The following is a 57,259-nucleotide window of genomic DNA, read 5'->3' on the forward strand; positions in this document are numbered from 1 at the left end:
ACGAGCGCGGGTCGCTCAACAACCAGGTGACGGCGGTCTTCGTCGACCTGCCCGTGGGCGAGCCCGACCCCGTGGCCCGGCTGGCGTCCATCCGGCGCCAGATGGACGAGTACAAGAAGACGATGCAGGCCGTCGACGCCCGCTCGATCATCGCGATGGGCGACTACATGGCCCCGACGCTGCTCGCGCTCGGCGTGCGGGCGGCGGCCTCGGCCGGCCAGCTGTGGTGCCAGGCGGTGACCACCAACGTGCCCGGCCCCCGCGTGCCGCTGTACGTGCTCGGCAGGCGGATGGTCTCCGCGCACCCGTACGTCCCCATCGGCGGCGGCACCCGGATCTCGATCGGCATCTTCAGCTACCTGACCTCGATGACGTTCGGGATCAACGCCGACTTCGACGCCTTCCCCGACCTCGACGTCCTCTCCGACGGCATCCGGCGGGGCCTCGACGAGCTGGTGGGCCTCGCCTCCGCCCAGCCCGCGGCGGCGAGCCGGTGACCCGGTTCACCTCCGGAGGGGTCGGGTAGCGGAACCGTCGTGACCGCTCCGCAGACCGACCTCACCGTCGCCGTCACCGGCCCCACCGGGACCTTCGGCGAGGGCCTCGTGCCCCTGCTCCAGACCGACGACCGGGTGCGCCGGGTCGTGGGCATCGCCCGCCGACCGTTCGACCCGGCCGCCCGCGGCTGGACGAAGATGGAGTACCGGCGGGGCGACGTCCGCGACGCCGGCGCGCTGCGGGAGGCCTTCGCCGGCGCCGACGTCGTCGTGCACCTGGCGTTCCTCATCACCGGCAACGCCTCCCGGCAGACCACCCGCGCGATCAACGTCGACGGCACGCTCAACGCCTTCAGGGCCGCCGCGGCCGCCGGCGCGGAGCGGTTCGTCTACGCCTCCTCGGTGGCCGCCTACGGCTTCCACGCCGACAACCCGGTCGGCATGACCGAGGAGTGGCCGGTCCGGCCGGCGTCGCGGCTGTTCTACGCGCAGGAGAAGGCCGAGCTCGAGCACCTGCTCCAGGAGGAGGCGGCGAGGCACCCGGAGATCGGGCTCTACCTGCTGCGCCCGCCGGTGGTGCTCGGCCCGCACACGCTCGGCGCCAAGGACGTGCTGCCGGGCCCGCTGGCGCCGCTCGGGCGGCGCCTCGCCGAGCAGTCCACCCGCCGGCTGCCGGTCCCGGTGCCGGTGGCGGTGCCCGCCCTGCCGCTGCAGTTCATCCACGAGGACGACGTCGGTTCCGCGCTGCTGCAGTGCGTCGTCGCCGCCGGCCCGCCCGGGGCCTACAACATCGCCGGCGACGGCGTGCTGACCGCCGCGGACGTCGCCCGCGAGTACGGCGCGCTGCCCCTGCCGCTGCCCGCGGCGCCGGCCCAGCTCGCCGCGCGGGCCGTGGCGCGGCTGCCGTTCCTGCCGCCGGTGGCCGAGTGGGTGGAGGCGGCGAGCCACCCGGCGATCATGGACACCACCAAGGCCCGCGAGCAGCTGGGCTGGCGCCCGAACTACTCCGGGCTGGAGGCGCTGCGGGCCACGCTCCGATCGGGGTGAGGGGCCTTCTCCCCGCGGCGCCTGACCGGCAGGCTCGGCGTCCCCCGGGCGGAACCGCGGCTGCCCTCGGCCGTTCGACCCGAGCAGCAACGGAGGACCCCGGGTGAGCCCCGGAGAGAGGTGCGCATGACCCCGCCGCTGGACACCGACGTCCCGCTGATCGTGCTGACCGACGTGGGCAGCGAGGTGGAGCGCCGGCTGGTGGCCGACGCCCTGCCCGCCGACCCCGGGCGCGCCACCGTGCTGCCGCTGCGCGGCGAGGCGCTGGCCGGCCCGCTCGCCGACGCCTCCCCCGACACCGTGGTGACGGCGGTGCGCGTCGCCTGGTCCGGCCGGCGCCCCGCCGCGCCCGGCCGCCGCGCGGGCACCCGCCGCCGGCTGCACGACGCCCGGCCCTCGCTGCTGCGCCGCCCGCCCGCGGCGCTGCAGGCCGCCGCGCTGCGCCGCGACCCCGACCGGGCGCGGGTCGTCGTCGCCGAGCCCGCCACCGTGACCGAGCTGCGCGAGCGCTGGGACGGCACCGGCGACGTCGCCGCCTTCATCGCCCACCAGGCCGCGCTCGCGCTCGACCGCGCCGAGCGGCTGGTGGTCGGCGACCGCGCCAAGGTGCCGCGGCACGTCGCCGAGGCGATCCAGTACAGCCCGGAGTTCCGCGCCGAGGTGGCCGCGCTGGCCGACCGGCTGGAGCGCCCCGAGGAGGAGGTCACCGCCGAGGCGGTCGAGGACCTGCGCGGGCTGGTCGCGGCGATGGACCCCGTCGCCGTCGAGCTGTTCACCGGGCTGCTGCGGCCGGTGCACGCCCGCGCGTGGGACGTGCAGGCCGACACCGCCCGCCTCGACGACCTGCGCGAGCTCAACCGCCGGCACCCGCTGGTGTTCCTCCCCAGCCACCGCTCCTACGTCGACCCGCTCGTGCTCGCCGACGTCCTCGCCGCCCACGACTTCCCGCGCAACCACGTCCTCGGCGGGGACAACCTGCGCTTCTGGCCGGTCGGCCCGATCGCCAAGCGCGCCGGTCTGGTCTTCATCCGCCGCAGCTTCGGCGACGACCAGGTCTACAAGCTCGCCGTCCGCGAGTACTTCGCCTTCCTGCTGGCCAAGCGGTTCAACCTCGAGTGGTACATGGAGGGCGGCCGGTCGCGCACCGGCAAGCTGCGCCCGCCCCGCCACGGGCTGCTGCGCTTCGTCGCCGACGCCGTCGAGCGGGGCCGGGTGGAGGACGCCTACGTCGTCCCCGTCTCGATCACCTACGACCAGCTGCGCGAGGTCACCGGCATGGCCGCCGAGCAGGGCGGCGCGGCCAAGCGCGGCGAGGGCCTGTCGTGGATGGCGTCCTACATCCGCGAGCAGGTGCGCACCCCGCTGGGCACGGTGCACGTCGGGTTCGCCGAGCCGATCTCCCTGGCCGCGGCGCTGCGCGGCGGCGCCGACCCGGCCGACCCCGACGCCCGCCGGCTCACCCTGCAGAAGGTGGCCTTCCAGGTCGCCGTCGGCATCAACTCCGTCACCCCGGCGACGGCGACCGCGCTGGTCACCCTGGCGCTGCTCGGCGTCCGCGACCGGGCGCTCACCCTCGCGCAGGTGCAGCGGGTGCTCGAGCCGCTGCTGGCCTACCTCACCGCGACCGGCCGGCCGCACTCCGGCGTCGCGCTGCACACCCCGCGCGGCGTGCGCCACGTGCTCGGCGCGCTGGCGCAGCAGGGCGTCGTCACCGTCTACGAGGGCGGCGAGGAGCCGGTCTACGCCATCGAGCGCGGCCAGCACCTGGTGGCCGCCTTCTACCGCAACAGCGCCATCCACCACGTCGTCGACCGGGCGATCGCCGAGCTGGTCATGCTGCGCGACCCGGTCGACCGCTGGGAGGAGGCGGGCCGGCTGCGCAAGCTGCTGGAGTTCGAGTTCTTCTTCCCCGAGCGGGAGGCATACCGGGAGCGGCTGACCGCCGAGCTCGAGCGGCTCGACCCGCACTGGGAGACCGCCGACGGCCGCGAGGTGCTCTGCGGCGCCCCGCTGCTGCTCGCCCACCGGGTGCTGCGCTCGTTCGTCGACGCGCAGCTCGTCGTCGCCGAGCGGCTGGCCGCCCGCGACCCGCGCACCCCCGTGGTGCAGGCCGACTTCCTCGCCGAGTGCAGCGGCGTGGGTCAGCAGATGCTGCTGCAGGGCCGGCTCCACGGGCCGGAGTCGCTCTCCCGCGAGCTGTTCGCCAGCGCGCTCCAGCTGGCCGCCAACCTCGACCTCGTCGACCCCGGCCGCGAGGAGCTGGCCCGCCGCCGCCAGGAGTGGGCCGCTCAAGTCCGGGACGTCGTGAGCCGAGTAGGAGTGATCGACGAGTTGGACGCCGCGGCGCGGCGGGAGAACGTGGGGGTGGAGCCGTGACCGACGGCGGGACGACGCCGGCCGGCGGGCTGGGCGCGCAGGCCGCGGCCATGGCCCGGACGAACGTGTGGACCGAGGAACAGCTGGTCGCAGACGTGGAGGCCGCCCCTCCGGGCCCGCGGATCGGCGCGTTCTTCGACTTCGACGGCACGGTCATCGACGGCTACTCGCTCGCGGCCTTCGCCCGCCACCACCTGCGCTCGCTGGAGGTGACGCCGAACTCGCTGGGCGAGCTGCTGCTCAACGGCCTGCGCGGGGTCACCACCGAGGAGGACTTCGAGCGGTTCACCGTGGCCGGTATGCGGGCCTGGGCCGGGCGCAGCGAGGACGAGCTGCTGGAGCTCGGCGAGCGGCTGTTCGTGCAGGGCATCGCCGGCTCGCTGTACCCGGAGGCGTGGCGGCTGGTCACCGCGCACCTCAACGCCGGGCACACCGTCGTCCTGGCCTCCTCGGCCACCCGCTTCCAGGTGGAGCCGGCCGCCCGCGCGCTCGGCGTCGAGCACGTGCTCGTCTCCCCCGTCGAGATCGTCGACGGCGTGTGCACCGGCCGGCCCGGCGGGCCGCTGCTGTGGCGCAAGGGCAAGGCCGCGGCCGTGCGCGCCTTCGCCGAGGAGCACGGCATCGACCTGCTGCAGAGCTACGCCTACTCCAACGGCGACGAGGACGTGCCCTTCCTGCGCACCGTCGGGCGCGCCCGCGCGCTCAACCCCGGGCGCGGGCTCGTCGCCGCCGCGCGGCACTACTCGTGGCCGGTGGCCCGCTTCCGCCGCCGCGGGAGCACCTCGCCGGTCGACCTCGCCCGCACCGTGGCCGGGATCGGCGGCATGCTGGGCGGGTTCGCCACCGGCGTCGCCGTGGGCGCGCTGGGCGGCTCCCGGCGGGAGGCGGTCGACCTCGGCATCACCCTGGCCGGCGAGCTCGGCAGCGCGATCGCCGGCGTCCGGGTCGACGTGCAGGGCGCCGAGCACCTGGCCACCCGGCCGGCGGTGTTCCTGTTCAACCACCAGAGCCAGCTCGACGTCCTGGTGCTCGCCAAGATGCTGCGCGGCGGGTTCACCGCCGTCGCGAAGAAGGAGCTGGCCAACACCCCCGGCTTCGGCCTGGCCTTCCGCCTCGCCGACGTCGCCTTCGTCGACCGCGCCGACTCCGGGCAGGCCCGCAAGGCGCTCGAGCCCGCGGTGCAGCGCCTGCGCGACGGCATCTCGCTGGTCATCGCGCCCGAGGGGACCCGGTCGGTCACCCCGACGCTCGGCCCGTTCAAGAAGGGCGCCTTCCACGTCGCCATGCAGGCCGGCGTCCCGATCGTGCCGATCGTGCTGCGCAACACCGGCGAGCTGATGTGGCGCGGGGCCACCACGGTCTCCCCCGGCGTCGTCCAGGTGCGGGTCCTGCCGCCGATCCCCACCGAGGGCTGGACGGCCGAGGAGATCGGCGACCGGGTGGCCGAGGTGCACGACCTGTACGTGCGCACGCTCGCCGACTGGGGCGGCCGCGCCGAGCGCCCGGTGGTCAGCGAGGAGCCCACCGCCGGCCAGCCGGCCGCGGTGCCCGCCACCCCGCTGGACTGGGGCAGCGCGCCGGAGATGAACCCGCTGGAGACGGCGATGTGGCGCGCGGAGGTGGCCGACCCGCGGCTGCGCGCCAACGTCGCCCTCCTCGAGCTGCTGGACCCGGCGCCGGACTGGGAGCGGCTGCGCGCCGCGCACGAGTGGGCCTCGCGGATGGTGCCGCGGATGCGCCAGCGCGTCGTCGAGCCGGCGCTGGGCATCGGCACGCCGCGCTGGGTGACCGTCGACGAGCTCGACCTCGACGCGCACGTGCACCGGGTGCGGCTGGAGGGGCCGGGCTCGATGCGGCAGCTGCTCGACGTCGTCGGGGAGTTCGTGTCCGCCCCGCTGGACCGCGACCGGCCGCTGTGGCAGGTGCTGTACGTCGAGGGGCTGGCCGACGGGCGGGCCGGCTACGTCGTCAAGACCCACCACAGCACCACCGACGGCCTCGGCGCCGTGCAGCTCATGGGGAAGCTGCACAGCCGCACCGCCGAGCACGACCCCGTGCGGCCCGAGCCGCCGGTGCCGCTGCCCGGCGACGACGTGTCCCGCACCGGCCTGCTCACCGAGCAGCTGGTCGGCACCGCCCGCTCGGCGCCGCTCGCGGTGCTGCGCCGCGGCGTCGAGGCCCTGACCACCGGTGCCCGGCCGTGGGAGGTCGTCACCTCCGCGCTGGGCTCGGCCCGCTCGGCGTCGCGCACGCTGCAGCCGCCGGGACCGGGCTCGGACCTGCTCGCCCCGCGCGGCGGCGGCTGGCACCTGGAGGTGCTCGAGGTGCCGCTGGCCGACCTCAAGGCCGGCGCGAAGGCGGCCGGCGGGTCGCTCAACGACGGCTTCCTCGCCGCGATGGTCGGCGGGTTCCGCCGCTACCACCAGCGCCACGGCGCGCCGCTGGGCACGCTGACCGTCGGCATCCCGATCAGCCTGCGCTCCCAGGACGCGCCCGAGGGCGGCAACCGGTTCACCGGCGCCCGCTTCCCCGCCCCGCTGGAGGAGGCCGACCCCGCCGCCCGCGTCCGGGCGATCCGGGAGTTCGTCCTCTCGGTGCGCGGCGACAGCGGCTCCGGCGTGCTCAACGACCTGCTCGCGCCCACGCTCAGCTGGCTGCCCGCGCCGGTGATCGGCGCGGTGTCGGGGCGGCTGACCAGCGCCAACGACGTCCAGATCTCCAACGTCCCCGGCGTCGCGCACCCCGTGTACATCGCCGGCTCGCGGATCACCCGGATGTTCCCGTTCGGCCCGCTGCCCGGCTGCGCGGCGATGATCACGCTGCTGTCGCACGAGACCCAGTGCTGCATCGGCATAAACCTCGACGCGGCCGCCGTGACCGACCCGGCGGGCCTGGTCGCCGACCTGCAGGCGGGCCTCGACGAGGTGGTGGCCCTGGGCCGGGGCTGACGCCGCGAGGTGTGGAACGCCGCCGGGGCGGTACTGGACCGGGTGTCACCCACGTCACAGGGCAGGAGCGGCCATGAGCTTCAACCTCGCCACCATCCTCCGTGAGTCGGCCCTCGCCTCGCCGGACAAGCCGATGCTGCTCATCGGCCCGACGACGCTCACCTACCGGCAGGTCGACGTCCTCTCCGGGCAGGTGGCCGCGGGGCTGCGCGCGGCCGGGCTGCGGCGCGGCGACTCGGTCGCGCTGCAGCTGCCCAACGTGCCGCAGTTCGTCCTCGCCTACTTCGGCGCGCTCAAGGCCGGGATGACCCTCGTCCCGCTCAACCCGCTGCTCAAGGCGCCCGAGGTCGCCTACCACCTGTCCGACAGCGGGGCCAAGGCGCTCGTCACCTTCGACGCCTTCGCCGACGAGGCGGTCAAGGGCGCGGCCGAGGCCGGCGGCGTCCCGGTCTGGGTGGTGTCCGCCGGGCAGGCCGCCGCACCCGCCGACACGACGCCGTTCGACGAGCTCGTCGCCGCCGGCGCGGGCGCCGACCCGGCCGAGGTCGAGCAGATGTCCCCCGAGGACACCGCGGTGATCATCTACACCAGCGGCACGACCGGGCGGCCCAAGGGGGCCGAGCTCACCCACTTCCAGGCCTACATGGCCGCGTCGGTGGCGGCGGAGACCTTCGCCTACCGCGAGGACGACGTCAGCATGGCCGTGCTGCCGCTGTTCCACGTCTTCGGCCTGTCCAGCGTGATGAACTGCGCCGTCCGCTCGGCGGCCACGCTGGTGCTGGTGCCGCGCTTCGACGTCGGCGCGGTCCTCGACGCGATGGAGCAGCACCGGGTGACGGTGTTCTGCGGCGTGCCCACGATGTTCGTGGCGCTGATGCACGCCGACCTCACCGGCCGCGACGTCTCCGCGCTGCGGATCTCCGTCTCCGGCGGCGCCTCGATCCCCGGCGAGGTGATCAAGGGCTTCGAGGCCGCCTACCCCGCGACGATCCTCGAGGGCTACGGCCTGTCGGAGACCGCCGCCATCGCAACCTTCAACCGCAGCGCCGAGGAGCGCCGCGTCCTGTCGATCGGCAAGCGGCTGTGGGGCTGCGAGGTGCGCGTCGTCGACGGCCAGGACGTCGAGCTGCCGCGGGGCCCCGAGCACGTCGGGGAGATCGTGCTGCGCGGCCACAACGTCATGAAGGGGTACCTCGGCCGGCCCGACGCCACCGCGGAGGCCATGCGGGGCGGCTGGTTCCACACCGGCGACCTGGGCTACCAGGACGACGACGGCTTCTTCTACATCGTCGACCGCAAGAAGGACCTGGTCATCCGCGGCGGCTTCAACGTCTACCCGCGCGAGATCGAGGAGGTCCTGCACGAGCACCCCGCGATCCGCGAGGCCGCCGTCATCGGCCGGCCCGACGAGCGGCTCGGCGAGGAGGTCGTCGCGTTCGTCAGCCTGCGGCCCGGCGCGACGGCCGAGCCCGCCGACGTCATCGCGTTCTGCAAGGAGCGGCTGGCGGCCTACAAGTACCCGCGTGACGTCACCGTGGTCGACGAGCTGCCCAAGGGCCCGAGCGGGAAGGTGCTCAAGACCGAGCTGCGGAGCCGCTGACGGCGACGTCGCCGAGCCAGGAGAGGACGAGGCCGGCCAGGCGGTCGGGCACCTGCAGCTGCGGCACGTGCCCGACCCCGGCCAGCTCCTCGTAGCGCCAGCCGGGGTTCTCCCGCGCCGCCTGCCGCGCGGCGTCCACCGACACCAGCCGGTCGCGGTCGCCGTGCACGAGCAGCACCGGCGCGGTCACCCGGGCCATCGCGCCCCGGTAGCGGCGCGGGTCGAGCAGGATCCACAGCAGCGAGCGCGCCGCGGCGAGGAACGCCCGGTCCATGCCGGCGGCGTCCTCGCGCTGCTCGAGCAGGGTGACCGCCCGGTCGACCACCGGCGCGGGCAGCTCGTCGGGGTCGACGCCGACCAGGTCGAGCATCGCGCGCACGCGGGTCAGCGGCGTCGACCGGACCCGCCGCAGGCGCAGGAACCGCTCCCCCACCCCGGGGACGGCGTACAGCGCGAAGGTGGCCGCCACGAGCGGGTCCAGCCTCCGGCGGCCGCCGGGCAGCGCCGGGTCGAGCAGCACCAGCGCGCGGACGGCGTCGGTCGAGGCCGCGGCGGTGAACAGCGAGATCATCCCGCCCATCGAGTTGCCGACCAGCACCGCGGGCTCCCCCACCACCTCGCGTAGGAAGCGCTGCAGGACGCCCACGTTGGCCTGCACCGTCGTCCGCCGCTCACCGGGCTCGCTGCGGCCGAAGCCCGGCAGGTCCAGGGCCCACACGCGGGCCGACGGCGTCAGCAGCGGCGCGAACAGGTCCCAGTTGCCGTGCGAGCCGCCGAGGCCGTGCACGAGCACGACGGCGGGGCCGCCCTCGAGTCCGCCGTGGTCGACGACGTGCACCGGCCCGCCGAGGTCGATCGTCCGGCCGGTCCCTGCTGGTTGCTCCACGCGCCGTCCCTCCCGCTCCGCCGGCGCGCCCGCGCCCGCTCCCCCGACGGTTCCACGACCGGGTGGACCGTGCAGCGGGACCTCTGTGGTCCGTGTGGCGTGGGACACACTGCGGTCCACCGGATCGCCCGCGATCGGGCAGTCAGGTGTGACCGGCTGCCGAGAGTGGTACCGGAGCGGACACGTGGCACCGCTGCCACGGGCGAGGAGGACGACGTGTCGGGATCCGGGTACGAGCAGCCGGCACTGCCGCTGTACCTCACGGAGGTGGGCCGCGCGTTCGGCGACTACGGCCTCTACCTGGCCGCACGGCCGCTGCTGTCGCGGCTGCCCGCCGGCGACGGGCACCCCGTGCTCGTGCTGCCCGGCCTGATGGCCGACGACATGTCCACCGTGACGCTGCGCCGCACGCTGCGCCGCCTGGGCTACCGGGTGCACGGCTGGCGCCTCGGCCGCAACATCGGCCCGACCGCCGAGTGCGTCGAGGGCATGGCGCAGCGCATCTCCGACCTGAGCGACCGCTACGGCCGGCCGATCAGCCTCGTCGGGCAGAGCCTGGGCGGCATCTTCGCCCGCGACCTGGCCCGCAAGACGCCCGACTCGGTGCGCCAGGTGATCACCCTGGGCAGCCCCTTCGCCCTGCAGCGCGACGACCAGACCCGCGCGCACAAGGTGTTCGAGCGCTACTCGCACCTGCACGTGGAGCGGCGCGTGCTGCCGCTGGAGACCGAGTCGACGCCGCTGCCGGTGCCCTCGACGTCGATCTACTCGCACCAGGACGGCATCGTGCCGTGGCAGGCGTGCCTCGACCGGCTCTCCCCCACCGCGGAGAACGTCGCCGTGTACGCCAGCCACCTCGGCATGGCCCACCACCCGGCGGTCATCTACGCGGTGGCCGACCGGCTGGCCCAGCGCGAGGGGACGTGGCGCCCGTTCCGCACCCCGCTGGCGCTGCGCCCGTGCTTCCCGCGCGCCGACGTCCCCGAGCCCTCGTGGGCGGCCGCCGCCGCGGCCTGACGCCGGGAGCGGCCCAACCGGACACCGCATCGCGGGTCTTCCTCGTGCACCGCCCGGGCTGTGGCACCGGCAGTGCACGAGGAACACCGGCGATGGGCCGTGTCGACACCGCGGCCCCTCGCCACCGCCGCGTGGCGACCTACGGCTGTCTCGGCAGGCCCGAGACGACCGCAGGTCGACAACGGGCGCGATCCCGTGCGCCGAGTGGTCACGGATCGGGGGCTCCGCCCGGCGGGGACCCCGGCAGGCGACCGCTCGACGGCGGGAGGACGGGTGGGTGGGCGCGGCAGGGATCGAACCTGCGACCGCTCGCTTGTAAGGCGAGAGCTCTCCCGCTGAGCTACGCGCCCCGCCCGCCCAGGGTAGAGGCCCTGAGCGGGGATCCCGCTCAGGCGGCCAGCGCCGCGACGGCGTCCTTCCAGCCGGACTGCTCGCGGGCGTCGCCGGGCGAGTTGACCTCGGCGAAGGCGATCTTCCCCTCGGCGTCGACGAGGAACGTCCCGCGCAGCGCCATGCCGGCCTTGTCGTTGAACACGCCGTAGGCCTGCGCGGTGGCCCCGTGCGGCCAGAAGTCCGACAGCAGCGGGAAGTCGAAGCCCTCCTGGGCCTTGAACGCCTTGAGGCTGAACACCGGGTCGGTGCTGACGGCCACGACCTGCACGCCGGCGTCGGTGTAGGTGGTCAGCTCGTCGCGCAGCTGGCAGAGCTCGCCGGTGCAGATGCCGGAGAAGGCGAACGGGTAGAAGACGACGAGGACCGGCCGGCCGCGCAGGTCCGCGAGGGAGACGACCTGGCGGTCCTGGTCGGGCAGGCTGAACTCGGGCGCGGCGTCGCCGACGGAGAGGGTCATGCCCCCATGGTGACGTGCTGGAACCGGCCGCCTCGCAGGGGCCCGCCGCGAGCGTGCGAGCGAGGGGGTCCTTCGTCCTAGCGGCGGGAGCGGGCGGCCTTCGGGGTGACCAGCCGGATGCCCGACCAGTCCTTGGCCGCGGAGATGCTGCTGGTCTGCGACAGGCCCGCGGTGGGCGCCACCTCGGTGACGTCGCCGGGCTCGACGTGGCCGGGTCGCCCGGACTTGGGCACCAGCAGCCAGACGACACCCTCGTCGGCCAGCGAGGTCAGGGCGTCGGTGAGGGCGTCGAACAGGTCGCCGTCGTCCTCGCGCCACCAGAGGAGGACGACGTCGGCGACCTCGTCGGTGTCCTCGTCGACCATGTCGCTGCCCGAGGCCTCGACGATCGAGTCCCGCAGGTCGTCGTCGGCGTCCTCGTCCCAGCCGAGCTCCTGCACGACCATGCCCGGCTTGATGCCCAGCCGGGCCGCCATGCTGGCGCTGCCCGAGTCGACGCTCATCCCTGCTGTTCCTCCGAAGGTCCGATGGTGTCCGGTCGCCGACCGGCGGGCACGCGACCGCGCAGCGCGCGTGCGTGGGGGGTGTGCGGGCCCACGGCGGACACGACCGGCGGGGATGTCACCCGCAGCCTGGTCATGTCACCCCTCTCGGACCCGGACGCGCGATCCCGACGGTGTCGGTGCGCGTGGGCAGGAGCGTAGGGCATGCCTGGTCAGGCGCAAGCCGTCGCGGAGAGCCGTCCGCGGGCGCCGACGTGGACGCGTCGGGACCTGTACGTGACGCCGGGGTGCCCGGCGGGAGACGATGGACCCATGAGCGCACCGCAGCAGGGTGGGGACCCCACCCGCGACGCCGGCCAGCCACGCGCGGTCATCACCGACGGACTGCCCAGCCAGCTGGTCGACACCGATCCCGACGAGACCCAGGAGTGGGTGGAGTCGCTCGACAGCGTCGTCGAGCACGCAGGCCGCGGGCGCGCCCGCTACCTCATGCTCAAGATGCTGCAGCGCAGCCGTGAGCAGCAGGTCGGCGTCCCGGCCCTCCGCAGCACCGACTACATCAACACGATCCCGCCCGAGCGGGAGCCCTACTTCCCCGGCGACGAGCACGTCGAGCGGCGCATCCGCGCCTACATCCGGTGGAACGCCGCGATCATGGTGCACCGCGCGCAGCGACCCGGCATCGGCGTCGGCGGGCACATCTCCTCCTACGCCTCCTCCGCCAGCCTCTACGAGGTCGGCTTCAACCACTTCTTCCGCGGCAAGGACCACCCCGGCGGCGGCGACCAGATCTGGTTCCAGGGCCACGCCTCCCCCGGCATCTACGCCCGCGCCTACCTCGAGGGCCGGCTGTCCGAGGACCAGCTCGACGGCTTCCGCCAGGAGGTCAGTCACCCGGGCGGCGGGCTGTCGAGCTACCCGCACCCGCGGCTGATGCCGGACTTCTGGGAGTTCCCGACCGTGTCCATGGGCCTCGGCCCGATGAACGCGATCTACCAGGCGCGGTTCAACCGCTACCTGCACTCCCGCGGCGTCAAGGACACCTCCGACCAGCACGTGTGGGCGTTCCTCGGCGACGGCGAGATGGACGAGCCCGAGTCGCTCGGTCTCATCGGCCTGGCCGCCCGCGAGGAGCTGGACAACCTCACCTTCGTCGTCAACTGCAACCTGCAGCGGCTCGACGGCCCGGTGCGCGGCAACGGCAAGGTCATCCAGGAGCTGGAGTCGTTCTTCCGCGGCGCCGGCTGGAACGTGATCAAGGTGGTGTGGGGCCGCGAGTGGGACGCCCTGCTGGCCGCCGACCGCGACGGCGCGCTGGTCAACCTCATGAACCAGACGCCCGACGGCGACTACCAGACCTACAAGGCCGAGGACGGCGCGTTCGTCCGCGAGCACTTCTTCGGCCGTGACCCGCGCACGCGCAAGCTCGTCGAGGGCATGAGCGACAAGGAGGTCTGGGACCTCTCCCGCGGCGGCCACGACTACCGCAAGGTCTACGCGGCGTTCAAGGCGGCCGTGGAGCACAAGGGCCAGCCCACGGTCATCCTCGCCAAGACGATCAAGGGCTGGACGCTCGGCAGCCACTTCGAGGGCCGCAACTCCACCCACCAGATGAAGAAGCTGACCGCCGAGGACCTCGCCGCCTTCCGCGACCGGCTCTACCTGCCCATCCCCGACGAGCAGCTCGACAAGACGCTGCCGCCCTACTACAAGCCGGCGCCGGACTCCGACGAGATGCAGTACATGCTCGAGCGGCGGCGGGCCCTGGGCGGGGCGGTGCCCCGGCGGCGCTCGGAGTTCAAGACGCTCAAGGCGCCCGACGACAAGGCCCTCGACGTCCTGCGCCGCGGCTCCGGCAAGCAGGAGGTGGCGACGACGATGGCGTTCGTCCGCCTGCTCAAGGAGCTGCTCAAGGACAAGGAGCTCGGCCCGCGCTTCGTGCCGATCATCCCGGACGAGGCCCGCACCTTCGGGATGGACAGCCTCTTCCCGTCGCAGAAGATCTACAACCCGGCCGGCCAGCGCTACACCTCGGTCGACCGCGAGCTGATGCTGGCCTACAAGGAGTCCGAGCAGGGCGTGATCCTGCACGAGGGCATCAACGAGGCCGGGTCGACGGCGTCGTTCACCGCGGTCGGCACGTCGTACGCCACGCACGGCGAGCCGATGATCCCGATCTACATCTTCTACTCGATGTTCGGGTTCCAGCGGACCGGCGACTCGTTCTGGGCGGCCGCCGACCAGATGACCCGCGGGTTCGTCCTCGGTGCCACCGCCGGGCGGACGACGCTCAACGGCGAGGGCCTGCAGCACGAGGACGGCCACTCACTGCTGCTGGCGCAGACCAACCCCGCCGTCGTGTCCTACGACCCGGCCTTCTCCTACGAGGTCGGCCACATCGTCAAGGACGCGCTGGCCCGCATGTACGGCGAGGACCCGGGCGCGCCGCTGGGCGGGCACCGCAGCCCCGACGTCATGTACTACCTGACGGTCTACAACGAGCCGTTCCAGCAGCCGGCCGAGCCCGAGGGCCTGGACGTGCAGGGCCTGCTCGCCGGCATGTACCTCTACGCCCCCGGCTCCGGCGAGGGGCACCGGGCGCAGGTGCTGGCGTCGGGCGTCGCGGTGCCGTGGGCGCTGCGGGCGCAGGAGCTGCTGCGCGAGGACTGGGGCGTGTCGGCCGACGTGTGGTCGGTGACGTCGTGGAACGAACTGCGCCGGCAGGCCGACGCGGTCACCGAGCACAACTTCCTGCACCCCGAGGACGACCCGCAGGTGCCCTACGTGACCCAGCGGCTGCAGGACGCCGAGGGCCCGGTCGTGGCGGTGTCGGACTGGATGCGCGCGGTGCCCGACCTGATCGCCCCGTTCGTCCCGGGCGGCATGGCGACGCTGGGCACCGACGGGTTCGGCCTGTCCGACACCCGCCCGGCGCTGCGGCGGCACTTCCACGTCGACGCCGAGTCGATCGTCGTCCGGACGCTGGGCGCGCTGGCCGACCGCGGGCTGGTCGAGCGCTCGACGGTCCGCGAGGCGGTCGAGAAGTACCGGATCCGCGACGTGCAGGCCGCCCCGGCCGAGGAGCGGACCGACCCGAGCCCGGCCACCTGAGCGGGCACCGGCCCGCCGCCGGCGGCGGCCACCTCACGGTGGCCGTCGTCGGCGGCGGGGTGGTCGGCCTGACCTGCGCGCTCGAGCTCGCGCGGGCCGGCCACCGGGTCCGGCTGCACACCGCCGACCCATGGGCGGCGACGACCTCCGCGGTGGCCGCCGCCATCTGGTTCCCCTACCGGGCCGCCCCCGCCGACGCCGTCCTGCGGTGGGGCGCCACCTCCCTCGGCATGCTCACCGCGCTGGCCGGCGACCCGGCCTCCGGCGTGCGGATGCGCCCGGGCACGTACCTGCACCGCACGCCCGACCCCGATCTCTGGTGGACGCCGGGCATCCCGGGCCTGCGGCCCGCGACGCCGGAGGAGCTCCCGCCGGGCGCCCCCGCCGGCACCCGCTGCACCCTGCCGGTCGTCGACACCGGCGACTACCTGCCCTGGCTGTCCGCCGCGTGCGCCGCGGCCGGCGTCGCCACCGTGCCCGGCCGGGTGGACGCGCTGGACGGCGTGCCCGGCGACGTCGTCGTGGTGGCCGCGGGGCTGGCGTCGGGGCCGCTGCTCGGTGACGACACCGGCGTGCCCGTGCAGGGCCAGGTCGTGCGCCTCGCCGACCCCGGGATCGGCGAGTGGCTGCTCGACGAGGAGGGCCCGGCCGGGCTGACCTACGTCGTCCCCCGCGGCCGCGACGTCGTCGTCGGCGGGACGGCGGTCGAGGGCGCCACCGGCCGCGAGCCCGACCCGGTGGTGGAGGCGGCGATCCTGGAGCGGGCGTGCGCGCTGGTCCCGGCGCTGCGCGGGCAGCCGGTGCTCTCGCGGGCGGTCGGGCTGCGGCCGGGCCGGCCGACCGTGCGGCTGGAGCGGCTCGACGTCGACGGGCGGCCGGTCGTCGCCTGCTACGGGCACGGCGGCGCCGGCGTCACCCTCTCCTGGGGCTGCGCGGCCGAGGTGGCGGACGAGGTGGCCGCCGTGGCGAGCGCCCTGGCCTGAGCGTCGGCCAGCAGGAGCCAGGCCTGCGCCTCCGGCGAGTGCCCGGGGCGGTCGAACCGGGGCGCGGCCGCGGCGCCGGTCACCCGCCCGAGGACGTCGAGCGCCGCGACGACGTGTGCGAGCAGCGAGCGGCCGACGTCGGCGTACCCGCGCGGCAGCCACCCCTCGCGCGCGCCGGCGAGCGCGGTCCAGGCGAGCATCGCGGCGACCGCGGTGTCCGGCGGGGAGGCGGCGTCGTCGAGCACGTCCCCGAACGACCCGTCGGGACGGCGGTGCGCGAGGCAGGCGTCGAGGTGCGCGCGGGCCTCCGCGGCGAGCCCTGACCCCGGCAGGAGGGACACCGCCCGGGCCAGCGCCGCGGCCACCCAGCCGTTGCCGGTGCCCCAGGCGCGGCCGTCGGACGGCGCGCCGGCGGCGTCGTCCCAGCGCGCCCGCCACAACCCGTCGGGGCGCCGCAGCCGGGCGCGGTGCCCGGCCAGCTGCGCGAGCGCGGCCTCCCCGTGCCCGGCCGCGGCCAGCGGCGGCACCACCATGAACACGGTGTCGGCCCACACCTCGCGGCCGCCGAGCAGGTGGAACAGCGTGCCGTCGGCGGCGCGGGGCGCGCCGGTCAGCAGCCAGTCGCGCTGGCGGGCGGCCGCGGCGGCGAGGGCGGCGTCGCCGTCGCGGCGGGCCACCCGGTCGACGTACTCCCCCACCACGCCGCCGTTGACGCTGCAGGCCGGGTCGAGCTCGGCCAGCCGGCCGTCGGGCAGCTGCCGGGCGACGGCGTCGTCGACGAGCGCGCGCAGCGCCGCGGCCTCACCGCCGGCGTCGAGGACGGCGGCGGTGAGGCCCTGGTCCCAGGAGTGCCGCTGGCAGACCAGCAGCGCGGCCAGGACGCGGCGGCGCGTCTCCCCGGCTAGAACGAGATCTCCTCGCCGTCCTTGAAGATCCGGCCGGTGACGGTCGCGGGCTCGCGCAGCAGCGCCAGCGCGCCGGCCGCGCTCTCCTCGACGGTGCCGGGCGCGGACTGCCCGCCGAGGTCGGTGCGCACCCAGCCCGGGTCGAGGGCGTTGACCGCCACCTCCCCGCGCAGCTGCGCGGCCTGCATCAGCACCAGCCCGTTGAGCGCGTACTTGCTCACCCGGTAGCTGCCGATCCCGGGCTCCCCCATGCCGTCGCGGGTGCCGGCGCCAGAGCTGACGTGCACCACCTGCGGCTCGCGCCCGGCCCGCAGGCACGGCAGCAGCGCGAGCACCAGCCGGTGCGGGGCCACGAGGTTGACCGCGAGCGTGTCCTCCAGCGTGCCGGCCGGCTCGTCCTCGAACCGCTCGTCGCGGGCGAGCATCACCCCGGCGTTGCTGAACAGGACGTCCAGGCCGCCCCAGCGCCGGGCGACCGCCTCGGCCAGCAGCGCCGGCGCGGCCGGGTCGGTCAGGTCGGCGACGACCGGCTCGAACCGGCCGGGGCCGGCCACCTCGGCGGCGAGGGCGTCCAGCCGGCCGGCGTCGCGCGCCGTCCCGAGCACGTCGGCGCCGGCGGCCACCAGGGCGCCGACGACGGCCCGCCCGACGCCGCGGGAGGCGCCGGTGACGAGGACCCGGCGGCCGGTCAGGTCGCGACCGGCCGCCGGCCCTGCCGGGGATGCCTGCGTCACTGCGCCTCGCGGTGGCGGCGGAGCACCTCGGCGTAGACCCGGCCGCTGTCCTTGACGGTGCGCCGCTGGGTCTCGTAGTCGACGTGCACCAGCCCGAAGCGCTGGGCGTAGCCGCGGGCCCACTCGAAGTTGTCCAGCAGCGACCAGGCGAAGTAGCCGCGGACGTCGGCGCCCTTCTCGATCGCGGTGGTCATCGCGGCGAGGTGGCGGAGCAGGAAGTCGACGCGCTCGGGGTCGTGCACCGCGCCCTCGGCGTCGACGACGTCGTCCCACGCCGAGCCGTTCTCGGTGATGACCAGCGGCACGCCGGGCGCCCGCGAGCCGATCCACAGCAGCAGGTCGGTGAAGGCCTCGGGGCTGATGCCCCAGCCCATCGTGGTGGTGACGCCGACCGGGTCGAGCTCGAGGACGTCCTCGCCGCCGATGAACGACGTCGGCTTCTCCGCGGGGCGCGGGCCCGCCTGCACGGTGGACTCGAAGTAGTAGTTGACGCCCAGCCAGTCCAGCGGCGCGGCGATGACCTCGAGGTCGCCGTCGCGGATCGGCAGCGGGGCGCCGGCGGCCTCGAGGTCGGCGACGACGTCGGCCGGGTACTCGCCGTTGACGGCCGGCTCGAGGAACATCCGGTTCTGCTGGCCGTCGAGGCGCCGGGCGGCGTCGAGGTCGGCGGCGGAGTCCGAGGCCGGGTTCATCGGGGTGAAGTTCAGCGTGATGCCGAACGAGTCCACCCCGGCGGCGCGCAGCCGGCCGGCGGCGAGGCCGTGGCCGAGCAGCAGGTGGTGGGTGGCGGCCGAGGCGGCGACCGGGTCCTGCAGGCCGGGGGCGTGCAGGCCGCTCATGTGGCCGAGCAGGGCGCTGCACATCGGCTCGTTGAGCGTCGACCAGTGCCGCACCCGGTCGCCGAGGGCGTCGACGACGACGGCCGCGTAGTCGGCGAACCGCTCGGCGGTGTCGCGGTCGGCCCAGCCGCCGCGGTCCTGCAGCGCCTGCGGCAGGTCCCAGTGGTACAGCGTCAGCCACGGGTCGACGCCGGCACCGAGGAGCTCGTCGACCAGCCGCCGGTAGAAGTCCAGGCCGCGCTGCTCGACGCGGCCGCTGCCCTCGGGCAGCACCCGCGGCCACGACACGGAGAACCGGTAGGCCGAGAGCCCCAGCTCCTCCATCAGCGCCACGTCGGCCGGGTAGCGGTGGTAGTGGTCGACGGCGACGTCGCCGGTGTGGCCCTGGAAGGTGCGGCCGGGCGTGTGGCTGTAGGTGTCCCAGATCGAGGGGCCCCGCCCGTCCTCGGTGACGGCGCCCTCGATCTGGTACGCGGCGGTCGCGGCGCCGAAGACGAAGCCGGGCGGGAACGTCAGGCCGGCGAGCAGGTCCTCGCGGGCGTCGGTGGTGGTCACGGCAGGGGTTCTCCTCGGAGCAGGGGATCAGGAGCAGGAGGTCGGGCGGAGGTCAGGGGCCATCGCGGCGGCGTCGCGGCGACGCCGTCGCTGGCGGGGGGATGGATCGGGCCGCTAGTCGATGCGCTGCTGGGAGACCGGGTCGAACACGTGCAGGCCGCCCTCGCGGACCCGCAGGTGCACCGTCTCCCCCACCGCGGGGGCGGAGCGCGGCTCGGTGCGCACCACCAGGTCGGCAGTGTGCAGGACGTCGCCGTCGTCGGAGGCACCGAGGGTGGCGTAGAGGAAGGCGTCCGAGCCGAGTTGCTCGACCACGTTCACCACGACCGGCACGCCCTCGGGGGCGAGCTCGACGGCCTCGGGGCGGAAGCCGACGGTCACCCGCCCGCCGTCGCCGGCGGCGCGCAGCAGCCGCTCGCGCGGCACCGGCAGTACCGCGCCCGCGAGGCGGACGCCGCCGTCGACCACCGGACCGGTGATGACGTTCATCGCCGGCGAGCCGATGAAGCCCGCGACGAAGGTGTTGGCCGGCCGCTCGTAGAGCGTCCCGGGGGTGTCGCACTGCTGCAGGAGGCCGTCCTTGAGCACGGCCACCCGGTCGCCCATCGTCATGGCCTCGACCTGGTCGTGGGTGACGTAGACGGTGGTGACGCCGAGGCGCCGCTGCAGCGCCGCGATCTGGGTGCGGGTCTGCACGCGGAGCTTGGCGTCGAGGTTGGACAGCGGCTCGTCCATGAGGAACACCTGCGGGCTGCGGACGATCGCGCGGCCCATGGCCACCCGCTGCCGCTGGCCGCCGGACAGCGCCTTGGGGCGCCGGCCCAGGTAGTCCTCGAGGTCGAGGATCTTCGCCGCCTCGGCGACCCGGGTGGCGATCTCCGACTTGGGGACGCCCGCGATCTTGAGTGCGAAGCCCATGTTCTGCTCGACGGTCATGTGCGGGTAGAGCGCGTAGTTCTGGAAGACCATCGCGATGTCGCGGTCCTTGGGCGGCGCGTCGGTGACGTCGCGGTCGCCGATCCGGATGCTGCCGGCGTCGATCTCCTCGAGGCCGGCGAGCATGCGCAGCGAGGTGGACTTGCCGCACCCGGAGGGGCCGACGAGGACGAGGAACTCGCCGTCGCCGATCTGCAGGTCCAGGCCGTCGACCGCCGGGCGGTCGGACTTCGGGTAGATGCGGGTCGCGGAGTCGAAGGTGACGGTGGCCATGGCTCAGGCGCCTTCCGGGCAGGAGGTGGGGGGAACGGGGGTGGACGGGCGCCTCATCCCTTCACCGCGCCCTGCATGATGCCGCCGACGATCTGCTTGCCGAGGACGACGAAGACGACGAGCACCGGCAGGGTGCCGACGAGCGTGCCGGCCATGATCACCGCGGTGTCGGGGACGTAGCCGCCGCCGAGACCGGCCAGCGCGACCTGCACGGTCGGGTTCTCGCTGGTCAGCGCGATGATCGGCCAGAAGAAGTCGTTCCACGCGGTGAGGAAGGTGAGCATCGCGAGCACCGCCATGGCCGGGCGGGCGACCGGGACGACGACCGACCAGAAGGTCCGCATCGTCGAGGCGCCGTCGACGCGGGCGGCCTCGAGCAGCTCGTCGGGCAGCGCCTGCGACAGGAACTGCCGCATGAAGAAGACGCCGAACGCGCTGACCAGCGTGGGCAGCACGACCGCCTGGAGGTGGTCGACCCACTGCAGCTGGGCGATGAGGATGAACAGCGGGATGATCGCCAGCTGCGTCGGCACCATCATCGTGCCGATCACCAGCCCGAGCAGCGTCTTGTTGCCCCGGAAGCGCAGCTTGGCGAAGGCGAACCCGGCCAGGGTGCTGCACAGGACGGTGCCCACCGTGATGCAGCCGGCGACGATGACCGAGTTGACGATGGCCAGCCCGATCGGCGCCTCCTCCATGGCCCGGCCGATGTTGGTGAACAGGTCGGCGTCGGGGAGGAACGGCGGCGGGGTGCCGGCGAGCTCGGCGTTGGTCTTCGACGCCGCGACCGCCGTCCAGTACAGGGGGAAGACCGACAGGAACGCGGTCAGGACCAGCAGCACGTGGGTGAGCGGCCCGGCGGAGGTGACCTTGCGGGCGCCGCGGCGGCGGGTCCGGGTGGGGGTGGCGGCCGGCGCGGTCGCCGTCTGCTCCGGTGCGGAGGCGAGGGTGGTCATGACGGCTCCTACCGCTCGGCCCGGGCGCGGCGGCGGGCGATCAGCCCGTAGACGCCGACGACGACGAGGATGATCAGGAACATGGTCCAGGCGGTCGCGGCGGCCTGGCCGAGGCGGAAGTTCGTCCAGCCCTGGTCGTACATGAGCAGGCCGAGGGTCTGGTACTGGTTCGAGACGCCGCCGTTGGTCATGCCGTTGCCGCTGAACAGCAGCGGCTCGCCGAACAGCTGCACCGCGCCGATGGTCGAGACCACGATGGTGAACAGGATCGTGGGCCGCAGGGCCGGGATCGTGACGTGCACGAACTGCTTCCAGCGGCTGGCGCCGTCGAGGGTGGCGGCCTCGTAGAGGTCGTTCGGGATGGCCTGCATCGCGGCCAGGTAGATGAGCGCGTTGTAGCCGGTCCAGCGCCAGGTGACGATCACCGAGATGGCGATCTGGCTGGTCCAGCTGCCGCTCTCCCAGTCGATGCGGTCGAAGCCGACGGCCTCCAGCAGCGTGTTGATCAGGCCGTAGTCGTGGCCGAACAGCTGCGCGAACACGAGCGTGGCGGCGGCGATGCTGGTCGCGTAGGGCATGAGCATCGCGACGCGGAAGAAGGTGCGGCCGCGGAGCCGGTAGTTCAGCAGGTGCGCCAGTCCCAGGGCGATGGCCAGCTGGGGCACCGTGGAGAGGATGCCGATGGTGAGGGTGTTCCTCGCGGCGTTCCAGAAGAACTCGTCCTGCAGCAGCTCGGCGTAGTTGCCGAAGCCGACGAAGACCGCGCCGTCGAGGTCGGAGAGCCGCACGTCGTGCAGCGAGATGTAGGCGGTGTAGAGGAACGGGTAGAGGCTGAAGGCGGCGAAGAGGAGGAAGAACGGGGCGACGTAGGCGTAGCCCCAGCGGTTGCGGGTGAGCCGGGACCGCCGCCGGCGGGCGGCCGTTGCGGGTGCGGGCGGGACGGACGGCGGTGGTGCGGCGGCCGCCGCGACCCGGGGGTCGTCGCTGGCGATGGTCATGCGGGGTGCCTCACTGCGGTGTGCGGGCGGGAGGTGCGGGGGCCGGCGAGGTGCCGCCGACGTGGTGCCGGCCGGTGCCCGGGCGGGTGGACGCGCTCGGGCACCGGCCGGGGTCTGTCAGCCTCCGGTGACCTGCTCGATCTCCGCGAGTGCTGCCTGGAAGGCGTCGTCGGGTGAGGTCCCGTCGGCGACCGTGCTCAGGGCGTTGGTGAACGCCTCCTGGATCTGGGTGTCGTAGGGGCCGATCGGCGTGAACTGCAGCGCTGCCGCCGAGTCCGCGAAGATCTGCCCGACCGGCGCGCCGCTGAAGTACTCGTTGGTCGCGCTCGACACCTGCGGGTCCTCCGCCGCCTCCTGGCTGGAGGGGAAGTGGGCCTCCTCGGTGAACATCTTGATCTGCTGCTCGGGAGCGGTCAGCCACTCGACGAGGGCGATGGCCTCCTCGCGGTGCTCGCTGTTCTCGGTCACGCCGAGCCAGGAGCCGCCCCAGTTGCCGGCACCGCCGGGCAGCGGCGCGACGTCCCAGGCGCCCGAGGCCTCCTCGCCGGCCTGCTCGCTGATGTAGCCGAGCATCCAGGCCGGGCAGGAGATGGTGGCGAAGGCGCCGTTGGCGAAGGCGGAGTTCCACTCGTCGCCGAACTGGATGAGGTTGGCGGTCATCCCCTCGGCGGCCGCCACGGCGGCGTCCTCCCAGGCGGCGGTGACGCCGGGGCTGGTCTCGGGGATGGGGTTGCCGCTCTCGTCGTTGTAGGCGGTCTCGCCCTGGTAGACCGCGGCGGAGAAGACGCTCGCCGGGCTGTCGACGAACGAGGTGCCCTCCGGCTTGGTCGGCGAGGCGTCGTACTCGCGGCCGAGCTCCAGGTAGCCCTCCCAGGTCGACCAGCGGGAGGCGAGCTCCGTGCGGTCGGTGGGCAGGCCGGCCTGCTCGAACAGGTCGCGGCGGAAGCACATGGCCTCGGGACCGGCGTCGGTGCCCAGGCCGATGACCCGGCCGTCCTCGGTCGTGGCCGGCTCGACCTTCCAGTCGTAGTAGTGGCCGAGCAGCTCGTCGGCGTTGCCCTCGGCGGCGAAGTCGACGAACGCGTCGGCGTGGTTCTCGACGACGTCGGCGACGAAGCCGATCTCGATGCCCTGGATGTCGGCGAGGCCGGAGCCCGCCGCGAGCCGGGTCTGCAGGGCCCGGTAGTAGTCCGCCGACCGCTCCACCGAGGTCTCCTCGATGCGGATGTCGGGGTTCAGGCGCATGTACTCGTCGTACAGCCCGGCCTGCTCGAACCCGAAGGTCCCGAACAGGCCCAGGTCGAGCGTGACGGTGCCGTCGTCGGCGGAGCTGGAGCCCCCGCAGCCGGCGGCCAGGAGCGAGGCGACGAGGGCGGCGCCCAGTGCGGCCCTGCGTCTCGGGGGAACGGTCATCGGTCCTCCTGGATCGGTTCCCGAACGACCTCGTCCGGGCTACTGTGTCCGGCGTGAAAGCGCTCTCACGACCGGCTGGGAGGAGAGTGATGGGGACCACACCCGCCTGTCAAGTACGACTTCGTGCGATTCGCGGAACCGCCCGGGCCGTGCACCATGGACCCCGACCGCGACCCCAGGAGGACCCGTGACGACGCTGGCCGGACGCGGCTCCTCGCCCACGCTCGACGAGGTCGCCGAGCTCGCCGGCGTCTCCCGGGCCACCGTGTCGCGGGTGGTCAACGGCTCGCCCAAGGTCCGCCCGGAGGCCCGCCGCGCCGTCGAGGCCGCCGTCGCGCAGCTGCACTACGTGCCCAACCCGATGGCCCGCAGCCTGGTCACCCGGCGCACGGACACCATCGCGCTGGTGCTGTCGGAGTCCAACGCCCAGGTGTTCTCCGACCCGTTCTTCGCCCGCGTCTTCCGCGAGCTGTCGGAGTCCCTGGCCGACACCGAGATGAACCTCGTGCTGCTCGCCGCGCGGGGCGAGCGCGAGCAGGAGAAGGTCGGCCGCTTCGTGCGGCAGGGCCACGTCGACGGCGTCGTCCTGGTCTCCCCGCACCGCGACGACACGCTGCCCCGCATGCTCGACGAGGCCGGCGTCCCGCTGGTGCTGTCGGGGCGGCCGCCCGACGGCCGCGACCTGTGCTACGTCGACGCCGACAACACCGGCGGGGCGCGCACGGCCACCGAGCACCTGCTCGGCTCGGGCCGGCGGCGGGTGGCCACGGTGACCGGCCCGCAGGACATGATCGCCGGCCTCGACCGCCACGCCGGGTACCGCGAGGCCCTGGAGGCCGCCGGGCTGCCCGTCGACGAGCGGCTGGTGGCCGAGGGCGACTTCACCGAGGCCGGCGGCGCCCGCGCCATGGCCGCGCTGCTGGAGCGCGCCCCCGACCTCGACGCCGTCTTCGTCGCCTCCGACCCGATGGCGGTGGGCGCCCTGCGGGCGCTGCGCGAGGCCGGGCGCACCGTGCCCGGCGACGTGGCGGTGGTCGGCTTCGACGACGCGGCCGTGGCGGCCACCTGCGACCCGCCGCTCACCACGGTGGCGCAGCCGCTGGAGGACATGACCCGGCTGATGAAGGAGCTGCTGTTGTCGCAGGTCGAGGGGCAGGAGGGGGTGCGGGCGCGGGTCTGCCCCACCCGCCTGGTCCGGCGCGCAAGCGCCTAGGGGAGGAACTCGACCCACGCCCCGGGTCGGAGGCGGGCCCGCGACCCGGGGATGAGGTCCCACGCGTCCCCGCCGTGTCACCGGACCCGTCCGTCACACCGTCCCCATCGTTGCCGCACGCGCCGGGCCCCCGGCGCGCCCGGCACACGATGGAGGACACATGCAGCACTCCGGTACGGCGAGACGTCCCCGCCCGTCGGCGGCCGCCCGCGGGCTGACCGTCACCGCCTCCGCCGCCCTGGCGCTCGCCGCGCTGCCGGCCGGCGTCGCGGCGGCGGGCGGGGGCACCACCTGGGTGGTCTCCCCCGGCGAGTCGATCCAGGCCGCGGTGGACCAGGCGAGCTCCGGCGACACGATCCGCATCGAGGCGGGCACCTACGAGGAGGCCGTCTGCGTCGACGGCAAGGGCCTGACCATCGTCGGCGAGGGCCGCGGGGAGGACGGCACGCGGATCGTGTGGCCCGAGTGGACCACCCCCGACCAGCTGCCCGAGGTCGCGCCGACCGCCTGCTGGGAGGCGCAGAACGGCGGGGACCCGGAGACCGACCCGGGCACCCTGCGCGACGACGTCTCCGGCCTGTTCTTCCTCCACCCCGACGGCCCGGTGCGGGTCAGCCACCTGTCCACCTGGAACCACCCGGCCAACGGCATCGCCGCCTGGGGCGCCGACGGGTTCCGCGTGCACAAGACCGCGGCGCACGCGCACGAGCGCTACGGCATCCTCGCCGCGGACTCCACGCACACCCGGATCTCGCGCAACGTCCTCCGGGGCCTCGACCGGGGCACGGCCGAGGCGCCGAACAGCGGCACCGCGGGCATCGGCGTCACCGACTCGCACGAGGCCTACGCCGACGTCGTCGCCAACGACGTCCGCGGCTACAACCTCGGCGTCTTCGCCCGCGAGTCGCGCGTCGGCGTCGTCCGCAACAACTACGTGGCGGGCAACTGCGTCGGCATCCTCGTCTTCGACGACGCGGCGACCGAGATCCCCGACTTCAGCGGCCGCGTCGAGGGCGGCGACTGGCAGCTGAAGTGGAACGAGGTGACGGGCAACGACCGCTTCTGCCTCGCCGGCGTCGGTGAGGCGCAGGCGTCGCTGCGCGTCTCGGGCACCGGGATCTCGGTGGTCAACGCCGACACCGTGTCGATCCGGCACAACGACGTGCACGACAACGTGCCCGCCGTCGACCCGGCCTCGCTGCAGTTCCCGGCGGGCGGCCTGACCCTGGTGTCGCTGCCGCCGTTCAACAACGCCGGCGGGGTCGACCCCGGCCCGGTGGACGGCGTCGTCGTCACGGACAACGACCTGACCGGCAACGCGCCGGTCGACGTGCTGCTCAGCTCGCCGCAGGTCAGCCCGTTCCTGCGGGACGTCGGGGCGGTCGAGTTCGAGGACAACGTCTGCGGGTCCAGCGTCCCCGCGGAGGTCTGCGCCCCGTGAGGCACGGCCGGGGGCCCTCCGCCGGAGGGCCCCCGGTCACCCCGCCCAGTCGGGACGGGCGGCGTCGACCGCCCAGACGACGGCGCGGCCGCCGCCGGGCCGCAGCACGGCCCCGTCCGGCACGCCCGGCCCGTCGTCGCCGAGCCACAGCCGGGCGTCGGGCCGGCCGAGGTCGACCCACCCGGCGGGGGCGCGCAGCACCTCGTGCGACGGCGCGGCGCCGGGGTCGGCGGCGCGCAGGTGGCACTGGAGCACGCGGGCGCCCGCGGGACCGGCGACCTCGTCGTGGTCCAGGCCCGTCCCGGCGCGGAGCACCCCGACGTCACCCGCCGCCAGCGGCGCGTCCCCGCCCCAGCGGTGGGTGAGCGACCCCTCGAGGACGACGGCGACGACGTCGACCGCGCGGTGGGCGTGCACGCCGTAGCCGGCGCCGGGCGGGAGCCGGTCGTCGGTGACGCGCAGCAGCGGGCCGAGCGACCCGTCGCCGGGCTCGAGCAGCGGGACCCCCTCGACGGCGGTCACCGCGCGGCCTCCTCGGCCTCCCGCTCGGGCAGCGCCGCCGGGCCGCCGGGCAGGCCGCCGAGGACGAGCGCCACCGCCAGCGACCAGGCCAGGCCCAGGGAGAGCCCGCCGACGACGTCGGAGACGAAGTGCACGCCGAGCCAGGTGCGGGTGAGACCGACGAGCACCGCCAGCGCGACGCCGGCGGCGACCGCGGCCCGCCGACCCGGGGCGGTCAGCCGCGGCCAGGCCAGCACCAGCGCCACGGTGACGAGCGTGGCGATGCCGGAGGAGTGCCCGCTCGGGTAGCTGAGGCCCGGGTAGTCCAGCCCGCCGTGCTCGAAGGCCGGGCGGGCGCGGCCGGCCAGCTCCTTGAGCCCGGTGGTGACCGGCCCGATCGCGGTGATCGCCACGACCACCCACAGCAGCGTGCGCCAGGCGCGGCGGGCTCCGAGCCAGGCCAGCACCGGGAGGAACACCAGCACGCGGAACCAGGTGACGCCGGGGGTGGTGAGCACCTCGAGCAGGCCGCCGATGAACGGCGAGCGGTCGTCGCCGGCGTACAGCGCCCGGCTGAGCGCGTCGTCGAGGCGGACCTGCGGGGTCCACCCGGTGACCACCCCGGCGCCGAGCACCCCCAGCACCGCCAGGCCGCCCCCGATCGCGGTCAGCACCCGGCGGCGGGCGCGGGCGGGCCGGGACAGCGGCGGGGCGGGGACCACTCCCCCACTCTCCCCGACGCCCGCACGCGTGACACGCTGGCCGCCGTGCCAGCCCGCGGGACCGACCCGCCGCCGTCCGCCGCGACGCTGCGGCGGCTCGAGCGCGCGTCGGGGGCCATCGCCACCCGCGCCGTCGCCCGCATGGACGAGGACCTGCCGTGGTTCCGCGCCATGCCCGCCGACCAGCGTTCCTGGGTCATGCTCGTCGCGCAGGCCGGCATCGCCTCGCTGGTCGAGTGGTGCCGCAACCCCGGCCGGCCGCCGCGGCTGACCGGCGAGGTGTTCGGCGCGGCGCCCCGGGACCTGGTGCGCGCGGTGCCGCTCAAGCAGACCGTCGACCTGATCAAGCTCACCGTCGAGGTGATGGACGACCACGTCGAGTCGGTGGCCGAGCCCGGCGACGCGGTGCCCCTGCGGATGGCGGTGCTGCAGTTCAGCCGCGAGGTCGCCTTCGCCACCGCGCACGTCTACGCCAGCTTCGCGGAGAACCGCGGCGCCTGGGACGCCCGGCTGGAGGCCCTCGTCGTGGACGCGCTCGTGCGCGGCGAGCGCACCGAGGAGCTGCCCGGCCGCACCGCCGCCCTGGGCTGGGCCGGCACCGAGCCGGTCACCGTGCTCGTCGGCGCCGCGCCGCCCGACGGCGACGCGCACGCCGCGGTCCGCCGCGCCGCCCGCTCCAGTGGCGGGGAGGTGCTCGTCGGCGTGCACGCCGAGCAGCTGGTGGTGGTGCTCGGCGGCGCCGAGGACGTGGCGGCCGCCGCCGCCCGGGTGGCCGAGGAGTTCGGCCCGGGCCCGGTGGTGCTCGGGCCGGTGGTCGACCGGCTCAGCGCCGCGGGCGGGTCGGCCGCGGCGGCGCTGGCGGGGCTGCGCGCGGCCCGCGCGTGGCCCGGCGCCCCGCGCCCGGTGTCGGCCGACGCCCTGCTGCCCGAGCGCGCCCTCGACGGCGACCCGCTGGCCCACGCCGCGCTCTCCGAGCGGGTGGTGCTGCCGCTGCGCGGCGCCGGAGGCGAGGTGCTCGAGACGGTGCGCGCGGTGCTCGCCGGCGGCGGCAACCTCGAGGCCAGCGCCCGGGCGCTGTTCGTGCACCCGAACACCGTGCGCTACCGGCTCAAGCGCGCCGCCGAGCTCACCGGGCAGGTGGCCACCGACCCCCGCGGGGCCTGGACGCTGCACGTCGCGCTCGCCCTCGCCGACCTCGACGGCGGCCGCTCGCTCTGGCACTGAGCGTGCGACCGCAGTGTGGTCCCCACCACGGATCGGCGCCGCGACGGCCCGGCGAGGCCCGCCACTTGTGGGGACCCTCCAAAGAGCGGTGGTGTCCTTTCGTCGCGGCCGAGCGCGCGGGAGGCCCGCTCCTCTGACACGGTGAGGAGGTGCTGGCCGTCCTCGCCCCCGGACAGGGTGCCCAGAAGCCCGGGATGCTCACCCCCTGGCTGGATCTCCCCGGAGCCGAGTCCTTCTTCCGCTGGGCCGGCGCGATCGCCGACGCCGACCTGCTGACGATGGGCACCACCGGCGACGCCGAGGCCATCCGCGACACCGCGGTCACCCAGCCGCTGGTCGTCGCGATGAGCCTGTTCGTCGCCCGCGAGCTCGGCGGCCTGCCCGGCCCGGTGGCGCACTCGCCGCACACCGGCCGCGACGTCGTCATCACCGGCCACAGCGTCGGCGAGCTCACCGCGGCCGCGCTGGCCGGCGTGCTGTCGGTGGAGGCCGCCATCGCGCTGACCGCCGTCCGCGGCCGGGCCATGGCCCGCGCCTGCGCGCTCACCCCCACCGGCATGTCGGCCGTGCTGGGTGGCGACCCCGACGAGCTCGCGGCGGCGCTGGAGCGGCACGGCCTGGTGGCGGCCAACCTCAACGGCGGCGGGCAGACCGTCGTCGCCGGCCCGGTCGACGGGCTCGCCGCGCTGAAGGCCGAGCCGCCGGCGAAGGCGCGGGTGGTGCCCCTGTCGGTGGCCGGCGCGTTCCACACTGCCTACATGGCGCCCGCCCGCGAGGAGCTCGAGGGCCTGGTCGGCGGCCTGCGCCCGGCCGACCCGAGCCGGCTGCTGCTGTCCAACGCCGACGGCGCGGCCGTCGGGTCCGGCGCCGAGGCGCTCTCCCGCCTGGTCAGCCAGGTCACCAGCCCGGTGCGGTTCGACGCGTGCCTCACCACCCTGCGCGAGCTCGGCGTCACCGCCGCGATCGAGCTGCCGCCGGCCGGCGCCCTGGCGGGCCTGGCCAAGCGGGAGTGGAAGGGCTCGGACGTCGAGGTGCTGGCGCTGGCCGGCCCCGACGACCTCGACCGCGCCCGCGCCCTCATCGACGCCGCCCGCGGACGCCCCGAGGCCGAGCACCAGCCCGACTGGCGGGTCGTCGTCTCCCCCGCCCGCGGCACGGTCAGCCCCGCCGACGTCCCCGAGGGCACCCACCTGCCCGCCGGCACCCCGCTGGGCTGCGTGCGCAGCCGCCGCGAGGAGGTCAAGGTCTCGGCCGGCTACGACGGCGTGCTCGCCGAGTGGCTGGTGCACGAGGGCGACCTGGTCGACGCCGGCGACCCCCTCGCCCGTCTCTACCCGGAGGTCCCCGCGTGAGCATCCGACTGCCCGCCGGCGCGCCCGGCGCGCGCATCCTCGGCCTGGGCGGCTACCGCCCGCGGCGCCGCGTGACCAACGACGAGCTCGCGCAGGTCATGGAGACCAACGACGAGTGGATCCGCACCCGCGTCGGCATCGCCGAGCGCCGCTGGGCGTCCGAGGACGAGACCCTCGTGGAGATGTCGGTCGCCGCCGGCGGCAAGGCGCTGGCCGCCAGCGGCCTGGCCCCCGACGAGGTCGACCTGGTGATCCTCGCCAGCGCCAGCCTCACCGAGCCCATCCCGGGCATCGGCCCGCAGGTGGCCCACCGCCTGGGCATTCCCCGCCCCGGCGCCTTCGACCTCAACGCCGGGTGCGCCGGGTTCTGCTACGCGCTGGAGGTGGCTTCGTCCGCCATCCGCGCGGGCTCGGCGCGCAACGCGCTCGTGGTCGGTGTCGAGCGGCTCACCGACGTCGTCGACAAGACCGACCGCTCCACCGCGGTGATCTTCGCCGACGGCGCCGGCGCGGCCGTCCTCGGCGCCTCCGACGAGCCCGGCATCGGCCCGGTCGCGTGGGGCAGCGACGGCGACCAGTTCTCCGCGATCGAGATCGCCGCGGGCACCGGCACGATGACCATGGCCGGCCAGGCCGTCTACCGCTGGGCCACCACCCGGCTCACCGACACGCTGGTGCAGGCCATGGAGTCCGCCGGCGTGGAGGCCAAGGACGTCGACGTCTTCGCCCCGCACCAGGCCAACCTGCGCATCGTCGAGTCGATGACGAAGCGGCTCGGCTTCGGCGAGGACGTCGTCGTCGCCCGCGACATCGTGCAGTCGGGCAACACGTCGGCCGCCTCCATCCCGCTGGCGCTCACCGCGCTGCTGGAGTCCGGCGAGGCCAAGAGCGGCGACCTCGCCCTCGTCCTCGGCTACGGCGCCGGGCTCACCTTCGCCGGCCAGGTGCTCGTCCTGCCCTGACCGGCCCCACAGACCCCCGGACCACCGGGACCCGACGGCGGGCCACCCCCGCCTCCACCGAGAGAGAGGACCCCGCGTGAGCGAGGACATCCAGGCAGGTCTGGCCGAGATCCTGGAGGAGGTCGCCGGGGTCGCCCCCGCCGACGCCACCCCGGAGAAGTCGTTCACCGAGGACCTCGACGTCGACTCGCTGTCGATGGTCGAGATCGCCACCGCCGTCGAGGACAAGTTCGGCGTGGCCATCCCCGACGACGAGCTCGGCAACATCAAGACCGTCGGCGACGCGATCAGCTTCATCCAGAAGAACAAGGGCTGAGCCGGTCCCCCGGCCGCCCGCGCCCGCACGTCCCCAGGGAAGGACCGTCATGAGCTCGAACGACGACGTCGTCGTCACCGGCCTCGGAGCCACCACGCCGCTGGGTGGCGACGTCGCCAGCACCTGGGACGCGCTGCTGGCCGGACGGTCGGGGGTCCGCCGCCTCGACGACGAGTGGGTCAAGGAGATGCCCGCCCAGCTCGCCGCCACCCTCGCCGTCGACCCCTCCGAGCAGATCGACCGGGTCCGCGCCCGCCGGCTCGACCGCAGCCAGCAGGTGGCGGTCGTCGCCGCCGAGCAGGCGTGGGCCGAGTCCGGCGCCGCCGACGCGGGCGTGGCGCCCGAGCGGATCGCCGTCGTCTTCGGCACCGGCATCGGCGGGGCGATGACCCTGCTCGGCCAGGACGACGTCCTGGAGGCCAAGGGCGCCAAGCGCGTCTCGCCCTTCACCATCCCGATGCTCATGCCCAACGGCCCGGCCGCGGCCGTCGGCCTCGCGATCGGCGCCCGCGGCGGCGTGCACGCCCCGGTCAGCGCCTGCGCCTCCGGCGCCGAGGCCATCCGCTGGGGCCTGGACCTGCTGCGCTTCGACCGCGCCGACGTCGTCCTGGTGGGCGGCGCCGAGGCCGTCGTGCACCCGCTGCCCATGGCCGGCTTCGCCGCGATGCGGGCGATGAGCACCCGCAACGACGAGCCCGGCCGCGCCTCCCGCCCGTTCGACAAGGGCCGCGACGGCTTCGTGCTCGGCGAGGGCGCCGCCGCCCTCGTGCTCGAGCGCGCCTCCTCCGCGCAGGCCCGCGGCGCCCGGGTGCACGCCCGGCTCGCCGGCGCCGGCGCCACCGCCGACGGCTACGACCTCGTCGCGCCGCACCCGGAGGGCGAGGGCGCCGCCCGCGCCATCACCGCCGCGCTGCGCGACGCAGGCCTGTCCCCCGCCGACATCGGCCACGTCAACGCGCACGCCACCTCCACGCCGGTCGGCGACACCGCGGAGGCCGCGGCCATCCGCAGCTCCGTCGGCGAGCACGCGCTGGTGGCGGCCACCAAGAGCCAGACCGGCCACCTGCTCGGTGCCGCCGGCGCGTTGGAGGCGGTGTTCACCGTGCTCGCCCTGCGCGAGCAGGTGGTCCCGGCGACGGCGAACCTCGACGACCCCGACGACGACGCCGCGGTCCAGGCACTCGACATCGTCCGCCACGAGCCGCGGAAGGCGAGCCTCAGCGCCGCGGTAAACGACTCCTTCGGCTTCGGCGGGCACAACCTCGCGCTGGTCTTCACGACCGCCTGACCCACTTCCCGCCCGGCCCGGTGCCGGGAGTCCCTGGAGGCCCGGTGACCACCACCGTCCACGCCGTCCCGACCCTGCCCAGCCCCGACCCGCGCGACCCCGAGGACCGCCTGCTGCGGTTCTTCGACGCCGGGTCGATGAGCCTGCTCGTCCCCCGCGACACCTCCGGCGTCATGGCCGCCCGCGGCACCGTCGCCGGCTCGCGGGTCGTCGCCTTCTGCACCGACGCCACGGTCATGGGCGGGGCGATGGGCATCGACGGCTGCCGGCACATCGTCGACGCCATCGACACCGCGCTGCGGGAGCGGGTGCCCGTCGTGGGCATCTGGCACTCCGGCGGCGCCCGGCTCGCCGAGGGCGTCACCGCCCTGCACGCCGTCGGCGAGGTGTTCGCCGCGATGGTCCGCTCCTCGGGGCGGATCCCGCAGATCTCCGTCGTCCTCGGCCCCGCCGCCGGTGGCGCCGCCTACGGCCCCGCGCTCACCGACCTGGTGATCATGGGCCCGGCCGGGCGGGTGTTCGTCACCGGTCCCGACGTCGTCCGGTCGGTCACCGGCGAGGACGTCGACATGGAGAGCCTCGGCGGGCCCGACACCCACGGCCGGCGCAGCGGCGTCGTGCACGTGGTGACCGACTCCGAGGCCGCGGCGCTGGAGACCGCCCGCCAGGCCGTCGACCTGCTCGCCGCGCAGGGGTCGTTCGCCCCGGCCGCCGACGAGCCCGACGTCGACCTGCGCGCGCTGCTGCCCGAGCAGACCAACCGCGCCTACGACGTCAAGCCGGTGGTGGCCGCGGTGCTCGACGGCCCCGGCCTGGAGCTGCACCCGCGCTGGGCGCCCAACGTGGTCACCACGCTGGGCCGGCTGGCCGGGCGGACGGTCGGCGTCATCGCCAACAACCCGCTGCGCCTCGGCGGCTGTCTGGACTCCGCGTCGGCGGAGAAGGCGGCCCGCTTCGTGCGCATGTGCGACGCGTTCGGCGTCCCGCTGGTCGTGCTCGTCGACGTGCCCGGCTACCTGCCCGGCGTCGGCCAGGAGTGGGACGGCGTCGTGCGCCGGGGGGCGAAGCTGCTGCACGCCTTCGCCGAGGCGGTGGTGCCGCGGGTGACGCTGGTGACCCGCAAGTCCTACGGTGGCGCCTACATCGCCATGAACGCCCGCTCGCTCGGCGCGACGTCGGTGTTCGCCTGGCCGGGCGCGGAGGTGGCGGTCATGGGCGCCAAGGCCGCCGTCGGCATCCTGCACCGCAAGAAGCTGGCCGCGGTGCCGCCGGCCGAGCGCGAGGCGCTGCACGCGCAGCTGGCCGAGGAGCACGAGCGGATCGCCGGCGGGGTGAACCGGGCGCTGCAGATCGGCGTCGTCGACGAGGTCGTGGAGCCCTCCCGCACCCGCCGCCGGCTCGTGGAGGCCCTGGCCGCCGCCCCGGCCGGCCGCGGCGCGCACGGCAACATCCCGCTCTGAGTCCCCACACGCCAGAGGGCCCGCCACCGCTGCTGCGGTGGCGGGCCCTCTCGCGTCGAGGCCGTCCGGACGCCGCTTCCCCGACGGCGTCCGGACGACCTGCGACGAGCCTACGACGGGGTGTCGGGGGCGCTCACGTCGTCGTGCCCGGATCGTGACCTGCGCGTTCCCGGGCGCCGGCTCAGACGACCTGGTGCAGCCAGGTGGTCTGGCTGCCGTCGCCGGCGTAGCGGTACACCTCGAGGTCGGCGTCCCAGGCCGCGCCCAGGAGCTGGTCGACGCCGTGGCGGAAGGCCTCCACCGACGTCGCGGTGGCCGCGAGGGTGCGCAGCTGCTGCTCGGTGACGACGAGGTCGCCGTTGGCGCTCGTCGGCGCGCGGTAGACCCCGTGCCCGGGCACGTAGGACATGCGCTCGCCGTCGTTGCCGGAGCTCGCCTCCTCGGTCACCTCGAAGCGCAGCATCGGCCACGCGCGCAGCGCGGCGACCAGCTTGGCGCCCGTCCCGGGGGCACCGGTCCAGGCGACCTCGGCACGGTAGGACCCGTGCGCCGCGGGCTGGTCGGCCCACGACAGGGAGACCGGCGCGCCGATGACGCGCTCGAGCGCCCACTCGACGTGCTGGCAGAGCGCCTTCGGGCAGGCGTGCACGAAGACCACACCCTGGGTAGACCGTTGCCGCACGAGGCACCTCCATCGACTCGATCGGTCTCGTCTTCCCCAACGGACGATCGGTTCGGTGACAGGCTGTGGTCGGCACGGGTGGACCAGGGGTACTGAGGACAGTGTGCACGATGGAGTGCCGGTCGCGCCAGTGCGGATGGGGCGGCTGGTGCAGGAGAGGTCCCACACGCCGCTCGGGGCACGGAAGTGCTGGTCAGCGCCATAGCACGACCCGGCCGGAGGTGTCCAACCCGGCTCCGGGCCGCCCTGACGGTACACCGGACCGACCGTCACACCCCGTTGCCGCGCGGGGTGTCGCCGAACGGCGACGACGACGCTCCGGTGACTCTGCGTACTTGTCAGGCGGGCGTGGCCGTCACCCTGCGAGATCGCCCACCCTGTCGCCGCCGGCCGCCTTGGCCCGGTACATGGCCCCGTCCGCGCGGTGCAGCACCCCCGCGACGTCGTCCCCGGGGCCCACGAGCGCCAGCCCGACGCTGGCGGTCACCCCGCAGCCGGCGCCCGCCCCGGCGACGGCCGCGCGCACCCGGTCGGCGAGGGCGGCGTCGTCGGCGGGCCCCGGGGAGAGGGCCAGGACGGCGAACTCGTCGCCACCGAGCCGGGCCACCGTGTCGGTCTCGCGGACCGCGGCGCCGAGCGCGGCGGCCACCCGGCGCAGCACGGCGTCGCCGGCGGCGTGCCCGTCGCGGTCGTTGACCCCCTTGAAGCCGTCCAGGTCGACGATGCAGACCACCGAACGCCCGTCCCGGGTGGCGACCGCGCGCCCGACCCGGTCGAGGAAGACCCGGCGGTTGGGGACGCCGGTGAGCGGGTCGGTGGTGGCCAGCGCCTCCTGCGTGCGCAGCAGCAGGACCTGCCGGTCCTGGGCCGCCCACTGGTTGGCCGAGGACAGCGTGCAGATGAGCGTGACGGTGGCGAGGACCGTGGTCACGAGCAGCGTCTGCGGCCCGAGCGGCCCGTCGACGAGCAGGACGTAGGCGGTCGTCATGAGCGCGCCGGTGAGCACTACGCCGGCCGGCGGGTAGGCCACCGCCATGAACACGAGGACCAGGAAGAAGAGCACCGGCAGCGGGCTGTCGGCGCCGCCGTCGAAGGCGGCCGCGGTGGTGACGATGGCCGTCACCGCGACGTTCCACGCGTAGAACAGCAGCGGCCCCCGCAGGTCGCGGACCACGCGGTCCAGCGGCAGCAGCAGCACGAGCGGCGTCAGGACGACGACGGCGCCCGCCAGCGCGAGCAGCACGGGATGCCGGTGCCCGGGCGTCGGGGTGGTCATCGTGTAGACCAGGCACGCCCAGCCGGCGATCTCGCTGAGCAGCACGCCGGTCTGCACGTGCCGCACCCAGTAGCGGGCGCGCTCGTCGTCCTCGGCCAGCGGGCGGTAGAGGCCGGCGGACAGCCAGCCGGGGGTGCGGCGCAGCGGCGCGGCGGGCGCCCCCGTGCGCGCCCGCCGTCCGCTGTCCAGCACCGTCACGACGGGGACTACGGCCGGAACCGTTCCGTTCTGCAGTCGGGACGCCCGTGTCTCCCCCGTCGGGGTGCCCGCGCCGCGGCCGGGGTAGGGGCCGGGCGTGACGGGTGCGCAGCGCGGGCTGGCCGGTGCCGGCCGGGAGGTGGTCGGGCCGCTGGTGCTGGAGGCGTGGGACGCCTTCCTGGCGCAGGCGGAGGCGGTGGACCTCGCGCGGTCCAGCCGCCTGCCGGGCTGGCGGGCGCACGAGGTGTGCGTGCACCTGGGCGCCTGGCCCGACCACGAGGCGCTGGCCGACCTGACCGCCTCCGCCCGCGCCGGCGGGGCCGGGACGCCGGCGGACGTCGACGGCACCAACGCCCGGGTGACCGCCGCGCACCGCGACGCCTCCCGCGAGGAGGTCCTCGCCGCGCTGCGCCGCAACCGCGAGGCCACCGTGCGGTACCTGGCGGATGCGCCCCCGGAGCTCGACCTCGCGCCCGCGGTGTCCACGGTGGGCCGGCTGCCGCTGCTGTCGGTGGTGCTCGGGCAGGCCTACGAGCTCGCCGTCCACGGCCTGGACCTCGCGGCGGCCGGCGCTCCCCCGGTCCCGCCGTCGGTGCTGCAGGCGGGCCTGGCCGCGCTGGCCGAGGTGACCGGGTCGCTCGCGGCGGCCTCCGGCATCCGCGGCGGGGCGGCGCTGCTGACGCCGGACGGCGGGTGGGTGTTCGCCGCGGACCCGCCGGGGTGGACGGTCACCCGGGTCGACGGCGGCCGGCCGGCGGGCGCCGTGGTCGAGGCGCCCGCCGACGTGCTGCTCGAGGCGGCCTCCGGGCGGGCCAACCCGGCCGCGGCCCTGGTGCGCCGCCGCCTGCGGGTGCGCGACCTGCCCGAGCTCATGCGGCTGGCGCCGATCGTGGACGCGGCGCCGGGCATCCCGGGCGGGCCGATCCTGGCGCTGGCCGCCCGCACCGTCGGGGGCACGGGCGACCTGCTCGGCCGGCTGCGCGGCCGCCGGGGCTGAGGCCCCGCTCAGCAGCTGCCGAGCGATACCCCGTTCGCGACCAGCCACGGCACCGGGTTGACGCGGCTGGCGTAGAGCCCGCCCTGGTGCACCTCGAAGTGCAGGTGCGGGCCGGTCGACTGGCCGCGGTTGCCCACCTCGGCGATCTTCTGGCCGGCGCTGACTACCTGGCCGGCCGAGACGTCGAAGCTGTCGACGTGCCCGTAGAGGGTGATCGAGCCGTCGCCGTGCTGGACGTAGACGGCCTGCCCGAAGCCGCTGGCGGGCCCGGCCTGCAGGACGACGCCGGGCTCGGGCGCGTAGATCGGGGTGCCGATCGGCGCGGCGATGTCGACGCCGTAGTGCATGGTCCCCCAGCGGGCGCCGTAGCAGGAGGTGACCCGGCCGGTGGTCGGGGCGATGCCGCCGCCGGAGGCGGCGGGGGCGGACCGCACGTTGACGGCGGCCTGCTGCGCGGCGGCCTGCTGGGCGGCGTAGGCGGCCTCGGCGTCGCGGACGCCGCGCAGGCGCAGCAGCTCCACCTCGGCCGCGCGCAGCCGCTCGTCGAGGCGGGCCTTCTCGGCGGCGCGGGCGTCGAACTCGGCCTGCGCACCGGCGAGGCGGGCGTCGGCGGCGGCCTGCGCCTCGGCGGCGGCACGGGAGGCGGCGTCGCGCTCGGCCACGGCGGCGCGGGCGGCGGCGTCGGCCGCCGCCTCCTGGGTCTCCAGGATCTCGTACTGCTCGAGCGTCTCCGAGCGCTGGGCGCCGAGCAGGTCGAGGGTGGCGGCCCGCTCGAGCACCTCGCGGGGGCCCTCGCTGTCGAGCAGCACGGAGGCGGTGCCGCCCAGGTCGGCTCCCCCGCCGCCCATGTAGGCCTCGCGGCCGAGCTCGACGACCTCGGCCTGCGCCGCGGCCACGGCGTCCCGCGCGGCCTGGAGCTCGGCGGCGGCGACGGCGGCTTGCTGCTGGGCGGCCTGCAGCTCGGCCTGGGCGACCAGCGCGGCGTCCGCGGCGGCCTCGGCCTCGACGGTCATCCGCTGCAGCTGCTCCTCGGCCGCGGTGACCTCGCCCTGGATCCGGGCGACCTCGGCGACGAGGTCCCGCTCGGCGGCCTCAGCGGCGGCGACGTCGTCGTCGGGGTCGGCGTGCGCGACGGACGGTGCGGTGAGCAGCAGGCCCGCGGCGGCACCGGCGGCGAGCACGGCGCGGCGCAGGCGGGGTGTGCGGACGGTCCGGTGGTGCAGGGACGCCAAGACGGCGGGTCTCCGTTCCTCGCGACCGCCTCCCCGGGTCACCACGGCCCCCGGGAGGGCGCGCGGCTCGTCCACGCTCCCCGTGCGTGGACGTGACCGAGCCGGGGCCTCGGAGAGGTCCCGGTCCCCCGGCGCGGAGGCCGGCGGTCAGGCGGGGCCCGGCCGGTGTCCTCGGGGATCGAGGAGCGGGAGGGCCCGGCAGGACCGCGGGCGAACGTACTACGGGTTGGGCAGGTCAGGTAACGAAACGGTCAAGGAGACGGCGCGGGTACTTGTGCTCTCAAGCGTGTGACCTGCGGTTCTGACGGGACGTGTGGGACGAAGCACGGACTGCCACTGAGCGTCCCGCGGCCCGTCGCGTCGGTGTCGCGGCTCACAGGTGCGTCACAGGTCTCGCGGGCACGCTGGCGCGCCGGACCAGCTCGAGAGGGAGGAGCAACGTGGACGCGACGGGCATGCCGCAGCAGGCGCCGCCGATGCGCGCGGCCGACAGCGACCGCGCGGCCACCGTGCACGCGCTGCAGGACGCCGTGGCACGGGGGCTGCTGACGCCGGACGAGGGCAGCGACCGGATGGCGGCCGCCTTCGCGGCGGTGCACCTGCGCGACCTCCCGCCGCTGACGGCGGACCTGCCCGCGGCGGCGCCCGTGCGCCTCGGCCCGCCGGGGTGGCGCCCGCTCGGGTCGATGGCGTGGGAGCAGGTGCGGGCGACGGTGGCGGGCGCACGGTCCGGCGGCCCGGCAGCGGTGCGGCTGGCGATCGCTGCGGTGGTGGCGCTGGTGCTCCTGGCGACGCTGGTCTCGCTGGTGGTGCACGGGCTGGCCGACGGCCTCGGCCTGGACGGTCCCGGCGACCGCGGCTTCGGCGGACCGGGCTTCGACGGGCCCGGCCGGGACTGACCGCCCGGCCGGGCCGGGAGGCTCAGATGGTGCCGCCCGTCCCGTCGTCGGTGGTGCCGTCGTCGGTGCCGCCGAGGCCGGGCGGGGTCTCGGGGAAGCCGCCGCCCGGGAGACCCTGACCGCCGCCGGGCAGCGTGCCGGTGGTCCCGTCCTCGGTCGTGCCGGGCTGGACCACCGCGGTGCCGGCCGCGTCGTCGCCGGCGGTGGCCGAGCCGACGGCGTAGCCGCCGGCACCGCCGATCGCCAGGAGCGCGGCGGCGGCCGCACCGACCGCGGCACGCTTGCGCAGCCGCGGCGGGAGTGCGCGGCGCGGCCGCTCGGCGGCCGGTGGAGGCGCGGCGGGTGCGGCGGCCGCGGGCATCGGCAACTCGGCGGTGGCCGATCGCGCGCCGGAGGCGTGCTCGGGGTGCCAGGCCGGCGGCTGCCAGCGCGCGCCGGCGGGGATCTGCTGGTCGCTCACGGTGCTCCTCGTCGTCCGGGGAGCACCGACGTTCGTGGACCCCGCTGGACCGGAGCCGGGGTGGCGCTGTGGGTCCGCTGAGAGGCGCGCGGGCGTCTGGCAGGCTGGGTGGCACACGTCGGGGGCGGTAGCTCAGCCGGTCAGAGCATGGGACTCATAATCCCTGGGTCGTGGGTTCGAGCCCCACCCGCCCCACGCAGGGAACCCCAGGTCAGACGCGCTTCGCGGCGACGCTCGCGACCTGGCCCTCGTGGATGGCGGCCACCCACTCCCAGCCCGGCTCGGGCGACACGAGCCGCGGGTCGCCGGGATCGCGGCCGTCACGCAGCGCGTGCACGTAGGCGCGGTCTAGGTCGAGCCGGGCGCGCGCCTGGCCGGCCCCGCCGACCGACCCGTGCCCCGGGACGACGACGTCGGCCTCGTCGGCCGCCGCCTCGAGCGCGTCGAGCCCGGCGAGGTAGCCCTCCACCGGGTCGACGGGGCCCGGCTCGTCGAGCATCGGGACGAAGACGTCGGAGAGCATGTCGCCGGCCACGAGCACCCCGCTCACCTCGACGAGCAGCGCCGCGTGCCCCGGCGAGTGGGCCGGGTGCTCGACGACCCGCACCCGCGGCCCGTCCCACGGCACCTCCGACGCCCCGGCGGGCAGCGCGGTGACCAGGCCGTACAGGTCCAGCGACACCTCGCCGGCGATCTCCTCCGGCAGCCCCTCCGCCTCGCGGGCCTCCCAGCCCAGCTCCGACCGCAGCTCCCGCAGGACCTCCGCGCACCGGGCCGTCCCGTAGCGCGGCGCCCCGCCGAGCGCGGCGTGCCACAGCACGTGGTCCCAGTCCGGGTGGGTGGAGAAGCCGGCCGCGACCCGCTGCCCCGCCGCGGAGAGGTCGGCGGCGAGGCAGGCCATCTCGGCGTCGGTGATCCCGGCGTCGACGACCAGCACGCCCGACGGGCCCTCCACCACCACGGTGTTGTTCCGCAGCAGCTCGCTCCGGTGGACCAGGACGCCGTCGGCCACCCGCGTCAGCACGACGCGGCCTGCGGCACGAGGCGGTCGAGGACGACGGCGTCGTCGGCCGGCGCCGGGGATGGCTCGTCCGCGGGCGCGTCCTCCCGGGCCGCGGCGTAGGCCGCGCTGAGGCGCCGGTAGGCGGGGCTGGCCAGCGCCGCAAGGACGACGACGACGCCGATCAGCCCGGTGACCACGAAGACGAGCGCGATGCCCCGGTCGGCGCCGGTGCCGAACCAGCCGCCGATCGCCCGCGCGCCGGCGCCGTCGGTCATGAACGGGATGACGACGAACTGCGTGAACGGCGCCATGAGGAAGGCGGTCAGCGGGGACGCCGCCTGCTCGACGCTCTGGGCGAACCCGAACACCCGGCCCTGCCGCTCGAAGGGCACCACCCGCTGCAGCACCGTCTGCTCGGCCGCCTCGGCGAAGGGCATCACGGTCATGAAGACGGCCATCGCGACGGTCAGCGTCAGCACCGAGGAGACCAGCGGGAACAGCATCGTGACGGCCCACATCGCCGCGTTGACCAGCAGCAGCACCCGGATCGGACGGCTGCCCAGGCCGACCCGGGCCACCAGCAGCCCGCCGACGATCATCAGCGCCGACAGCCCGCCCCACAGCAGGCCCCACGCCTGCACCGACATCAGCGACAGGCCGTAGGGGTCCATCAGCGCCATGAAGGCGCCGCCGAGGAAGTTGTTGAAGCAGCTGAACAGGATCAGCGGCAGCAGGCCCGGCACGCCGCGGACCAGGCGCAGCGTCCCGCGCAGGTCCACCCCGGCGGACGCGCCGTCCCCACCCGCGGCGGAGGCCGCCGGGCGGTCCTCCGGGACCCGCACCAGGGCGAGGTGGCCGATCGAGAGCACCAGGACGGTGAGGGTGAGCGCGAGGACGGCGGCCATGCCGCCGAAGGCGACCAGCAGTCCGCTGATCACCGAGGTGACCAGCATGGACAGCCCCGACGCCGACCCGGCGAGGCCGTTGGCCCGGTCCCGCCGGTCCTCGGGGACCAGCAGCGTCACCAGCGTGGGCAGGGCGATCATCCGCGGGTTGCCGGCGATGACGCCGAGCATCAGCAGGACGACGAAGACCCACAGCGGCAGGCTGCCCGCCGTCGTGAAGGACTCCGCCGGCGTCACCAGGTAGAGCCCGAACGCCAGCCCGTAGAACGCCGTCGACGCCGCGGCCGAGGCCTGCAGGACCGTGTGCTTGCGGTGGTGGTCGACGAGGCTGCCGAACCAGATCCCGGTGCCCGCCGTGGCCACGAGGAAGATGCCGGCGATCATCCCGGTGGCGAACACCGAGCCGGTCTCGAGGAACACCCAGAAGGTGACCGCGAACCAGACGGTGTAGTTCACCACCGACACCAGCACGTTGTTGACCAGCAGGTGCGCGAACACCCGCTCGGGTCCCGAGCGCAGGTCCAGGGCGGGTGCGCGGTCGCTCACGGTGTCCTCCTGTGGTGGGCACCGGGTCCGCGGGCGGCTCCGGTGCGGTTCAGGAGTACAGACCGCGCGGCGGGCGCCGACTCATCGGTCCGCTCAGCGGACGACGCGGTGGTGCAGGTAGACGACGCCGGTGCCGAAGGTGCGCGTCTCGACGAGCTCGAGGTCCACCCGCCGCGCGTGGTGGTCGAAGAAGGGCAGGCCGCCGCCGGCCAGCACCGGGAAGACGCGGATGCGGTACGCGTCGATCAGCCCGAGGTCGGCCACCTGGGCCGCGAGGGTGGCGCCGCCGATGGCGATGTCGCCGTCGCCCGGCTCCGCCCGCAGCCGCTCGATCTCCTCCGCCAGGCCGCTGGTCGCCAGGCGCGCGGCACCGCGGACGGACGTGAGCGTCCGGGAGAAGACGACCTTCGGCAGCGGGTTCCAGAGCCCGACCCACGTGCGCCGGTCGCCGTCGAGGCCCGGGTCCTGCGCGGCGTCCTCCCAGTACAGCATCGTCTCGTAGAGCCGCCGCCCCATGAGGTGGACGCCGACGTCCTGGATCTCCTGGATGGAGAACCGGAAGACCTCGTCGCTGAACCCCGGCCAGGCGAAGTCGCCGTCGGGGCCGACGACGTAGCCGTCGAGCGAGACGCCCATCGAGTAGGTGACACGGCGCACGGGCGTCCTCCCAGGTCGCGGCTCCGGCCGGTATGGCGGCCCCGCGGACCCTCCCGGGCCGCGACGCCCCCGGTCAAGCGACCGGATCGGGCACGCCTGGCGGCGTGCCGGCGCTCCTCGGCGACGCCGGCTTCGGCGACGTCGCGACGCTGCTGCAGAGCGGCAACGTCGTCCTGGCGTCCGACCTGCCGGGCCCCGCCGTGGGGCGGGCCGTCGAGGAGGCGATCCGGGAGCGCCTCGGCATGGACGTGGCCGCGGTCGTCCGCACCCGCGACGAGGTGCGCGCGGTGGCCGACCTGGACCCGCTCGGGGAGGTCGCCGTCGACGGGTCGCGCTCCCTGGTGGCGTTCATGACCGAGCCGCCGGGGCCCGGCCTCGCGGAGCTGCTCGGCTCCACCGAGCCGGGCGACGACCGGTGGGCCGTCGTGGGCCGCGAGCTGTACCTGTGGTGCCCGCACGGGCAGATGGACAGTCCCCTCGTGACGGCGCTGGGCCGGGGGGCGGGGCGGGCCGGTGACGACGGTGCGGAACTGGAACACCGTGCGGAGGCTCGCGGCGCTGCTCGACCGCTGACCGCCGGCCGGCGCGGCCGTCACCCGACCGGGGCGTTCCGGGCGGGTGGCGGCGGGTAGTGCGACCGCCCGCCACCCGGACCCGGGCGGCGACGACGAACGGGGAGGCACCGTGGCCGGCACGAGCGGCAAGGGCAGCGACACCGCGAAGAAGGCGAACAAGAAGGCGAAGGACGAGGGGAAGAAGAACCCCCGCACGAGCTCGGCCGCCCAGAGCGAACTCGGCAAGAAGGGCGGCAAGAAGAAGAAGTGACCGGCCGCGGCCGGGTCAGCCCGCGCGGCGGGCGGTGACCGCCACCTGCGGGTGCCCCGACGCGTCGGCCGGCAGCCGCAGCTCCGCGACCGGCTCCAGGCCGGCGTCGGCGAGCATCGCGGTCAGCTGCCCGGGCAGCCACAGGTGGGTCGTCCAGGTCACCGGCACGCCGCCGTAGCCCTGCGTGCGCACCAGGTCGCCCTCCCCCACGTGCGTGCCGACGAGCACCTGCCCGCCCGGCACGAGGGCCCCGGCGAAGGACAGCAGGACGGCGGGCAGCACGTCGCGCGGCAGGTTGAACAGCGACCACCAGCCGAGGACGCCGCCCAGCGACCCGTCGGCCAGGCCGAGGTCGGTGGCCGGGGCGACGTCGAACCGCAGGCCCGGGTGCAGGCGCCGCGCCTGCGCCACCATCCCCGGCGACAGGTCCACGCCCGCGACGTCGACGCCGAGACCGGCCAGGTGCGCGGTGACGAACCCGGGCCCGCAGCCGACGTCGAGGACCGGGCCGCGCTCCCGCACGGTCTCGGCGAAGGCGCCCAGCACGGCGCGCAGCCACGGGTGCGGGCCGAGCTCCCCGGCACCCATGGCCACGTAGTTCGCGGCGACCCGGTCGTAGGAGGCGCGGACGGCGTCGAGGTCGGCGGGCGGGTCGATGCGGCGGGGCACGGCCGGCACCGTAGGGCGCCTCACCGACGGAGCTGGGCCCACCACCGGTCCCACACCCGCTCGGCCGCGCCGGTGAGCGGCCCGTCCTCCCCGAGCCGGGCGGCCACCACGGGTGGGGGCGTGCCGCCGCGGAAGCGCATGAGCCCGGCCCGGCAGGCGGCGTCGAGCTCGTCGGGCGCGGCGGCCAGCAGCTCGGCGCCGAGGCCGCCGAGGGTGACGACGTCGGGGTCGAGGGCGTTGACCAGCCCGGCGACGCCCCGGCCCAGCGCGGCGGCGACGGTCGCGACCGCGGCCCGGGCGGCGTCGTCGTCGCGGGCGAGCACCTGACGGGCGTAGGTCACCGGGTCGCGCGGCTCCGGGGCGCCCAGCAGCCGGGCCAGCGCGCCGCCGTCGACCGCCGTGCCCCAGCACCCGCGCGCGCCGCACGCGCAGCGGACCGCGGGGTCGCCCATCGGCAGGTGGCCGAACTCCCCCGCCGCGCCGCGCGCGCCGCCGAGCAGCCGGCCCGCCTCGACGACGGCGCCGCCGAGGCCGGCGTCGACCCGCAGGTGCAGCGCCAGCCGCGCGTCGACGGCGGCGCCGCGACGGGACTCGGCCAGCGCGGCGAGGGTCGCGTCGTTGTCGGCGACGAGCACCCCGGCGTCGGGCCACACCGACCACAGGTCGACGTCTGTCCAGCCGAGGACGGTGGCGTCGAGCCACCGCTCGTCCAGGACGATGCCGGGGCCGGCCAGGCCGAGCCCGCGCACCCGGTCGCCGAACCGCGCGCGCAGGTCCCCCACCGACCGGCGCAGCTCCGCGAGGACGGCCCCGGCGGGCTCCCCGAGGTGCCGCCCGGACAACCCGGCCACCGACGCCCCGCCGAGCTCGACGGCGTCGACCCGCCACGACTCGTGCGTGACGACGGCGGCCAGCACCAGCGGCCCCTCCGGGTGGGCGGTGAGCCGCCGGGTGGGCCGCCCGCGGCCGACGGCGGGGACCACCGGGCCCTCGGCGAGCAGCCGCTCGCCCACCAGACGGCCGACCACCTCGGCCGCCCCGCCGGTGCCGATGCCGAGCACCCGGCTGGCCTCGGCGCGGGTCAGGCCGGGCCGGGCGTGGACGGCGGCGAGCATCGCGACCGCCCGCTCGGGCAACGCGCCCACCGTCCACCTCCCATTTGCTCTGACGCGGAGTCTAATGGGGAGGTGACCTCCGCCCCCGCGACGACCGCGCCTGCCCGCCCGGACGGGGGAGCCCGCGTCCCGGTGGCGCTCGGGGTGCTGACGCTGGCCGTCTTCGCCGCCGTGACGGCCGAGATGATGCCGGTCGGGCTGCTCCCGATGATCGCCCGCGACCTGGGCACCGGCGAGGACCGGGTGGGCCTGCTCGTCTCCGCCTACGCGGTCGTGGTCGCCGCGGCGTCGCTGCCGCTCACCGCGCTGCTCGCCCGGTGGTCGCGGCGGCGGGCGCTCACCGGGCTCCTGGTCACCTACGCCGTGGGCAACGCCGTCTTCGCCGCCACCAGCGACTACGGGGTCGCGGTCGTCGCGCGCGTGCTCGCCGGGCTGGCGCACGCCGGCTTCTTCTCCGTCGCGGTCGGCGCCGCCGTGGCGCTGGTCCCCGCGGCGCGCGCCGGGCGGGCCACCGCACTGGTGCTCGCGGGCGTGACCGTCGCCTTCACCGCGGGCGTCCCCGCCGGCACCGCGCTGGGGACGGCGGTCGGCTGGCGCTGGGCGTTCGCCGGGATCGCCGCCGTCCTGCTGGCGCTCGCGGTCCTGGCGGCGACCCTGCTGCCGGCCGCCCCGCCGCCGGCCGCGACGTCGCCCGCGCCGCTGCGGCAGGTGCTGCGCCGCCGCCCGGTGCAGCTGGCCGCCGCGCTGACCGTCGTCGTGATGCTCGGGCACTACACCGCGTTCACCTACGTCTCGCCGGTCCTGCGCGCGGCCGGCATCGGCGAGGGCGGGGTGAGCCTGGTGCTGTTCGGCTACGGCGCCGCGGGGGCCGTCGGGCTGGCGCTCGCCGGCGTGCTGGCCGACCGGTTCCCCCGGCGCGCGCTCGCCGTCACCGTCGCGGTCCTCGTGCTCGCCCTCGGCGTCATCGGGGTGCTCGGCTCCTCGGCGGCGGTCACCGTCGTCGCGACGGTGGTCTGGGGCGTCGCCTACGGCGCGCTGCCGACGCTCACCCAGACGGCGGCCCGCAACGCCGCCCCCGACGCCGGCGACGCCGCTCCCGGGCTCACCAACGCGACGACGAACGTCGGCATCGCCGGCGGCGGCGTGATCGGCGGCCTGCTCGTCGCCGACGCGGGCGCGCTGGCGCTCACCGCCGCCGCGCTCGCCGCGGCCGGGCTCGCCCTGGCATTGGTGCGCCGCTGACCGCGGGTCACCCCGGAGGGGGCAGCACCCCGTCGAGCACCTCGTCGAGCCACGCGTCGTACTCGTCGTCGGTCATCGGGCGGGCGCGGTCGAGCGCCTGGTCGAGCTGTGCACGCGGCGCACCGGAGGTCGTCGTCACGCCGACCCATGTCGGGCCGTCGCGGGTGAGCAGCTCGCGCCACGCCCCGGCGGTGCGCAGCCACCGGTCCTGCCCGGCCGGTGTGCAGGAGCCGACGGGCTGGTACCCCGCCGGCGTGAGGACCTCCGGAGCGGCGCACGGGTCGGCGACCGGCGCCCCGGTGCCGGGCGCGGGGCCGTCCCCGCGGGAGAGCCACAGCTCGGGCTCGAGGGCGCCGTCGGCCGGGCGGTACGGCGTCCAGACGAGGTCACTGCCGGTGGCCTGCGGGGTCCCCTGCCGCAGACCGTCGACGTCGGTGACCCACGGGTGCGCCGTCGTCCCGACCTCCGCGCGCACCTGCTCCTCCGCGTGCCGGCGGGAGCCGTCCACCGCGGCGGGCACCGCGACGGCGGCCACGGCGAGGGCGACCGCGAGCGCGGTGACCACCCGCACCGGCCCGCGCCACTGCAGCGCGGCCACCACCGCGTACGGCAGCCCGGCCGCGGCGTAGCGCAGCGGCACGGGCAGCACGGCGTCGAGGTCGGCGGCGATCGCGACGGCGGCCAGCACGACGACGGCGAGCGTGCCGAGGACGCCCACCGCGGTCCCCCGCCCGGCCGACCCCTCGGCCCGCGGGCCGGCGGCCCGGTCGAGCGCTCCGGCCAGCGCGGACACCGCCGCCACGAGCACGCCGAGGACCGGCAGCAGCACCGGCCACCCGCCGAACAGAGCGCCGGCCACCAGCGGCGTGCCGGCGAGGGCGGCACCCGTCCCGAGGACCCCGGCCAGGGCGGCGTGCCGGAGCACGTCCCGCACGGGGCGACGCGAGGCCGGGGCGGGGGTCGGCGGGGCGAGCACGGCGGCAGTGTGGCAGCCGAGGGTGCGGGGAGCCGGTCGCCACGGGCCCCGCGACTGCCGATGACGTTGCCGTGCGCAACCAGCGACCGACCGTCCTGATCACCGGCTGCTCCTCCGGCCTGGGCCTGGAGACCGCCGTCGAGCTCGCGGCGCGCGGCCGGCACGTCGTCGCCTCGATGCGCGACCCCGGGAAGCGGTCCGCGCTCGACGCCCGCACCCGCGAGGCCGGCCTCGACCCGCTCGACGTCGTCCAGCTCGACGTCACCGACGCCGGGTCGGTCGCCCGCGCCGTCAAGGAGACCCTCGAGCTCACCGGCGGCCGGCTCGACGCGCTGGTGAGCAACGCCGGCACCGCGTCCGGGGGCGCCTTCGAGGACACCGACGAGGCCGAGTGGCAGCGCGTCCTCGACACCAACCTGCTCGGCGCGATGCGGCTGACCCGCGAGGTGCTGCCGGTGATGCGGGCACAGCGGGCCGGGCGGCTGGTGCTGGTCTCCAGCGACTCGGCGCGCTACGGCAACCCCGGCCTGTCGCTGTACTGCGCGTCGAAGTGGGCGCTGGAGGGCTGGGCGGAGTCCCTGGCCTACGAGGTGGAGCCCTTCGGCGTCCGGGTGGTCCTGGTGGAGCCCGGCAACTACGACACCGCGATCTGGGAGACGACGCCGCGCGTGGCCCCGCCCGACAGCGCCTACGCCGGCCTGCTCGAGGCGGTCGAGCGGTTCGTCGAGACCGAGCACCTGCCCCGCTCGCGCGACCCCCGCGAGGTGGCCCGCGCCGTCGCCTGCGTGCTCGAGGCCCGGCGCCCGCGGTTCCGGGTGACGGTCGGCCCGGACGCCAAGCTCGCCACGGTCCTCGGCGCGCTCCCCCACCGGGTCACCGCCGCCGCCGTCCGGCGGGTCACCGGCCTGCACCGCTGGCGGCCCTGACCCTCCGCTGACCCCCGCACCCAGCGGGTCCTCAGCGGGTCCTCCGCACCGGGCGGTGCGCTGCCGTCGTCCCCCTCGACGACGCAGGAGCACCCGTGACCGCCACCTCCCCCGCACCCGACCTCGTCCGCGGCTTCAACACCGCGACCGTCCACACCCCCGACCTCGTCGTCCGCGCCTCCGCACCCGGCGACGTCGCCTCGGCCGTGCGCCTGGCGCGCGACTCCGGCCGCCGGGTCGCCGTCCAGGCCACCGGGCACGGCGCCGCGCCGGCCGGGCCGGGCACCGTCCTCGTCCTCACCGGCGACCTGGACGGGGTGCACGTCGACCCGGCCGCCCGCACGGCGACCGTCGGCGCCGGCGCCACCTGGCAGCAGGTCCTCGACGCCGCCGCCCCGCACGGTCTGGCGCCGCCGGCCGGCTCCGCGCCGGGCGTCGGCGCGGTCGGCTACACCCTCGGCGGCGGCCTCGGCCCGGTCGCGCGGACCTTCGGGTTCGCCGCCGACCACGTCCGCCGGCTCACGGTCGTCACCGCGGACGGCGACGTCGTCGAGGTCGGCCCCGACCGCGACCCCGAGCGGTTCCGTGCCCTGCGCGGAGGCGGCGCGGCTTTCGGGCTCGTGACGTCGATGACCATCGGCCTGCTCCCCGTGGCGCGCCTGTACGCCGGCGGGCTGTGGTTCACCGCGGAGGTCGCCCGCACCGTCCTGCACCGCTGGCGGGAGTGGACCGCCACGCTGCCCGACGCGGTCTCCACGTCGGTGGCCCGCCTGGACCTGCCGCCCGACCCCCGTCTGCCCGAGCCGCTGCGCGGGCGCTCGGTGGTCCACGTCCGCGTGGCCTGCGTGACCGGTCCCGACGAGGGCGCGCGGCTGGTGGCGCCGGTGCGGGCCGCGGCCACGCCGCTGCTCGACACCGTCGGCGACCTGCCCTACGCCGCCCTCGGCACCGTGCACGCCGACCCGGTCGACCCGATGCCGGCCGCCGAGCGCGGCGTCCTGCTGCGGGAGCTCACCGCCGAGGCCGTCGAGGCGTTCGTGGACGCGACGGCGCCCGGCCGGTCCCCGGTGACCATGGCCGAGCTGCGCCTCATGGGCGGCGCCGCCGGCCGCGCGCCCGCCGAGCCCGACGCGGTCGGCGGCCGTGACGCGGCGGTGCACCTGCACGTGCTCGGCGTGCTGGCGCCGCCCGTCGCGGCGGCCGTCCCCGGCGCGGTCGACGGCGTCCTGGAGCGGATGCGGCCGTGGTGGACCGGTGCCGCCCTGGTCAACTTCGCGGGCGCACCCGGACCGGTCACCGACGCGCGGGTGGCCGCCGGCCTCGACGCGGCGTCGCTGTCCCGGCTGGCCCGCCTGCGCGCGGCCACCGACCCCGCCGGGGTCCTCGCCCCCGCCGCCCGCTGGACCGTCCCCGCCGGCGGTGCGACGTGCGCGTGACCGTGATCGGTGCCGGCATCGGCGGGCTCGCCGTGGCCGCCGGCCTCCAGCGCGCCGGGGCCGACGTGACCGTGCTGGAGCGGGCCGCGGCCGCCGCGCCGGTCGGCTCGGGGCTCTCGCTGTTCGGCAACGGGCTCACCGCCCTCGACGCCCTCGGCCTCGGCGACGCCGTCCGGGAGGTCACCGTCCCCGGCGGCGGAGGGCTGCAGGCGGGGCAGCGCCGCCCCGACGGTGCGTGGCTCTCCCGCACGCCGGCGGCCGCCGTCGACCGGCTCCGTGTCGTGCACCGTGCCGACCTGCACCGGGTGCTGGAGGCCGCGCTGCGGCCGGGCACGGTCCGCTGGGGCACCGCGGTCGCCGGCACCCCGCCCTCCGGGGACGGCGTGCGCCTGGCCGACGGCACCGTCGAGCCCGCCGACGTCGTGGTCGCCGCCGACGGCATCCGCAGCCGGGTCCGCGCCGGGTGGCCGGGCGACCCGGGGCTGCGCTACTCGGGCTACACGGCCTGGCGCGCGGTCACCGGGCGGCCGGTGGACCTGCGCGGCGCCGCCGGCGAGACGTGGGGCCGCGGGCTGCGCTTCGGCATGGCCCCGCTGGCCGGCGGCCGCGTGTACTGGTTCGCCGTCGCCACCCTGCCCGCCGGGACGGTGTCCGGCGACGAGCACGCCACGGTGACCCGGCTGGTCGCGGGCTGGCACGCCCCCGTCGGCGAGCTCGTCGCCGCGACACCGCCGGAGGCGGTGACCCGCTCGGACGTGTACGACCTGGCCGGGCCGGTGCCGGCGTTCCGGCGGGGCCGCTGCGTCCTGCTCGGCGACGCCGCGCACGCGATGACCCCCGACCTCGGCCAGGGCGCGAACCAGGCGCTCGAGGACGCGGCCACGCTCACCCGGCTGCTCACCGGCGTCACCGACCGGGACGTCGGCGCGGCGCTCGACGCCTACGACCGGCTCCGCCGCCCGCGCACGCGGCGGATCGCCCGCCGTGCGCACGCCGTCGGGCAGGTGGCGCAGGCCCGCGGACCGGTCGCGTCCCGCCTGCGCGACGCCGTCCTGCGGCTCACCCCGCCGGCCGCCGCCGCCCGGCAGCTCCTCGGCATCCAGGCGTGGCAGCCGCCCGCCGCCCCCGCTTCCCCCCTCGCGTCCCGGAGGACGTCGTGACCCTCGATCTGCTCGCCACCACCACCCTGGCCGACCTGTGGGACTGGGCCTGGCAGCGGCACACCAACGAGCTGAGCTGGTACGTCCGGCCGCTGTTCCTCGTCCCGCTCGCGTGGGCCGCCTGGCGCCGCAGCGGCTGGGGCATCGCGCTGACCGTCGTGGGACTGCTGACCAGCATGGCGTGGTTCCCCGCGCCGGCCGTCCCGGACCCGCAGGTGCTGTCCTTCGTCGAGTTCGAGATGGAGTTCCTCACCGGTGGGTGGACGGTGGGCAAGGCGCTCACCGCCGCCCTGGCACCGCTGGCGATGGCCGCCTTCTGCGCGGCGCTGTGGCGGCGGTCGCTGGCCTGGGGGCTGGTCCTGCTCAACGCGATGGCGCTGGGCAAGATCGCCTGGGCCACGGTCAACGACGACGGCGGGGTCGCCGTGGTCGTGCCCGCGCTGGTCGGCCTGGCCATCGGCGACGCCGCCCTGCTCGGCGCCCGCGCCTGGGCGCGGGCACGGGCGCGCGCCCGGGCGGCCCGGACGCCGGCCCCGGTCGCCTGAGCGCCGTCCCCCGGAGCCCCGGACCCGGCGCCGGCCCGGGGCTCCGGCGCGTCCACCTCACACCGGGGCCGCCCGTCTCGTCCCCCTGGTGAGGACCCCGATCCCGAGAGGACCACCATGAGCACCGTGTCCCCGACGGCCGTCACCCGCGTCGTCGTCGTCGGCGCCGGCTACGCCGGCCTGATCGCCACCAACCGCTTCCTCGGTTCGCTGGACGCCGGCGAGCGCGCCCGCATCCGGCTCACCGTCGTCAACCCGCGCGAGGACTTCGTCGAGCGCATCCGGCTGCACGAGCTGACCGCCGGCTCCCGGGCCTCGGTCACCCGCCCGCTCGCCGGGCTGCTGCACCCGGACGCCGCCCTGCTGCGCGGCTCGGTCACCCGCGTCGACGCCGCCTGCTCCGTCGCACACGTGGCCACGGCCGGCGGCGAGCGCGAGCTGCCCTTCGACTCCCTCGTGTACGCCGTGGGCAGCACCGCGGCGGCACCCGTGCCCGGCGCCCGCGAGCACGCCTTCCTGCTGGCCGACCTGGAGGGGTCCGAGCGAGCCGCGGCCGCCCTGCGCGGCGCGGGTCCCGGCGCCCGCGTCGCGGTCGTCGGCGGCGGCTTCACCGGCGTCGAGGCCGCGGCGGAGGTCGCCGAGCGGCACCCCGACGCCGCGGTCGACCTGTACTGCTCGGGTCCGCTGGCGCCCACCATGCGGCCGGCCGCGCGCCGCTCGCTGCACCGCACGCTGCGGCGGCTCGGCGTCACGGTGCACGAGGACACCGCCGTCGCCGCGGTCGAGGAGGGCAAGGCCGTGCTCGCCGACGGCACCGTCACCGCGGTCGACGTCTGCGTGCTGGCCGCCTCCTTCGCCGTCCCCGGCCTGGCCCGGGACAGCGGCCTGGCCGTCGACGCGGCCGGCCGGCTGCGCGTCGACGCCACGCTGACCGCCGTGGGGACACCCGGCGTGGTCGGCGCCGGCGACGCGGTCGTCGTGGACGACCCCCGCGGGCGCCACCTGCGGATGGGCTGTGCCGTGGCGCTCCCCCTCGGCGCCACCGCCGCGGCCACCCTGCTGGCCCGGCTGCGCGGGGAGGAGCCCGCGCCGCTGTCGGTCGGGTTCGCCCTGCAGTGCCTGAGCCTCGGCCGCCGCGGCGGCTACGTGCAGCCGGTGAGCGCCGACGACCGCCCGCGCCCGCTGTATCTCGGGGGCCGGGCGGCCGCCGTCGTCAAGGAGCAGATCTGCCGGATGGTGGTCGACCGGCCGGCCCGGGAGGCCACCGCACCCGGCGCCTACCCGTGGCCCCGCGGTCCGCGCACCGGGTCCCCGGCGTGAGCGCGGACCTCGACGCCGCCGGCCGCCGCCGGCTGCAGGCGCTCGCCTACCGGATGCTGGGCTCGACCCACGACGCCGAGGACGCCGTCAGCGAGGCCGTGCTGCGGTGACACCGGCTCCCGCCGGAGGAGCGCGGGCAGGTGCGGGAGCCGATGGGCTGGCTGACCACGGTGGTCAGCCGGATCTGCCTGGACCAGCTGCGCTCGGCGCGGGCGCGGCGCGAGGAGTACCAGGGCATCTGGCTGCCCGAGCCGCAGGTGCACGACGACCTGGCCCCCGCCGGCTCGGCCCACCCGGTCGACCCGGCGGACGCCGTCACGCTCGACGACTCCGTGTCCTTCGCCTTCCTCGTGGCCCTGGAGACACTGACGCCGGCCGAGCGGGTGAGCTTCGTCCTGCACGACGTCTTCGGCGTCCCGTTCCCCGAGGTGGCCGAGGTCGTCGGGCGCACGCCGGCCGCCTGCCGCCAGCTGGCCACCTCGGCCCGCCGCAACCTGCGCGGGGACCGGCGCCGCGACGTGCCGGGCGAGGAGCGCGACCGCGTGGTGGCCGCCTTCCTCGACGCCTGCCGCGGCGGCGACCTCGACGGCCTGGTCCGCCTGCTCGACCCGTAGGTCACCTCGGTCGCCGACGGCGGCACGCACGTCCGCGTCGCGCGGCGGCCGGTGGTGGGCGCGGAGACCGTCGCGCGCTACCTGCTGGGCGTGGTGGCCTCGCAGCGCCGGCGCGCCGGCGACGATCCGGAGACGTCGGTGGGGACGGTCAACGGCCGCAGCGGCATCGTCGTGCGGGCCGGCGACACGGTGGTCGGCACCATCGACCTCTCGATCGCCGGCGGCCTGGTCACCCGGGTGTTCATCCAGGTCAACCCGGACAAGCTGCCCACCTGACGCTCAGGCCGGGCGGACCAGCGGCACGAGCACCTCGTCGACGATCCGGACCACCACGTCGTCGGTGATCGGGTCACCGGTGACCAGGAACCGGTGCCAGAGCACCCCCTGGCCGAGCTCGCGGAGCAGGTCGACCGGCACGTCGGGGCGGACGTCGCCGCGCTCGACGCCCCGGGCGAGCAGCCGGGCCATCTCCTCCTTGCGCCAGCCGATGACGCCGTCGCGGAAGGCCGCCGCGAACGCGGGGTCGGTCACCATGGCGGTGACGACGGCCTGGATCACCCTGCTGCCGGGCCCGGTGAGCACGGCGGCCCAGCCGCGCAGGATCGCCAGCATGTCGGTGCGGTAGCTGCCGGTGTCCTCGGCGGGGATGGCCCCGGTGGCCCGGCGCAGCAGCACGTCGCGCAGCAGCGCCGTCCGGTCGGGCCAGCGGCGGTAGAGCACGGGCTTGCTGGTGCCGCACCGGGCGGCCACGGCCTCCATCGTCACCGCGGCCGCACCCTGCTCGACCACGAGTCCGACGACGGCGGCCTCGATCGCCGCCTCCAGCTCGGCACCACGGCGGCGGGCGGGCCGGACGACCCCGGTCTCTCCCACGTCCCCTCACCTCCCATCGGAGAAACGCTTGCGTATCTCCGATGGGCACCCTAGCGTCCCCGGCCACGAGAAACGGTCGCGTATCCCCAGGAGGAGTCATGACCCTGCCGCTCGTCGTCCCGCTCCGGTCGCCGGACACCGCCACGGTCCGCCACGAGGACCACCCGCACGGCCGCCGCCGGGTCACCATCGACCACCGGCCGCTGGACGGCGTCACCCCCGCCGGCCTGCTCGCCTGGTTCTCCTCGCTCGGCGGCACCATGCCCTACGAGGGGGCGGTCGTGTCCCGCTACCTGGCCTGGCACCCCCTCGACCACGTGCGCTGGGAGCTGGCCCGCCCGGCGCCGGGCGGCGGCGCCACCGAGGGCGCCCGGTTCCGCATCGTCGAGCGCTTCGCCGGCCGCCCGGAGTACGCGATCGACGTGGTCGACCGGGTGGAGAAGCTCGACGAGACCGGCATCCGCCTGGTGCAGCGGGTCGCCGGCGTGGTGGTCACCTCGCTCGAGCACACCTGGTCGGCCGGGCGCGGGCGCACCCACTACGTGAGCGTCCTCGACCTCGGCGCCCGCTCGCCGCTGGCCGCCCCGGTCAACGCGGTCCTGCGCCGCCGGTTCCCCGACCACATGGTCCGCGCGTGGGTGAGGCACAACGTCGAGGAGGTCGGCCGGCTCGAGTTCCTGCTCCCCCTGCTCGCCGCCGCCCCGGTCCCCGCGGACGCCTGAGCGCCCGCGGTGACCGGGGTGGAGCTGTCGGTGCTGGGCCCGGTGTCCGCCGCGCGCGACGGACGGCCGCTGGACCTCGGCGGGCCGCGCCAGCGGGCGGTGCTCGCCGTCCTGGTCGCCGCCGCGCCGGGCACGGTGGGCGCCGGGGAGCTGATCGGCCAGGCGTGGCCGGACGGGGCCGAGGTCGGCCCCGGCACGCTGCACCACTACGTGAGCCGGCTGCGCTCGGCGCTGGAGCCGGACCGGCGCGCGGGCTCCCCGCCGGAGGTGCTCGTCCGGCGCGGCACCGGCTACGCGCTCGCCGTCGACCCCGGCGCCGTCGACGCCGTGCGGTTCACCCGGGCGGCCGCCCGGGGCTCGGGCGCGCTCGCCGCGGGCCGTCCCGCGGAGGCGGCGGGACTGCTCTCGGGCGCCCTGGGCCTGTGGCGCGGCACCGCCTACGCCGACGTGGCCGACCTCGCGGCACTCGTCCCCGCCGTCGCCCGGCTCACCGAGCTGCGCACCGCGGCCACCGAGGACCTGGTCGACGCACTGCTGCAGGCCGGGCGGACGGCGGAGGCCGTCGGCCGGGCCCGCGAGCACACCGCCTCCCACCCGCTGCGCGAGCGCGGCTGGGAGCTGCTCGCCCTGGCGCTGTACCGCAGCGGGCGGCAGGCCGACGCGCTCGCCGCGTTGGCCACGGTGCGGCGGATCCTCGGCGAGGAGCTCGGTCTCGACCCGGGACCCGGGCTGGCCGCCGTCGAGGCCGCCGTGCGCGCGCAGGAGGTCCCGGCGGCGCCGGCACCCCCGCCGGCCCGCGCCCGCGCCCTGCCCCTCCCGCTCGGCGATCTCGTCGGCCGGGACGCCGACGCCGCCGCGGCGGACACCGACCTCGACCGGTCCCGGCTGGTGACCCTGACGGGACCGGGCGGCGTGGGCAAGACACGCCTGGCGCTCGCGGTGGCGCACCGGCGGGCGGCCCGGGGGGAGGACGCCGCGCTGGTGCGGCTCGACGCCCTCGACGACCCCTCCCTGCTGCCGGCCACCGTCGCCGCCGCCCTGGGCCTGCCCGGGGCGCCCGACGCGGCCGCGCTCGCCGACCGCGTGGCCGGGTGGGCCGGCCTGCTCGTCCTCGACGGCTGCGAGCACCTGGTCGACAGCGCGGCCGCCCTCGTCCCGGCGCTGCTCGGTGCCGCGCCGGGCCTGCGCGTGCTGGCCACCAGCCGGGAGGCGCTCGACGTCGGCGGGGAGCAGCTGCACGCGGTGCGGCCGCTGTCCCCCGAGCACGCCGCGGAGCTGTTCACCCGGCGTGCCCGCACGGCGCTGCCCGGCCGGACGCCCGAGGACGGCGAGACCGAGGACGTGCGCCGGATCTGCGCCGGCCTCGACGGCCTCCCGCTGGCGCTCGAGCTGGCCGCCGCGCGGGTGCGGGTGCTGTCGGTGCGCCAGCTGGCCGGTGCGCTGGACGCCGACCCGTTCGCGGTGCTGACCGACGCGCCGCGCGACGCGCCCCGGTCGCACCGCGGGCTGGCGCGCACCGTCGAGTGGAGCACCCGCGCGCTGCCGCCGGTCGAGCGGTCGCTGTTCCTCCGGCTGGCGTGCTTCGCCGGCGACGTCGACCTGGAGGCGGTCGCCGCCGTCCTGCCCGGGCACCCCGGCCCCGACGCCGGGCCCGCCCTGGCCCTGGTGACGGGGCTGGTGCGCCGCTCGCTGCTGCAGGTGGAGCCCGGCCCGGGACCGCGCCGCTACCGGATGCTCGGGACGCTGCGCCGCTTCGCGCTCGACCGGGCGGCGGACGGCGAGCGGGCGGAGGCACGGGCCCTGCACCGCCGGTACGTGCTGCGCCGCGTGCAGGCGGCCGAGCGGCTGCTGCGGGGTCCCGACGCCGCGGGCGCGCTGGCCGGGCTGCTGCGCGACCGGGCCGAGCACCGCGCCGCCCTCGCCTCCGCCGAGCAGGCCGGTGACGCCGGCCTGCTGCTCGACCTGGCCGCGGCGCTGAGCTGGTCCTGGTACCGCGGCGGCGACATCGCCGAGGGCCGCCGGGCCCTGACCCGCGCCGTGGCCGCCGCCGAGGGCGTGGCCGCGGACCGGGACGC

At 76.4% G+C, this 57,259-nt stretch carries 54 protein-coding genes and 2 tRNA genes (2 of these 56 only partly in view); 32 read left to right on the plus strand and 24 right to left on the minus strand.

Annotated elements, in window-relative coordinates:
- The 5 genes from ACI78R_RS06525 to ACI78R_RS06545 all read left to right on the plus strand — a co-directional run.
- Nucleotides 1–497 carry the 3' end of a WS/DGAT/MGAT family O-acyltransferase gene (locus ACI78R_RS06525; protein ID WP_073419348.1) on the plus strand. It extends 913 nt beyond the left edge of the window, so 497 of the gene's 1,410 nt are visible here — the last part of the coding sequence; the start codon falls outside the window, past its left edge; it ends in the stop codon at nt 495–497.
- 39 nt (nt 498–536) lie between these two features.
- Entirely contained in the window at nt 537–1,544 is a 1,008-nt protein-coding gene (locus ACI78R_RS06530; RefSeq protein WP_073419347.1) for an NAD-dependent epimerase/dehydratase family protein, read from the plus strand.
- A gap of 126 nt (nt 1,545–1,670) precedes the next feature.
- On the plus strand, nt 1,671–3,920 hold the full coding sequence (locus ACI78R_RS06535; protein ID WP_457040063.1) for a glycerol-3-phosphate 1-O-acyltransferase: 2,250 nt from the start codon (nt 1,671–1,673) through the stop codon (nt 3,918–3,920).
- The gene (locus ACI78R_RS06540) at nt 3,917–6,868 is read left to right on the plus strand and encodes an HAD-IB family hydrolase (RefSeq protein ID WP_457040064.1); all 2,952 of its coding nucleotides are present in this window, start codon (nt 3,917–3,919) and stop codon (nt 6,866–6,868) included. Before ACI78R_RS06535 ends, ACI78R_RS06540 begins: the two co-directional genes overlap by 4 nt.
- Nucleotides 6,869–6,941: 73 nt before the next feature.
- Nucleotides 6,942–8,468 carry a long-chain-fatty-acid--CoA ligase gene (locus ACI78R_RS06545; protein WP_457040065.1) on the plus strand — a complete coding sequence of 509 codons (1,527 nt, stop codon included), beginning with the start codon at nt 6,942–6,944 and terminating at the stop codon, nt 8,466–8,468.
- Here the strand turns inward: ACI78R_RS06545 and ACI78R_RS06550 are convergent.
- The gene (locus ACI78R_RS06550; protein ID WP_457040066.1) at nt 8,443–9,354 is read right to left on the minus strand and encodes an alpha/beta fold hydrolase; all 912 of its coding nucleotides are present in this window, start codon (nt 9,352–9,354) and stop codon (nt 8,443–8,445) included. The two genes, ACI78R_RS06545 and ACI78R_RS06550, sit on opposite strands and share 26 nt — an antisense overlap.
- A gap of 216 nt (nt 9,355–9,570) precedes the next feature.
- On the opposite strand from ACI78R_RS06550, the gene ACI78R_RS06555 reads away from it, so the two are divergent.
- A complete protein-coding gene (locus tag ACI78R_RS06555; protein WP_336033573.1) occupies nt 9,571–10,371 on the plus strand; it encodes an esterase/lipase family protein in 801 nt (266 codons plus the stop codon).
- Between the two features lie 278 nt (nt 10,372–10,649).
- On the opposite strand, the gene ACI78R_RS06560 is transcribed toward ACI78R_RS06555, so the two are convergent.
- The 3 genes from ACI78R_RS06560 to ACI78R_RS06570 all read right to left on the minus strand — a co-directional run bounded on the left by ACI78R_RS06560 (nt 10,650) and on the right by ACI78R_RS06570 (nt 11,724).
- Nucleotides 10,650–10,721: transfer RNA gene (locus tag ACI78R_RS06560), tRNA-Val, on the minus strand.
- Between the two features lie 38 nt (nt 10,722–10,759).
- Entirely contained in the window at nt 10,760–11,221 is a 462-nt protein-coding gene (locus ACI78R_RS06565) for a peroxiredoxin (RefSeq protein WP_073419342.1), read from the minus strand.
- 77 nt (nt 11,222–11,298) lie between these two features.
- A complete protein-coding gene (locus ACI78R_RS06570) occupies nt 11,299–11,724 on the minus strand; it encodes a DUF3052 domain-containing protein (protein WP_073419341.1) in 426 nt (141 codons plus the stop codon).
- A 312-nt stretch (nt 11,725–12,036) separates the two neighbouring features.
- Here ACI78R_RS06570 and aceE point away from each other — a divergent pair, with 312 nt between their 5' ends.
- Nucleotides 12,037–14,835 carry a pyruvate dehydrogenase (acetyl-transferring), homodimeric type gene (gene aceE, locus ACI78R_RS06575; protein ID WP_073419340.1) on the plus strand — a complete coding sequence of 933 codons (2,799 nt, stop codon included), beginning with the start codon at nt 12,037–12,039 and terminating at the stop codon, nt 14,833–14,835.
- Nucleotides 14,836–14,873: 38 nt separating this feature from the next.
- Nucleotides 14,874–15,818: an FAD-dependent oxidoreductase gene (locus tag ACI78R_RS06580; RefSeq protein ID WP_457040067.1), complete on the plus strand. Its 945-nt coding sequence runs from the start codon at nt 14,874–14,876 to the stop codon at nt 15,816–15,818.
- Here the strand turns inward: ACI78R_RS06580 and ACI78R_RS06585 are convergent.
- The 7 genes from ACI78R_RS06585 to ACI78R_RS06615 form a co-directional block, all read right to left on the minus strand.
- The gene (locus ACI78R_RS06585) at nt 15,725–16,519 is read right to left on the minus strand and encodes a glycoside hydrolase family 88 protein (RefSeq protein WP_457040068.1); all 795 of its coding nucleotides are present in this window, start codon (nt 16,517–16,519) and stop codon (nt 15,725–15,727) included. The two genes, ACI78R_RS06580 and ACI78R_RS06585, sit on opposite strands and share 94 nt — an antisense overlap.
- Nucleotides 16,520–16,719: 200 nt before the next feature.
- Nucleotides 16,720–17,457 carry an SDR family NAD(P)-dependent oxidoreductase gene (locus ACI78R_RS06590; protein ID WP_457040069.1) on the minus strand — a complete coding sequence of 246 codons (738 nt, stop codon included), beginning with the start codon at nt 17,455–17,457 and terminating at the stop codon, nt 16,720–16,722.
- Nucleotides 17,454–18,851 (minus strand): GH1 family beta-glucosidase, encoded by a 1,398-nt coding sequence (locus ACI78R_RS06595; RefSeq protein ID WP_073419336.1) that lies wholly within the window; start codon nt 18,849–18,851, stop codon nt 17,454–17,456. The genes ACI78R_RS06590 and ACI78R_RS06595 overlap by 4 nt, the downstream gene beginning before the upstream one ends.
- Nucleotides 18,852–18,965: 114 nt before the next feature.
- Nucleotides 18,966–20,060, minus strand: coding sequence for an ABC transporter ATP-binding protein (locus tag ACI78R_RS06600; protein ID WP_073419335.1), 1,095 nt, complete (start codon nt 20,058–20,060; stop codon nt 18,966–18,968).
- Between the two features lie 53 nt (nt 20,061–20,113).
- Nucleotides 20,114–21,016, minus strand: a complete 903-nt coding sequence (locus tag ACI78R_RS06605; protein ID WP_073419334.1) for a carbohydrate ABC transporter permease — start codon at nt 21,014–21,016, stop codon at nt 20,114–20,116.
- An 8-nt stretch (nt 21,017–21,024) separates the two neighbouring features.
- Entirely contained in the window at nt 21,025–22,014 is a 990-nt protein-coding gene (locus tag ACI78R_RS06610) for a carbohydrate ABC transporter permease (RefSeq protein WP_457040070.1), read from the minus strand.
- A gap of 117 nt (nt 22,015–22,131) precedes the next feature.
- Entirely contained in the window at nt 22,132–23,427 is a 1,296-nt protein-coding gene (locus ACI78R_RS06615; RefSeq protein WP_073419332.1) for an extracellular solute-binding protein, read from the minus strand.
- 187 nt (nt 23,428–23,614) lie between these two features.
- Here ACI78R_RS06615 and ACI78R_RS06620 point away from each other — a divergent pair, with 187 nt between their 5' ends.
- Entirely contained in the window at nt 23,615–24,640 is a 1,026-nt protein-coding gene (locus ACI78R_RS06620; RefSeq protein ID WP_073419331.1) for a LacI family DNA-binding transcriptional regulator, read from the plus strand.
- A 160-nt stretch (nt 24,641–24,800) separates the two neighbouring features.
- On the plus strand, nt 24,801–26,081 hold the full coding sequence (locus ACI78R_RS06625; protein ID WP_457040071.1) for a right-handed parallel beta-helix repeat-containing protein: 1,281 nt from the start codon (nt 24,801–24,803) through the stop codon (nt 26,079–26,081).
- A gap of 36 nt (nt 26,082–26,117) precedes the next feature.
- On the opposite strand, the gene ACI78R_RS06630 is transcribed toward ACI78R_RS06625, so the two are convergent.
- Together ACI78R_RS06630 and ACI78R_RS06635 are read right to left on the minus strand one after the other, a co-directional pair.
- On the minus strand, nt 26,118–26,603 hold the full coding sequence (locus tag ACI78R_RS06630; protein ID WP_457040072.1) for a pirin family protein: 486 nt from the start codon (nt 26,601–26,603) through the stop codon (nt 26,118–26,120).
- Nucleotides 26,600–27,304, minus strand: coding sequence for a phosphatase PAP2 family protein (locus tag ACI78R_RS06635; RefSeq protein WP_457040073.1), 705 nt, complete (start codon nt 27,302–27,304; stop codon nt 26,600–26,602). The genes ACI78R_RS06630 and ACI78R_RS06635 overlap by 4 nt, the downstream gene beginning before the upstream one ends.
- 45 nt (nt 27,305–27,349) lie before the next feature.
- On the opposite strand from ACI78R_RS06635, the gene ACI78R_RS06640 reads away from it, so the two are divergent.
- The 6 genes from ACI78R_RS06640 (at nt 27,350) to ACI78R_RS06665 (ending at nt 33,906) form a co-directional block, all read left to right on the plus strand.
- Nucleotides 27,350–28,528, plus strand: coding sequence for a PucR family transcriptional regulator (locus tag ACI78R_RS06640; RefSeq protein ID WP_457040074.1), 1,179 nt, complete (start codon nt 27,350–27,352; stop codon nt 28,526–28,528).
- Nucleotides 28,529–28,677: 149 nt separating this feature from the next.
- Entirely contained in the window at nt 28,678–29,880 is a 1,203-nt protein-coding gene (locus tag ACI78R_RS06645; protein ID WP_073419328.1) for an acyltransferase domain-containing protein, read from the plus strand.
- Complete coding sequence (locus tag ACI78R_RS06650) at nt 29,877–30,842, plus strand: beta-ketoacyl-ACP synthase III (RefSeq protein ID WP_073419327.1); 966 nt, start codon at nt 29,877–29,879, stop codon at nt 30,840–30,842. Before ACI78R_RS06645 ends, ACI78R_RS06650 begins: the two co-directional genes overlap by 4 nt.
- Nucleotides 30,843–30,918: 76 nt before the next feature.
- The gene (locus tag ACI78R_RS06655; RefSeq protein WP_073419326.1) at nt 30,919–31,158 is read left to right on the plus strand and encodes an acyl carrier protein; all 240 of its coding nucleotides are present in this window, start codon (nt 30,919–30,921) and stop codon (nt 31,156–31,158) included.
- Nucleotides 31,159–31,207: 49 nt separating this feature from the next.
- Nucleotides 31,208–32,446 (plus strand): beta-ketoacyl-[acyl-carrier-protein] synthase family protein, encoded by a 1,239-nt coding sequence (locus ACI78R_RS06660; RefSeq protein ID WP_457040075.1) that lies wholly within the window; start codon nt 31,208–31,210, stop codon nt 32,444–32,446.
- 44 nt (nt 32,447–32,490) lie between these two features.
- On the plus strand, nt 32,491–33,906 hold the full coding sequence (locus ACI78R_RS06665; protein ID WP_073419324.1) for an acyl-CoA carboxylase subunit beta: 1,416 nt from the start codon (nt 32,491–32,493) through the stop codon (nt 33,904–33,906).
- A gap of 181 nt (nt 33,907–34,087) precedes the next feature.
- Here the strand turns inward: ACI78R_RS06665 and ACI78R_RS06670 are convergent, their stop codons facing one another.
- Together ACI78R_RS06670 and ACI78R_RS06675 are read right to left on the minus strand one after the other, a co-directional pair.
- On the minus strand, nt 34,088–34,588 hold the full coding sequence (locus ACI78R_RS06670) for a DUF3145 domain-containing protein (RefSeq protein WP_073419323.1): 501 nt from the start codon (nt 34,586–34,588) through the stop codon (nt 34,088–34,090).
- 355 nt (nt 34,589–34,943) lie between these two features.
- A complete protein-coding gene (locus ACI78R_RS06675; RefSeq protein WP_073419322.1) occupies nt 34,944–36,062 on the minus strand; it encodes a GGDEF domain-containing protein in 1,119 nt (372 codons plus the stop codon).
- A gap of 97 nt (nt 36,063–36,159) precedes the next feature.
- On the opposite strand from ACI78R_RS06675, the gene ACI78R_RS06680 reads away from it, so the two are divergent.
- Nucleotides 36,160–37,059, plus strand: a complete 900-nt coding sequence (locus ACI78R_RS06680; protein ID WP_457040076.1) for a maleylpyruvate isomerase N-terminal domain-containing protein — start codon at nt 36,160–36,162, stop codon at nt 37,057–37,059.
- An 8-nt stretch (nt 37,060–37,067) separates the two neighbouring features.
- Here ACI78R_RS06680 and ACI78R_RS06685 read toward each other — a convergent pair whose 3' ends face one another.
- Nucleotides 37,068–38,291, minus strand: a complete 1,224-nt coding sequence (locus tag ACI78R_RS06685) for a M23 family metallopeptidase (RefSeq protein ID WP_457040077.1) — start codon at nt 38,289–38,291, stop codon at nt 37,068–37,070.
- Nucleotides 38,292–38,731: 440 nt separating this feature from the next.
- Between ACI78R_RS06685 and ACI78R_RS06690 the strand changes: the two genes are divergently transcribed.
- Nucleotides 38,732–39,190 (plus strand): DUF1707 SHOCT-like domain-containing protein, encoded by a 459-nt coding sequence (locus ACI78R_RS06690; RefSeq protein WP_457040078.1) that lies wholly within the window; start codon nt 38,732–38,734, stop codon nt 39,188–39,190.
- Between the two features lie 22 nt (nt 39,191–39,212).
- On the opposite strand, the gene ACI78R_RS06695 is transcribed toward ACI78R_RS06690, so the two are convergent.
- The gene (locus ACI78R_RS06695; RefSeq protein WP_457040079.1) at nt 39,213–39,650 is read right to left on the minus strand and encodes a hypothetical protein; all 438 of its coding nucleotides are present in this window, start codon (nt 39,648–39,650) and stop codon (nt 39,213–39,215) included.
- Between the two features lie 121 nt (nt 39,651–39,771).
- Between ACI78R_RS06695 and ACI78R_RS06700 the strand changes: the two genes are divergently transcribed.
- A tRNA-Ile gene (locus ACI78R_RS06700) sits at nt 39,772–39,845 on the plus strand.
- A gap of 16 nt (nt 39,846–39,861) precedes the next feature.
- Here the strand turns inward: ACI78R_RS06700 and ACI78R_RS06705 are convergent.
- The 3 genes from ACI78R_RS06705 to ACI78R_RS06715 form a co-directional block, all read right to left on the minus strand.
- Nucleotides 39,862–40,674 (minus strand): MBL fold metallo-hydrolase, encoded by an 813-nt coding sequence (locus ACI78R_RS06705; protein ID WP_457040080.1) that lies wholly within the window; start codon nt 40,672–40,674, stop codon nt 39,862–39,864.
- Nucleotides 40,668–42,104: an MFS transporter gene (locus tag ACI78R_RS06710; RefSeq protein WP_457040081.1), complete on the minus strand. Its 1,437-nt coding sequence runs from the start codon at nt 42,102–42,104 to the stop codon at nt 40,668–40,670. Before ACI78R_RS06710 ends, ACI78R_RS06705 begins: the two co-directional genes overlap by 7 nt.
- A 93-nt stretch (nt 42,105–42,197) precedes the next feature.
- Nucleotides 42,198–42,761, minus strand: coding sequence for a dihydrofolate reductase family protein (locus ACI78R_RS06715; RefSeq protein ID WP_457040082.1), 564 nt, complete (start codon nt 42,759–42,761; stop codon nt 42,198–42,200).
- A 104-nt stretch (nt 42,762–42,865) separates the two neighbouring features.
- Between ACI78R_RS06715 and ACI78R_RS06720 the strand changes: the two genes are divergently transcribed.
- Together ACI78R_RS06720 and ACI78R_RS06725 are read left to right on the plus strand one after the other, a co-directional pair.
- A complete protein-coding gene (locus tag ACI78R_RS06720; RefSeq protein ID WP_457040083.1) occupies nt 42,866–43,393 on the plus strand; it encodes a DUF1697 domain-containing protein in 528 nt (175 codons plus the stop codon).
- The gene (locus ACI78R_RS06725) at nt 43,380–43,586 is read left to right on the plus strand and encodes a hypothetical protein (RefSeq protein ID WP_457040084.1); all 207 of its coding nucleotides are present in this window, start codon (nt 43,380–43,382) and stop codon (nt 43,584–43,586) included. Before ACI78R_RS06720 ends, ACI78R_RS06725 begins: the two co-directional genes overlap by 14 nt.
- Before the next feature lie 15 nt (nt 43,587–43,601).
- Here ACI78R_RS06725 and ACI78R_RS06730 read toward each other — a convergent pair whose 3' ends face one another.
- A complete protein-coding gene (locus ACI78R_RS06730) occupies nt 43,602–44,255 on the minus strand; it encodes a class I SAM-dependent methyltransferase (RefSeq protein WP_457040085.1) in 654 nt (217 codons plus the stop codon).
- 20 nt (nt 44,256–44,275) lie between these two features.
- Nucleotides 44,276–45,400, minus strand: coding sequence for an ROK family protein (locus tag ACI78R_RS06735; protein WP_457040086.1), 1,125 nt, complete (start codon nt 45,398–45,400; stop codon nt 44,276–44,278).
- Between the two features lie 42 nt (nt 45,401–45,442).
- On the opposite strand from ACI78R_RS06735, the gene ACI78R_RS06740 reads away from it, so the two are divergent.
- Nucleotides 45,443–46,612 (plus strand): MFS transporter, encoded by a 1,170-nt coding sequence (locus ACI78R_RS06740; protein ID WP_457040087.1) that lies wholly within the window; start codon nt 45,443–45,445, stop codon nt 46,610–46,612.
- Nucleotides 46,613–46,619: 7 nt separating this feature from the next.
- On the opposite strand, the gene ACI78R_RS06745 is transcribed toward ACI78R_RS06740, so the two are convergent.
- On the minus strand, nt 46,620–47,546 hold the full coding sequence (locus tag ACI78R_RS06745; protein ID WP_457040088.1) for a hypothetical protein: 927 nt from the start codon (nt 47,544–47,546) through the stop codon (nt 46,620–46,622).
- A 113-nt stretch (nt 47,547–47,659) separates the two neighbouring features.
- Between ACI78R_RS06745 and ACI78R_RS06750 the strand changes: the two genes are divergently transcribed.
- The 8 genes from ACI78R_RS06750 to ACI78R_RS06785 all read left to right on the plus strand — a co-directional run bounded on the left by ACI78R_RS06750 (nt 47,660) and on the right by ACI78R_RS06785 (nt 53,865).
- Nucleotides 47,660–48,514: an SDR family oxidoreductase gene (locus ACI78R_RS06750; protein WP_457040089.1), complete on the plus strand. Its 855-nt coding sequence runs from the start codon at nt 47,660–47,662 to the stop codon at nt 48,512–48,514.
- 95 nt (nt 48,515–48,609) lie between these two features.
- On the plus strand, nt 48,610–49,950 hold the full coding sequence (locus ACI78R_RS06755; protein ID WP_457040090.1) for an FAD-binding oxidoreductase: 1,341 nt from the start codon (nt 48,610–48,612) through the stop codon (nt 49,948–49,950).
- Complete coding sequence (locus ACI78R_RS06760) at nt 49,947–51,110, plus strand: FAD-dependent monooxygenase (protein WP_457040091.1); 1,164 nt, start codon at nt 49,947–49,949, stop codon at nt 51,108–51,110. Before ACI78R_RS06755 ends, ACI78R_RS06760 begins: the two co-directional genes overlap by 4 nt.
- Nucleotides 51,107–51,655 carry a hypothetical protein gene (locus tag ACI78R_RS06765; protein WP_457040092.1) on the plus strand — a complete coding sequence of 183 codons (549 nt, stop codon included), beginning with the start codon at nt 51,107–51,109 and terminating at the stop codon, nt 51,653–51,655. The genes ACI78R_RS06760 and ACI78R_RS06765 overlap by 4 nt, the downstream gene beginning before the upstream one ends.
- Nucleotides 51,656–51,772: 117 nt before the next feature.
- Nucleotides 51,773–52,975, plus strand: a complete 1,203-nt coding sequence (locus ACI78R_RS06770) for an NAD(P)/FAD-dependent oxidoreductase (RefSeq protein ID WP_457040093.1) — start codon at nt 51,773–51,775, stop codon at nt 52,973–52,975.
- The gene (locus tag ACI78R_RS06775; RefSeq protein ID WP_457040094.1) at nt 52,972–53,085 is read left to right on the plus strand and encodes a sigma factor; all 114 of its coding nucleotides are present in this window, start codon (nt 52,972–52,974) and stop codon (nt 53,083–53,085) included. The genes ACI78R_RS06770 and ACI78R_RS06775 overlap by 4 nt, the downstream gene beginning before the upstream one ends.
- A 30-nt stretch (nt 53,086–53,115) precedes the next feature.
- Nucleotides 53,116–53,589: a sigma factor-like helix-turn-helix DNA-binding protein gene (locus ACI78R_RS06780; protein WP_457040095.1), complete on the plus strand. Its 474-nt coding sequence runs from the start codon at nt 53,116–53,118 to the stop codon at nt 53,587–53,589.
- 54 nt (nt 53,590–53,643) lie between these two features.
- Nucleotides 53,644–53,865, plus strand: a complete 222-nt coding sequence (locus tag ACI78R_RS06785) for a hypothetical protein (protein ID WP_457040096.1) — start codon at nt 53,644–53,646, stop codon at nt 53,863–53,865.
- Nucleotides 53,866–53,868: 3 nt separating this feature from the next.
- Here the strand turns inward: ACI78R_RS06785 and ACI78R_RS06790 are convergent, their stop codons facing one another.
- Nucleotides 53,869–54,462, minus strand: coding sequence for a TetR/AcrR family transcriptional regulator (locus ACI78R_RS06790; RefSeq protein ID WP_457040097.1), 594 nt, complete (start codon nt 54,460–54,462; stop codon nt 53,869–53,871).
- 98 nt (nt 54,463–54,560) lie between these two features.
- Between ACI78R_RS06790 and ACI78R_RS06795 the strand changes: the two genes are divergently transcribed.
- Nucleotides 54,561–55,184 (plus strand): hypothetical protein, encoded by a 624-nt coding sequence (locus ACI78R_RS06795; RefSeq protein WP_457040098.1) that lies wholly within the window; start codon nt 54,561–54,563, stop codon nt 55,182–55,184.
- Between the two features lie 9 nt (nt 55,185–55,193).
- Nucleotides 55,194–57,259, plus strand: the 5' portion of a protein-coding gene (locus tag ACI78R_RS06800; RefSeq protein ID WP_457040099.1) for a BTAD domain-containing putative transcriptional regulator. Its footprint extends 748 nt past the window's final position; only the first 2,066 of its 2,814 coding nucleotides appear in the window; the start codon lies at nt 55,194–55,196; its stop codon lies beyond the right edge, outside the window.

It is taken from the genome of Geodermatophilus sp. SYSU D01106 (assembly GCF_054049995.1).

What these genes read in the sequence shown, in the direction of transcription:
- ACI78R_RS06625 (WP_457040071.1), top strand. Translation starts at nt 24,801, where the DNA reads ATGCAGCACTCCGGTACGGCGAGACGTCCCCGCCCGTCGGCGGCCGCC.
- ACI78R_RS06660 (WP_457040075.1), top strand. Translation starts at nt 31,208, where the DNA reads ATGAGCTCGAACGACGACGTCGTCGTCACCGGCCTCGGAGCCACCACG.
- ACI78R_RS06570 (WP_073419341.1), bottom strand. Translation starts at nt 11,724, where the DNA reads ATGAGCGTCGACTCGGGCAGCGCCAGCATGGCGGCCCGGCTGGGCATC.
- ACI78R_RS06610 (WP_457040070.1), bottom strand. Translation starts at nt 22,014, where the DNA reads ATGACCATCGCCAGCGACGACCCCCGGGTCGCGGCGGCCGCCGCACCA.
- aceE (WP_073419340.1), top strand. Translation starts at nt 12,037, where the DNA reads ATGAGCGCACCGCAGCAGGGTGGGGACCCCACCCGCGACGCCGGCCAG.
- ACI78R_RS06545 (WP_457040065.1), top strand. Translation starts at nt 6,942, where the DNA reads ATGAGCTTCAACCTCGCCACCATCCTCCGTGAGTCGGCCCTCGCCTCG.
- ACI78R_RS06615 (WP_073419332.1), bottom strand. Translation starts at nt 23,427, where the DNA reads ATGACCGTTCCCCCGAGACGCAGGGCCGCACTGGGCGCCGCCCTCGTC.
- ACI78R_RS06770 (WP_457040093.1), top strand. Translation starts at nt 51,773, where the DNA reads ATGAGCACCGTGTCCCCGACGGCCGTCACCCGCGTCGTCGTCGTCGGC.
- ACI78R_RS06795 (WP_457040098.1), top strand. Translation starts at nt 54,561, where the DNA reads ATGACCCTGCCGCTCGTCGTCCCGCTCCGGTCGCCGGACACCGCCACG.
- ACI78R_RS06600 (WP_073419335.1), bottom strand. Translation starts at nt 20,060, where the DNA reads ATGGCCACCGTCACCTTCGACTCCGCGACCCGCATCTACCCGAAGTCC.
- ACI78R_RS06535 (WP_457040063.1), top strand. Translation starts at nt 1,671, where the DNA reads ATGACCCCGCCGCTGGACACCGACGTCCCGCTGATCGTGCTGACCGAC.
- ACI78R_RS06605 (WP_073419334.1), bottom strand. Translation starts at nt 21,016, where the DNA reads ATGACCACCCTCGCCTCCGCACCGGAGCAGACGGCGACCGCGCCGGCC.
- ACI78R_RS06565 (WP_073419342.1), bottom strand. Translation starts at nt 11,221, where the DNA reads ATGACCCTCTCCGTCGGCGACGCCGCGCCCGAGTTCAGCCTGCCCGAC.